Genomic DNA, 57,671 nt, shown 5'->3' with positions numbered 1-57,671 from the left:
AAAGCTTGTTTAGCCTCCCCCATTGTTAATATAACCTTAGCATGATTTTCTGCATCTTCAATATAAGGTTTTAGTTCTGATGGTTTCGCTACAAATGAAACTTGAATATAGCTACCATCCTCAATTGCTTTTGGAGGTTTTAAATGGATATTTTGCTTTCCATATAAGGCATAACCACCCGATGTGGAATCCTTTCAGATTGGACGATTTTTTCACTTAAGGGTAGTGATTCAGACGATACAGGTAGTTGTTTCGCATCTATTATCCCTGTATTAGCAAGTAAAATTGTCGCTACTAGTATAATCCCAGTTACTTTCATTAAACTCTCCATATAATAAATTATGTTTATTAAGACTTACTATACAAATCATATAGCAAACATAATAGCCAAAACTAAAATTCTATAAGTTTCCACATATCCTCTGGAACTTGTTCGAGAGGTTTATTTTTTGCCATAGCCTCTTTCAGGATATCAATAGTATCTTGTACTTCTTGTTTATCCTTTGTATCTGGATCGTGGAGAACGACACGGTTCAACGAGTCTTGCCCAAATTGTTTTAAGTATTCTTTTTCCACTTGATTAAGTTCACGACGTAAGTATTTCATAATATATCCTCTATTTGTAAATATCTTTTCGATGACCAACTTCTAAGGCTAAAATAACGCATCTATTGTCATTAATATCAGCTATGACTCTATAGTTACCAATGCGGTAACGCCACAGCCCTATTTTATTACCCGTCAATGATTTGCCTGAGTACCTAGGATTTTCTACATTATCTACATGCTTTATGAGCCAATTAAAAAGATAGCGCTGCGTTGATTTATCTAATTTAGAAAATTGCTTGTCAAACCGTTTAGAGAACTCAAGTTTATAAGCCATATTTTGCACGCATTTCCGCCACAGAATAAGTAACTGGATCTTGCTCGTATTCTGCTAATGCTTTTTGACCTACCTTAAGATCAAATTCGTCTTCAATCTTTTCTAGTAAAGCCTTCTTAAAAAGAGTAGAAAGTGTTTCATCCATAAACTCAGCATAGGTTTTAAATAACTCTTCTTCTTGTTCATTTAAACGGACTGAAATATTTGCCATATAAAAGCACCTCCTTATGTAATACATTGTATTACATAAGGAGGTCTTAGTCCATATTTTAAACTTCCAGCTTCTATTATTTTAATAAAATTTTATATTTATAGTATTAACAATTTACATTGCTTATTAGATTATATAGAAATCAATTAAACCGTATTTTACACACAAAAAAGGCATACCGCCCTTCTCTCGTCTCTCAGCGGTACGCCTTCTTATGTATATAGTTACTCTCGAACTATATCATATGTCAGTCTGGCTAAACTCTCTCACAGTCCCTTTACGACACGCCAGTATGTCACCTATAATATACATTTTTAAACGAATTATGTCAACAGTTTATAGAAATTTTATCTTTAAATTTATTACAAAATATAAAATTTTAAAGATTATCCGCCAAAAGCCAAATAATCACGGGTTGATTCTTGTTGTGGATCAAAGAATATTTGCTCTGTAGTGCCCCACTCTACAACTCGGCCATCATTCATAAATACAGTGTAGTCTGCAATGCGTCTAGCTTGTTGTAAATTGTGAGTAACAATGACAATCGTTTGTTTTGCTTTTAACTCTGTTAGCAAGGCCTCAATATGTAAGCTATTTTTTATATCTAAAGCAGAGCATGGTTCATCAAAGAGCATTACCCGAGGATCTACGGTCAAGCTTCGCGCAATACACAAGCGCTGTTGCTGACCACCAAATAAAGAATTTGCCATGCGCTTCATATCGCCATTGATTTCGCTATATAATCCAGCCTGCTCCAAACACTGTATCGCTTTAGCCTTTCTATCTGTAGTAGATAGCTCTTTATAATAATTTAGAGCAAATACCATATTATCTTCAATGGTACCAGGAAATACGGTCGGTTGTTGTCCGATGAGACCGATTTGACGACGTAGTATTCGGGGATCCATTGAGTCTACAGATAGACCATTGTAAATAATTTGTCCATTAGTGACTTTTTTCGGCGCCTGTAAGCTGCCGTTAAGCGTAGCTAACAATGTACTTTTACCACAACCAGACGGCCCAATAACAGCAGTAATAGTATGTTCTATAATAGGCAAGGTAATCTGTTGCAAAATAGTATGCTTATCAATGGACACCTCTATATTTTTAATATCTAATATGGTGCTCATCAAGACCGACCTCCTATCCAGCGACAAATGATATTAATGCAAAGCAATATAACCATCAATACGAAGGCTGTAGCATAGGCTAAATCTACTGAATAACCTTCATTGACCAAAATGTACAAATGATAAGGTAAGGCCATAAATGGATCCGTTATATTCGGTATGGACCGCGTATATAATACGGCGCCAGTGTACATAATCGGTGCGGTAGCCCCCATCGCATAGGCCGCCCAAGGGCTATAGCACTCAACCCGTCTCGCATGGTACTAGGTATGACCATATGCACCCATATATAACTTGGTGAAAGCCCCATATTAAGAGCCGCCATAGAAGCCGTTAATAAGCCCAATAAAATACTGCCGATTATAGCAGGGAATATGCCCCCTTCTACACCGAGAGGCATGCCTGCTGGATAAAGCCAAAGGAAATCAACGGTTATTAAGGGTCAACCATGATACACAATATAGGTACAAGCAGCGATGAGTATTGCCATAACTAGGTATAGACTGCCATAAGCCCAAGCAGCCAATGCCAAATTAGATAACTTCATGATGACCGTCCTTTCTAGTTTTCCAAGAATACATATAGACTAGAACATTAGTCAGTATCAAAATCATTAGCAATACTAAAGCTGCTACATATAACCCACTATAATGCAAGCTATTGTACTCCACACTACCCATTTCAAGGGCAATAAGAGATGGAATAGGCTCAGCCTTACCGAGCAAAGTAGGCAAGATTGGCGCATTACCGACAACCATCATAACGGCCATGGTCTCACCCATAGCACGGGAGAAGGCTAGAACAGAACTAAGAATGATAGAACCTTTAGCACTAGGTAATACAATGGCGTTCATGGTATACCACGGCGATATACCAAGGCCCAAAGCCGTTTCTTCATAGCGCTGACGATAGGTTTCGATAGATTCCGTACAGTGAGTTACAATATAAGGCAAAATCATAAAGGCTAATACAAGACTCGCCGATAAAACAGACTCACCGGTAGACAAAGAAAACATCGACTGAATGGCTGGAACCACTACGGCAAGACCGATAAAACCAACAATAACAGAAGGTATACCGGCAATCATATCTATAGTAGATAAACAAAATTGGCGAATACGTGGCGATACGCCTAGACTCAAGCCTACAGAGGTACCAATCCCCAAGGGTAACGCCCATATCAAAGATAACAGCGAAACATAGAGGCTAGCAGAAATAATATACGAGAGCCCTAATACAGGACTTGGTGCCATAGGCTTCCAGACTGTACCGGTTACAATATCCAGCCAAGACATATGTATCAAAGCGGGCCACGCCTCTATCGCCATATAGAGTACGAGCCCTATATATAAGGCGAGAACAGATACCGCCATAATTGGCACTATGCCAGATGTAAAACGATCTGATAAATGCATAGACTCTCCTTTCATAAGAAAAAAGCAAGGCCGCAGCCTTGCTTTTATTCTATCTGATTAGTTTACAGGAACAAAGCCCATTTTATGAATAATTTTACGGCCTTCTTCAGACTTCAAGTATTTTGTGAAAGCGTCTGCTACGCCGTCCATTTTACTGCAATTGTCAACGCATCAATACCTACTTTAATTTCGTTGTAATCTTTGATTTTTGCTTTTTCGCTATCTTTCACTTCACGCGCTACTAAACCAAAGTTAGCAGTGCCGTCGATAACGGATTTAATGCCCGTGCCAGAACCACCAGAAGATACATAAATAGTAATATCTTCATCTGGCAAGGAGCTATCTGCATGATTCCAAGTTTTATTTTTCTCTGTGAAATCTGTAGCAATTTTAGAAATAACTGGTGCCAATGTGGAGGAACCGTTATACGTCAATTGTGTAGGTTATGCATTTTGGTTGGAACCACAGCCTGCAGAAATAAGCATTGCTGCGCCAACACAAGCAGCAAGAATTGCGCGTTTAGTAAAACCTTTCATATACAATCTCCTTAACAAAGAATGTAGAATAATAATGATTTAATAACAGTATAATTATAATAAATCAAATCTATTGATTACAATACAACTTCAACACTATAGACTACTGTATTTATAAAATCCAAAACACTCACTATACTAAATTTTATATTTATACTATATAAATTTCACTGTAACACAACCATCACTAAAATTTATATTTAGACTATATAAATCTTGCTGTAACAAAACCACTCTATAAATTATCTGTAACACAACTACTCTACAAATTATTTTTATAACATTAATAATTACTTTTGTATCATAAGTCATTTACATAAATTCTATAAGAATGTTAGTATTATCAATGCGACAGGATTTAGTTATCAATAAAGAAAGGTAGTAACTATGTTTTCATTTCTACAACCTAAAGAGGCAAAACCACCTGTACCACAAAGTATGATTATGAATCTATACTATAAATACAGATTCCAATCTCTAGTTGGTATTTTTATTGGTTATGCAGCGTACTATATCGTTCGTAACAACTTTGCCTTATCAACTCATTTCTTATCAGATATTCTCCACATGAGCAAAACAGAAATCGGTTTGTTATCTAGTGGTATGCTTATCGCCTATGGTTTAAGTAAAGGCTTTATGAGCAGTCTTGCAGATAAAGCAAGTCCTGCAAAATTTATGGCTTTTGGTCTGCTTTGCTGTGCAATTATCAACATCTTTATGAGCTTTGCAGACAGCCTTGCCTTCTTTTTAGTATTAGTAGTTCTTAATGGTTTCTTCCAAGGCTTTGGTGTTGGTCCATCCTTCATCACCCTAGCCAAATGGTATCCAAAACAAGAGCGCGGCCGATATGGTGCAATTTGGAACATCTCTCACAACCTTGGCGGTGGTATCGTAGCACCAATTGTTGCTGCTGCATTGTACTTTACGACTACTGATCATTGGCAATTAGGTAGCTATGGTGTCCCTGCAATTATTGCTATTATCGTAGCTGTAATTATTTGCTTCTTAATTAAAGAAAGTCCCGAACGAGAAGGCTTACCTCCAACAAGTGAAATCATTGCCGATACAGCTCACAAAGCACATAGAAGTGCTGAGGCACCTGACCTAAGCACAAAAGAAATTTTTGTAAAATATGTATTGAAAAACAAAAATGCTTGGTATGTATCTTTAGTCGATACATTTGTTTACATGATTCGCTTTGGTATGCTTACTTGGCTTCCAATTTATTTATTACAAGTAAAGGGCTTCTCCAAAGCAGAGATGGCTATAGCGTTCTTATTCTTTGAATGGGCTGCTATACCTTCTACTCTTTTTGCTGGTTACATTTCTGACAAATTCTTTAAAGGGTACCGCATGCCACCAGCAATTATTGCAGTAAGCATTATCTTCTTCTGTATATTTGGTTACTGGCAAAGCGAATCCCTCTTATCGGTTACATTCTTTGCTGCAGTAGTAGGTTGTCTAATCTACATTCCTCAATTCCTAGCCTCTGTACAAACTATGGATATTGTGCCTCCATTCGCTGTAGGCTCTGCCGTTGGCCTTCGTGGCTTCATGAGCTACATCGTAGGTGCAAACCTCGGTACAACATTATTTGGTGTACTAGCAGATAAATTTGGTTGGAATGCTGGTTTCTATCTCTTATTGGTAGCATGTATTCTTTGCATTACATTCTGTGTACTAGCACACTTTGGTGCAAAAGAATTAGATGCTAAAGAAGCAGAACTCGAAAAAATTCAACCCACAGAAGCTAATTAGTAACAATTAAATCCTAAGCAAATCAAAAGGGGCTGTAACAGAATGCGGTTTTACCACATTCCAGTTGCAGTCCCTTTGTTTTGTTATAGTCTATCCCTGATTTTCTTAATGCTATCTTTTGAAGAGAACAAAAAACACAACAAAGCCAAAATGCTTGGTTGTTATTATGTTTAACTAACTTATACTCATACCATATATGTCCATGAGTATCTATGTAGCGTATCTTGCCTAAGATCGTATATAAATCACTTCGAATACGCAACGTCTCACCATAATTAAATTTCATAATCCTCTCTCATATATAAACTTACACACACATGTATAGTATTAATTACTATGATTGTACACGTAATATAAAAGTCTGCCAATATGGGCATAGAAAAAAGGACCTACAGTTCACTGTAGGTCCTTATATCTTGGTGCGGTTGGAGGGACTTGAACCCTCACGAGCGTACGCTCACCACCCCCTCAAGATGGCGTGTCTGCCATTCCACCACAACCGCATGGAATACAAATGGTGCCTCAGGACAGAATCGAACTGTCGACACACGGATTTTCAGTCCGTTGCTCTACCAACTGAGCTACCGAGGCATAATTTTTTGTAAAAAAAAATGGCGACCCCGATCAGATTTGAACTGACGATCTTCGCCGTGACAGGGCGACATGTTAACCGCTACACCACGGGGCCGCGTATCAACTCTCGTTGACTACTTGTACATAATACCATGTACCCATTAACTAATGCAAGTACTTTTTTGATTTTTTTATGAAAATTCTATTAAAAATAGTGATTATGAAGGATAATAGTTTTTTTAAGGCTTTTACAATGGCAAATATGAGCTAAATTACTTCTATTCAGCCCTAATCACGGTCTATCATTAATTTTCATAAAAGTGCAAATTCTCACACTATTCTTTACTTGATATGCTACAATATGTATATATTTGCTATAAAAAATTAAACTACAACGTAAACGAAAGGATTCACCGTGAATAAAAATAGTTCTAAAGGCGTCATTATCGCCCTCATCATTGCTGTTGTAGGCGCATTAGCTGCCGCATGGTATTTCTTATGGTATATACCACATACACCAGCCTATACATTAAAAATTATCCATCAAGCAGTACAAGATAAAGATGCAGACGAAGTCTTGCGCCATGTAGATGTAAAATCCATCGTAAAAAACATCGTAGAACGTGAAGGAAATAAATATATTGATACATCTAATCCATTTGGCAAAGCTGCAGTAGCCGCTACCAAAACATTTGGCCCTGCCCTTATCGAAGATGTAATGAGAAAATATATTGAAGATCCAGATAGTTTTAAAGCTGAACCTCCTACGGATAACAACCAAGCAGCAAATCAAAACGATGATAACAAATCTATGGTGGACCGCCTCGTAGAGGGTCGCCTCTTTAAAGAGCATGATGTAGAGATTAAAAATCTCAAAACAGATGACAATGGCGAAACTGCAACAGTTACAGCAACCATCCAAAACAATAAAAAGAATATGACTAAAGACATAAGGATTTTAATGCGTCATTTAGGTGATGGCACTTGGGTTATTTATGATATTCCAGACATCGAAGACCTATATACTATCACTCGTAAGTAAGAATTTAAATAGTTAAATAGTTAAGTACTTTATTACTTACGTATTTACTTAACTAAGTAAGTAACAGACAATTTATGTATGTTAACTAAACTTCAAAAGGACAGCATATACCAAAAAGTATATGCTGCCCTTTTTGCTTTGTACAACAATGTACATTAACGATTAAAATCCACAATAGACAATGTCACTGTTACTTGAGAGATGAGTCGATCCGCATCGTCCATCATATCAAAGCGCCATACATGGGATGTCTTCCCTTTTACAAGTAAGGAACCATGTGCTGTTAAGGCCCCTTCACATCGTACAGGGCGCAAGTGATTAGCTGTAACGGATTGACCTACGCCAAATTTCTCTGGCCCAATGAGTTCGTTACTCATCATGCCAGAAATGATTTCAGCAAACGCTAAGGTGGCACCACCATTTAGATAGCCTTGAGGCTGTTTGTGGAATTCTCCTAAGTTCATTTTTGCAATGCATGTAGTATCGCTCGTCATACGAGGTGCTTCAATTTGTAAGGATTCTATTAAATTCATAGTGTTCGTTTCTCCACACAATACGCTTCTAATCTATCATCAAAGACGGTTACACCTAGTCCATCCCCATCAGGTACATGCATAACACCATCCTTAAAAGTTAAATCTGGATATATGAGATCTCGTTCAAAATATCTATTGGAATCAGATAGGTCTCCTGCCATATAGGAATCACCTAGAGCCGCTAGTTGAACATGCAGTATTTTAGAAATGCCCGACTCTACCATGCTGCCAACCCAATACGGAATATGACATTCTCTACAAAGGTTAATAGCTGCCTTTGTCGGTACGAGACCACCCATACGGCCTACTTTTATGTTGAGTACATCTATGAGGCCATACTCAATAGCATAAGATAAGTCATCATAGCCCAAGATAGACTCATCTAAACAGATAGGCGTTTCAATATGCCAATCATCATTATTGAGGCGTTCCCACTTCCACTCCTTATAGGATTGAAGCGTTGTTATAGCAAAAGGCTCTTCTATACAGGCTAGCTTCAAATCGTTGAATTGACGTACCTTATCAATTTCATCATAAGAATAGCTTTGATTCGCATCGGCGGCCAAGACTAAATTGGGATAATGCTTACGTACTAAAGCTGCCCGTTCGTAGCCATCTGTAGGATTCACCTTTAACTTGATGCGCTTACAACCATTCTCCACATGAGCCTCTACGGCATCTAGCAATTGTTCCATCGGTACATCACCGATAACAACGCCGCTTTCAATGGTATCTTGTAAAGACCGTCCCATAATATAGGAAACGGAGTTTACACCTAATCGCTCGCAATGAAGGTTAATCAATGCATTTTCTAAGGCCGCAATTGTCATAGGCATATAATCTCGATTTAGCCAAAACTGTAGTTGACGCACATAGGTCATGAGCGGCTTAGGCCGCATCAACCGGAGATTAAAAATATAGTCATTCACTAATTTTTGCCAGCATGTATCTACCGTTTCTGCTGTATAAAAGGGATCTGTGAAAGCCACGCATTCCCCATAACCTACATACCCTTGTTGGTCCTCGATGCGAATGACGATAGTTTCTCGTTCTTTTACTTCACCTTTGGCAGTTTTAAAGTTAAACTTTAACGGCAATTTAAGGCGATATGTAGTTATACTTTTAAAGTTTAAAATATCATTCATAGGCGCCTCAATCTTCTAACCGCAGTTCATTACGCAGGATCTTACCTGTCCCATTTCTAAGTAAAGCAGGCAATACCTTTACGTATTTAGGAACTTTATATTTTGCCAGAGACTTGCTCATAAAGGATAGAACTTCATCTGCAGTCATACTTTCACCATCGTAAAAGGCCACAAAGAGTGCTGGTACTTGTCCCCATTTAGGATCAGGTACAGGTACAACGGCACATTCCTTAACCGATGGCAATGTATAGACTAAATCCTCTAATTCCTTAGGATAAATATTTTCACCACCAGAAATGATGAGGTCCTTGCGACGGTTCAAAATATATACGAACCCCTCTGCATCGACGTAACCGATATCATCGGTATTTAGGTCCCCATCAATAGGTTCCTTGTTGATATATCCAGTCATAACCATAGGACCGGTTAAGTGAATCTCACCTACCCCGTCTGCATCAGGATTATCAATACGAACCTGCATCCCAGGCAATGGTTTTCCTACAGAATCACGTTTATGAGGGTAATCCAATACGGAGAAGGTCACGCTTTGACTAAAGGTTTCCGTCATGCCATAGGTCTTGTAAATTGGTAAGGATTTCTTTTCACAAGCATCGATGAGTGCCATAGGAATGAACTCACCACCGAGCAAGATAACACGCAACTTATGATGTGTAATACGTGGTTCTAATTGAGTCAAAATAGTAGGCACTAGAGACATCATATTGATGTTCTCAGACTCTATGAGCTTGAGAACTTGAGCTTCATCATATTTAGGCAATATAGTAACAGCCGTGCCATTATAAAGGGACCGCATCAAGATAGATAGGCCACTTACATGGAATAAAGGCAATACCATGAGCCAATTATCTTGTTCAGTTTTACCCAATACCTCTTTAGACGCTTGTACATGAGCTCTAATTTGCCCCCATCGAAGAGGAACAGACTTAAACTGCCCCGTGGTGGCGCTCGTATTCATGATGGCCGCTATATCTCTATCTTCAAAGGTCCAGTCAAAAGTATCCTCTGGTTCTACATCGGATAGAATACTTTCTAGCGATTCAAAACCAATAGTAGAAATGGCTCTAGGCAATTGATCTCGTCGCTCAACGCTGTGCAATACGGTAGTTACATCTAACTGAGCTGATTGGTTTTCTATTTCCTTAGTCTTAAGATGTACATTTAGTAGTAGTACCTCTTTATGCACCAGCATAGCTGCCAATATATAGATTGCCATCGTCACAGAGTTATCAGACAAAATAGCTACACGAGAGGCTTCTAGGGACTCTATTTTACGAGCTACATGGACTACGCCACGGTATATATCGTTATAAGTATATTCATTTATACATATGCGATCAGGATAGTGCTCAGCACCATATCGTAACCAGTCCATTGTCTCACCTCGTATCTAAATATGATTCCTAATGATTAATTTCATATCTACACATTATCACCTAGTGATATTACAAGAAAGGCGCCTCATATAGAGGCGCCCTTATTATGTTAACAATTAGTTAGTCCTCAACCTAGAACTAGTAACTCTCCCTATTAAGGGAATTTAGGGAATTGTTTGAAGTTTGGTTTGCGTTTTTCTTTGAACGCGTCACGACCTTCTTTTGCTTCATCGATTGTGTAGTACATCAATGTTGCATCGCCTGCAAATTGTTGTAAGCCTGCAAGACCATCAGTGTCAGCGTTGAAAGCACCTTTTAACATGCGCAATGCCATTGGGGACAATTCAAGAATTTCGCTACACCATTGAACGGTTTCTTCTTCCAATTTATCGAATGGTACTACAGTGTTAACCATGCCCATTTCATAGGCTTGAGCAGCAGTGTATTGACGGCATAAGAACCATACTTCGCGAGCACGTTTGTGACCGATCATACGAGCCAAGTAACCCGCACCATAGCCAGCGTCGAAGGAACCTACGCGAGGACCAGTTTGACCGAATTTAGCATTTTCAGAAGCGATGGTAAGGTCACATACGATGTGCAATACATGACCGCCACCGATAGCATAGCCGTTAACCATAGCGATAACAGGTTTAGGAATAACGCGAATCAAACGTTGTAAATCAAGAACGTTCAAGCGAGGTACATTATCTTCCCCTACATAACCACCATGACCACGTACGCTTTGGTCACCACCAGAGCAGAATGCTTCTTTATCTTCACCTTGGCCGTGATTAGCACCAGTCAATACGATTACACCTACTTCGTTATCTTCACGAGCTACTGTAAAAGCATCGATTAACTCCATAACAGTTTTAGGACGGAACGCGTTGCGCACCTCTGGACGGTTAATAGTAATCTTTGCAATACCATTATATGTTTCGTAAATTACATCTTCATAATTACGATCCAATACTTTCCAATCAAATTTGCTCATGGACTTAACCTTTCTTCTGTAAAAACTCTAATACCGCTTGTTCAAACATATGCGGCTTTTCTATATGTACATTATGCCCCGCCCCTTCGACGACGACATGTTTAAAGTTTGGCAACTTGCCAAATACATCTCTTCCTATTGTAGTATATTTTGTATCTAATGCGCCACTCACATATAATCCTTTACATGATAATTTTTCTAATTGATCACCTACATAGGTCATCACACCTTGCCCTGAGCCACGAAGGGTACATGCTAATGCATACGGACTATTATGCGCACGGCGTAACTGGATTAATTCAGTCACTTCTGGTAAAAGCTTCTTTTGACTTTCAAAAATTGGAGCCTCCGCCCAACGTGTCGCAAACCACGCACCATCATGATTTTCAATGTGAACTGCTAAATCCTCATCGGCCTTACGACGTTCTGCTCGCTCATCATCAGATGCGATGCCAACAGAGCCACTTTCAAGGATGAGACCTTGGATTTCACGTTCATATTCCAAAGCATAGGAAAGGGCAATGCGGGCCCCCATGGAGTAACCCATGAGGTAATAACTATCACCAACCATATGATAAATAACGGTATGCAAATCCTCTATCATTTGAGGGATCGTATACGCCTTATCTTCATCAGGAATATCAGAATCACCATGACCAATCAAGTCGATACGGATTAGGCGATAACCGGGAAGATTAATAGCATCCCAAGTATAGCTCGATTCAGAGAAGCCATGAAAACACACTATAGGTTCTCCATCGCCAACTACAGTTAAACCGTAGCGGTATTCCCCCAAATCAAAGTACATGCGTTGAGCTGGATTACACAAAGCATTATCTACAATACTGCAAAAATACTGACTCATAGTAATGCCTCCATATCCACTGAAACCTTTGTATATTTCTTATGCAATTCTCTGCTATATTCCCGATTTGTAGGAATTTCAATGATATGAACACCTGTTTCTGAGCTAACATTAGATAGTACAACACTCAATTCATCAGGTCTGGAGATTTTAGTGTAACTACAACCATAGAGTTTTGCAGCCCCACTGTAATCTAAACCTTGTGATGTGGAGAACAAGTAATCAAAATGCTTTGTTCCTTTTTGCGGCAAGTATTCAAAAATACCGCCTCCATCATTATTATGCAAAATAATCGTCAAATTGAGATTGTGCGTTTTGGCTACGGCCAATCCATTTAAATCATGGAACAAAGACAAGTCACCCGTTACAAGATATGTAGGCAGTCCATTTGTGGCAAGACCTAACGCAGTCGAAATGGTACCATCTATACCGTTGACACCGCGGTTGCCATATAGTACGGCGCTAGACTCACCGCTAAACCAGAAATAATCAAAATCTCGAATACTCATGCTATTGGCAACAAGTACTTGTGCAGTATCAGGAATATGTTGCTGTAACTCGCGTATCGTACGACCTTCAAAACAACTTGGTTCCTCTATTACTGTACTTAGTTTCTGTTTTCCTGCTGTTTCTAAATGCTGCCATTTACCAAGATAGGCTGGGGAATCATTTTGTATACCATACAGCTTCGTAAATACATCAATACTTGCTTGCATGTGCATAGTGGTTTTACCCGTTGGATTCATAGAGTCCATCGTAGGATTAACCTCAATGTATTCTACATTGTCCCAAGTCGCCACCATCTGTTGTACTCGTTTAGACACAACAATTTGTCCGAACTGAATTATGCAATCAGGCTTTAGTATAGGCCATAGCTCTTTATCAGCTAAAAACGCATCATAGGTAGAAATAACAGTCTTACTAGTGTCGATACGATCCTTATCACTATGTCCACCAACAGAGTTATAACATCGTCTAACATTAGACAATGGATCTGCCAAGATAGGTGCCTGTAATGTTGTAGCAAAAGAAAGAATACTGTTAGCTTCTACAACATCTACCTGTGGTCCAGCTAATATAAGAATATTCTTATATTGTGCCAGAAAGCTATCATCCTTACTACTAGTATTGTTTACATGATTTGTACTACTAGTAATGTTTACATAACTTCTGCGACTTGTATTATCACAACAACAGCCACTACTATAATTCGGCTTAACTAGGTTAAACGGACTACGTCCCGCTTCAAAGTGCTTACTGTCTAGTTCAGGCACCAAGGGCTCAAAGAGAGGCACATTGATATGTACTGGTCCTTTTTTAGTATCCATAGCTTTCATATACGCTTTACGTGCTACTTGGCGTGGATAAGTAAAGTAATGAGCCTCTTGAGGCACTGCTAATTCTTCGTAATAGTTTACAGCAGTACCAAACATTTTCTGTTGGTCTACTGTCTGAGGAGCCCCTACGTGTAACAACGTGTGTGGCCTATCAGCAGATAGTACGATGAGAGGCACACCGCTATATTGAGCCTCTAACATAGCGGGCAAATAATGAGCCACTGCCGAACCAGAGGTACATACGAGTACAGTTGGTTCCTTATGAGCCTTTGCAATACCAAGAGCCATAAAACTAGCAGAGCGCTCATCTATATTCATATAGGTTTCAAATCCTTCATGCTCTGTGAAAAGCATGGCCATCGTCGTAGAACGAGAGCCAGGGCTAAACACGGCATGACGGACGCCGAGTTGGTAGAATTCATCTACCAAGGCAGCAATATATTCGTTCATTATATTCCCTTTCAACAACCCCTAAGGGTTTGGAAATGTATTATAGAGCATCCAAAATGGTGCGCATTTTATTATTAGTTTCTGCGTATTCTTCATCCGCATCAGAGTCGGCCACAACACCACACCCTGCATAGGCATACAGTACATTATCCATGATGAGTGCCGATCGTATAGCAACGACTATGATGCCATCCCCCATGTCTTTCATAAAGCCAAATGGAGCTGCGTACATGCCACGCTCATGGGCTTCGTACCGTTGTAATAGTGCCAATGCCTTTTCTCTAGGTTCCCCTCCGAGCGCAGGCGTAGGGTGTAATAATTTTGCCCACTCTATGAGGGACTTTGTACTATCCTTTGCGGTAATTATGGTGCGTAAATGATAGAGATGAGATAACTCCATAATACCCGTTTCGCCTGTGGTCACATCTGGAGTAATAGCTTTCATAGTATTTACAATGCGATCACGGACGATATTATGTTCAAAAAGATTTTTCTTATCTGTTAACAGTTGTTCCTTAGACCACCCGTTAGGCCCATGTTTAGACGCCGTACCAGCTAAAGCATAACTAAGGATTTCACTACCACGATGACGGACTAGAATTTCTGGGGATGCACCTACAAAGGTACGTCCATCCTTTTCGTAACCAAAGATAAAACAATTAGGATTATTATCTACTAGATTAGCTAGAATACTCGCCACATTATAGGGTGTATCACTAGTAAACTCCACCTCACGAGATGAAACGACCTTAGTCATTTCACCACTACTGATGCCCTCAGCAATAGCACTCATCAGGCTATCCCAATCAGCCTTATCATCACTTGTTTCCTTGAAATTATGTCGTACGCGAGGCACCTCAAAATCCTCGATAGGTACACTTTCACCAGCATAAAGATAGAAAGATTCCCCATTTTCTACGATGTAATAATGGGTGAAAGCAATCATTTCATGGCCCATGCCAGACCATTTAGGATCTTTGGAGGTCTCAAAAAAAGTATCCCCATAAAATACGTAGGCGTAATTATGGCGGTCCTCATCATCTTTAACCGTCGCCAGACGTTTAGCGCCTACAACGATACGGTCACTCTGACGATCCACCCAAAACACGCGTTCTTCATTGGGGAAGTTCAGCCAAAAGGCCACTGGACTATTCAGTTCTAACAGTTCTTTGTTATATTTCATAGTTGTACGTCGCCATACGAAAAATAGACTATAGTAAAAACACCTAATATGTAGAAGATGTACTTCTACATATTAGGCGCCATCAATAGGTTTCAAAATTTTGAGATGAGCCTAACGCCATCACACGTCGATGGGCCCTCTTCCTCTTTATATCTATATTATTATAACATAGGTAACCATTAAAAGGTAGAAAATAAAACCTCTACACCCCATGCATTATGCATGAATGTAGAGGTTTTCAGTTTATTTATAATACTTTATCTTTATTTGAAAGCTTTCGCTCCAATATCTGTACGGTATTGCATACCTTCAAAGTCAATATGTTCTATCCGTTCATAAGCTCTATCAAGCGCGGTTCTAAGATCTTTACCGAGACCTACTACGCCAAGGACGCGACCGCCATTCGTAACGTACTTGTCACCAACAAGCTTTGTACCAGAGTGGAATACGATAGTCGTATCGTATTGCTTAATATCACCACTAATAACATCGCCCTTGGACGAAGTTTCAGGATATCCCTTAGAGGCAAGAATAACACATGCCGCTGAGGAGTCTTTCCATTTCACCATATCAGCTGTCAAATTGCCTGTGGCACAAGCCATCATGATTTGACCTAAATCGCCATCTAGTAACGGTAATACAACTTGTGTTTCAGGATCACCAAAACGGGCATTGAACTCTACTACCTTAGGTCCTTCAGAGGTAATCATAAGCCCTGCATAGAGGCAGCCTACATAAGGCATTCCCTCTTTTTGCATAGCTGCCACCATCGGTTCTAGAATCGTTTGCATCGCTTCATCCCGCAATGCATCAGTGAGTACTGGCGCTGGTGCATAGGTCCCCATGCCACCTGTATTAGGCCCTTTATCACCATCAAAGATACTCTTATGATCTTGGGAAGCAATCATAGGAACTACTGTTTTCCCATCTACAAAGGCAAGTAAACTCGCCTCTTCACCTTCCATAAACTCTTCAATAACTACGGTGCTGCCAGCCTCGCCAAAGCGGTTGCCACTAAGCATATCTTCTACAGCCGCATTTGCTTCGTCAATAGTCATAGCCACTACAACACCCTTACCAGCTGCCAAACCGTCGGCTTTAACTACGATAGGGGCACCCGTTTGACCGATAAAGTCTTTTGCTTCATCTACATTGTGGAATACACCATAGGCGGCTGTTGGGATGTTATATTTTTTCATTAAATCTTTAGCGAACACTTTAGAGCCTTCTAGTTGAGCAGCTGCTTTGGATGGTCCAAAGACCGGAATCCCCGCCTTATTAAGTGTATCTGCTAGACCTGCCACAAGAGGTGCCTCAGGGCCGACAACGACTAAATCGACTTGATTATCCTTTAAAAAGCTAATCAAATGATCGCTTTGTTGCCAGTCAATGCCTACTAGCTCGGCACAATCTGACATGGCCGCACTGCCAGGAATGGCATATACCTTTGTTACGCTAGGGCTGATGGACAAACGCCATGCCAAGGCATGTTCGCGGCCGCCGTTACCGATTACACATACTTTCATAAATCCTCCATCGACGCCTAAACGCCATCAATACTTCATGGATTAGATTGAAACTATCCCATTCATCTGTAGGAAAATAAATAGTAATTGTGCTTAACTATAAGCTAACTATTTACCACTCATTAGTGTTTAAAGTGACGAATACTTGTAAATACCATGGCAATGCCCGCTTCGTCAGCAGCCTTGATAGATTCTTCGTCTCGAATGGAGCCACCCGGTTGAATGATGGCTGCAATACCATGTTTTGCCGCCGTTTCTACAGTATCCCCAAACGGGAAGAATGCATCAGATGCTAACACAGCCCCTTTAGCGGCTTCACCAGCTTGTTCAAGGGCGATTTTTGCAGACCCAACGCGGTTCATTTGACCAGCACCAACACCAAGTTTCCGTTTTTCATTAGAAATTAAAATCGCATTGGATTTTACGTGTTTTACAAGCTTCCACGCAAATTCGAGGGCCTTCCATTGCTCCTCTGTTGGTTGTACCTTCGTAACCACTTTATAGTTAGCACGATCTTCTAGAATATCATCTTCTGTTTGTACTAATAGACCACCAGAAACCTTTTTCACTGTCACTTGGCCAGATTCAGGTTTAGATAACTCAATGAGGCGAATATTTTTCTTCGCTTCAAGAATTTCTAGTGCTTCTTTTGTGAAAGCAGGTGCCATAATGACTTCTAAGAAAATTTTGCTCATTTCTTCTGCCGTAGCCGCATCGACTTCACGGTTTAAAGCTACAATACCACCAAAGGCAGATACCGAGTCTGCTTCGTAAGCATTTACATACGCATCATGCAAGGTAGCCGCTGTAGCCGCGCCGCAAGGATTTGTATGCTTAATAATACAAGCTGCAGGATCTGTAAACTCCCACACCATGTTCCAAGCCGCTTCCATATCTACGATGTTGTTATAGGAGAGCTCTTTACCATGGAGTTGTTTTAACACGCCCATGCCATGAGCCGTTCCGATTTCTTTGTAGAATGCCGCTTTTTGATGCGGATTTTCTCCATAGCGAAGGTCTGTTACCTTTTCATAAGCACTTAAATATTCAGGTGGTGTAGGGCCTTCATTTAAGACACCACTCATATAGTTAGCAATGGCTACGTCATAAGCAGCAGTATGAGCAAAGGCTTCTTTCGCCAAACCAAAGCGATAGTCTTTAGTTAATTCCCCATGTTCTTTAAGCATTGCTAAAATTTCATCATAATGATTTGGGTTTACAACGATGCCCACATATGCATGGTTTTTCGCAGCAGAGCGCACCATGGTAGGCCCACCGATATCGATATTTTCAATAGCTTCCTCTAAGGATACATTTGGTTTTGCAATGGTTTCACGGAATGGATAAAGATTGACTACAACAAGGTCGATTGGTTCAATATCATGATCCGACATAGCTTGTTGATGCTCCGCATTATCACGGATTGCTAGAATGCCACCATGAACCTTTGGATGCAATGTCTTTACACGACCATCCATCATTTCAGGAAAACCTGTTAAAGACTCTACGGCTTTTGCTGCAATGCCCGCATCAGTAATCGCTTTAAGGGTCCCACCTGTTGAATAAATGGTAACACCTAATTCAACTAAACCTTTCGCAAAGTCTACAATACCCGTTTTATCAGAAACACTAAGAAGTGCATTTTTAATCATGTAACCGCTCCCTTTGATTTCTCATCAATCTTCAATATAAACGACTCTACCTTTTATAGTGAGCTTGTCTTCACAAAATAGTTGCAATGCCTCTTTATACGTTTTATGTTCGATAGGTAATAATCTATCACTCAAGGTATCCTCTGTATCCTCGGGTAATACAGGAACCGTATTCTGCAGAATGATAGGCCCCGTATCCATTCCTGCATCTACAAAGTGTACCGTACACCCCGTTATCTTTACACCTGCATCGATGGCTTGTTGATGACCATGAAGTCCTGGAAACGATGGCAATAGCGCAGGATGGATATTTAAAATCTTATGCTCATACCGTTCAATGAGCTTAGATCCAACTATACGCATATAGCCAGCTAATACAATACCATCTACCTGATAGGGTTCTAAGGCATCTAACTGAGCTTGTTCAAAGCTAACTTTTGAATCATAATCGCTACGTTCAATCACAATGAGTGGAATATTCCAAGATTTAGAACGTTCCACAATACCAGCTGTACCGTGGTCTGTGATGATGATAACAAACTCACCGTTAATATAGCCTTCTTGCATGGCCTTATACAGAGCTTCTCCATTGGATCCACGACCACTAGCAAAGAGAGCTAATCGCTTCTTAGAATTACACATCAAACTCAGCCCCTTTTAGGACAACTGGACCATTACCACTTACGATGCGGCCAATTTCGTATATTGCTTCACCACGGTTAGTGAGATTTTCTTTAACCTGATCCACATCCTTTTGATCAACTATGAGTATCATGCCAATCCCCATGTTAAACGTACGATACATTTCAGGCCATGCTACATTACCCCATTCTTGTAGTTTTGTAAATACAGGAAGTCGTGGCCATGTAGTAACATCTACCTCTGCGGTCACGCCCTTTGGCAATACGCGCGGAATGTTTTCATAGAAGCCACCACCTGTAATATGAACCATACCTTTTACAAGCTGTTGTTCAATTAATGGCAATACAGCTTTTGGATATAAACGAGTAGGCGTCAATAATTCTTCACCTAAGGTTTTACCAAATTCAGGAATATCTGTATCAATAGACAACTGTTTATGGTCAAATACGATTTTACGAACCAAGGAGAACCCATTGGAATGTACTCCAGAAGATGGCAGGCCCAAAATTACATCACCAGCTTTGATACTTTCACCAGTAATCAATTTAGGGCGATCAACAATCCCCACTGCAAAGCCCGCTACGTCGTAGTCATTATTATCATAAAAACCTGCCATTTCAGCAGTTTCTCCGCCTAACAAAGCGCATCCAGATTCTTCACAAGCCTCAGCCACACCGCGCACGATGTCTGCTACTTTCACAGGATCCAACTTGCCTACTGCAATATAGTCTAGGAAAAATAGAGGTGTCGCCCCTTGCACAAGAATATCGTTAACACTCATGGCTACGCAGTCTTGACCAATCGTATCATGTTTATCCATCATGATAGCGAGACGCAATTTAGTGCCCACCCCATCCGTACCAGATACGAGCATAGGGTCCGACATAGCATGACCCGCTAAGGAATAGAGACCTCCAAAACCACCTAAATCGCCAACAACACCAGGGGTATAGGTGCGTTTTACAGAAGCTTTCATCAATTCGACGGCACGATTGCCTGCATCGATATCAACGCCTGCATCCCGATAGGTTAAACTAGTTTTATTCGAGCACATATTTGACCCCTTTCTCTTGTTCCGCAGGAACCTCTACACTGTAATTACCATTAAAGCAAGCAAAACATAAATCATTTGCTTCTACATCAGATATAGCACGACATAATCCTTCACGAGATAAATAATGTAATTTATCGGCATGAATATAGTCTTTAATTTCATCTACTGTATGTGTCGCAGCGATAAGCTCTTTACGTACCGATGTATCAATACCATAGTGACAAGAATACTCAATCGCCGGAGAACTTACACACATATAAACCTCTTTAGCGCCCGCTTCCTTTAGCATTTTAACGATAATACCACTCGTAGTACCGCGCACGATAGAGTCATCGATAAGGACAATCCGTTTTCCCCCTACAATGTGAGGCAATGCATTAAGCTTCATGCGAACAGCCAATTCCCGTTCCTCTTGGTTTGGTTTGATAAAAGTACGACCACTATAACGGTTTTTAACAAGACCTTCTGCAAAAGGAATCCCTGATGCACGGGCATAACCTAGTGCAGCCGTTGTACCTGAGTCAGGAATGGACATAACAATATCCGCATCATACTTTGTTTCGTTATATAATTCTCGGCCCATATTAAGGCGAGATTGATATACCGATTGACCATCGATATGGCTATCGCCACGAGCAAAATAGATATATTCAAAGACGCAAAGCTTTTTGTCGATTTTTTCTGGTTCCGCATAAATGGTGCTACGTACGCCTGAGTCATCGATGATAACCATTTCACCTGGATCTATATGGCGAATGAACTCAGCCTTAATCGCATCAAAAGCACAGCTTTCACTAGAAAGGACATAGCCATTAGCCGTTTTACCTAAACAAAGAGGTCTAAAGCCTTGCGGATCACGCACACCAACCAAGGAGTCGTTCGTAGTAATAACGAGAGAAAAGGCCCCTTCAATTTGACGTGCTGCATCAGCAATTCGTTCTTCCTGAGTTTCTGCTTTAGAGCGGGCAATAAGGTTTACAATAACCTCGGAATCCATAGTCGTTTGAAAAATGGACCCATCTGCTTCAAGGCGTTTACGAACAGCCAAAGCATTCGTCAGATTACCGTTGTGAGCTACTGCAATTTGCCCCCCTTGATAGTGAATTACTAAAGGTTGAATATTGCGTGGATTATTGGACCCTGTTGTGGAGTACCGTACATGACCAGTCCCCATATAGCTAGGCAAAGATGGTAATTCTTTGATAGCCTCAGTCAACAGACCCATGCCCTTTTTTAGTTCTACATCATGACCATCTGTAACGGCAATGCCCGCGCTTTCTTGTCCACGGTGTTGGAGCGCAAAGAGGCCCCAATATACATAGCGTGCTACATCAACGGTTCTATCATAGACACCGAATACACCACACTCTTCATGCCATTTATCAAAAACAGGATCGTAGTTCATTGTGCCCCCTTAGGCGCGTTCGCCAGTAAGACGGAATAACATTTCTTTGTACGCTTCTTCAATGTTGCCAAGGTCTCGGCGGAAACGGTCTTTGTCGAGTTTTTCACCTGTTGTAGCATCCCAGAAACGGCATGTATCAGGAGAAATTTCATCACCTAATAAGACTTCACCATTGTGTGTACCAAATTCTAATTTAAAGTCTACTAGGGTTACATTTTTTGTGGCTAAGAATTTTTTCAAAATATCGTTTACTTTTAAAGTGATTGTAGAGATGACATCAAGTTGTTCTTGAGTAGCCCAGCCAAGTGCTGTGATTTGGGATTCATTAGCAAATGGATCGCCTAGTTCATCATTTTTGTAGCAGAATTCAAGGATTGGATGTTTAAGAGGTGTACCTTCTTCAATACCAAAGCGTTTAGCCATGGAGCCTGCTGCAATGTTACGAACGATAACTTCTAAAGGAATAATATTTAAAGTAAGTACTGTTTGATTACGATCATCTTCACGGCGAACAAAGTGAGTTGGTACCCCTTCTTTTTTCAACAATTCAAAGAAGAAAGAAGAAATTTTATTATTCAATACGCCTTTGCCAAGGATAGTATCATGTTTTTCACCATTAAATGCAGTAGCATCATCTTTGTAATGAACAATGTACTCATCTTTATTATCTGTTTGATACACTTGTTTTGCTTTACCTTCGTACAACAATGTTAATTTTTCTAAGTCGATGTTAGCCATGATATTTCTCCTTTTACTCTTTTCTATTCGAGAACGTATAAATGATGATTTAGACGATTATAATTTAATGGCACCTTGTAGTTCTGCATTATCTGCTAAGACTTTTTCAGCCATATCTTTGCGATACTGTACATATTGTTCTTTTAATTCTTTGTTGAAAGCTGCTCCAATTTGTACTGCAAAGAGTGCTGCATTTTTAGCACCGTCTACAGCCATAGTTGCTACAGGCATGCCAGATGGCATTTGAACGATAGCAAGTAAAGAGTCAATGCCCTTCAATGCCGTTGCATTAAGAGGAATACCGATAACAGGCAATGTAGTGAAGCTCGCTACTACACCTGGTAAGTGGGCCGCTGCACCAGCACCAGCGATAAAAGCGATAGCCCCTTCATCTTCCAGTCGTGTAACAAAATCCTTTACAGCCTCTGGCGTACGATGTGCAGAAGCGATAACCATTTCATAAGGGATGTTAAATTCATCAAGTACGGCAGATGCCTTTTTCATTGTGTCTAGGTCAGACTTGCTGCCCATGATAATACCGACCTTCATAGATCCTCCTAATAAAAAAGCCCAGCCTAAATAGACTGGGAAAAATGCGCACAAATAGCCTCCGTAGACTTGCCTTGAGTTTGTTGATTTGCATAGTTCACGGTGCTACCTCCTTCTTGTACACAAATTGTAACACCTAATATGTACAAAATCAACACTATTTTCGAATTATTTTTCATTAATTATATTTATTATTCGATACATTCCGAACTTAACGAAGAATTTCTATTTTATTATATAGATGTATTTCAAAATAGATGTTTTACCAGCAAAATAATTATCTTCTATTAATCTAAACTGAGTTTTATCATACTAATCGCTATTAACAGGACCTATTGAAATAAAACAAAAAAAGGATAACCTATGTAATAACAGGTTATCCTCTTTTTATGTTTCCGAACATTAGACCGCTTAATTTGTAGTTACTATTAGTTAGTGAGTACTACTTTCAAAAGCAGCTTTTAATTCCCCTACAGATTCAGGGATGTAATCTACGATAGATGACATCAACGCATACATTAATGCAGGTTCAAAGGCATCGTCACCACACATGTATACGCAGTCTAAATATAGACTAGAGTCTTGTTCATCAATATAGAGTTTATAGTTTTTGTAAGTCGCATTATCGCGATTGATCAACGCATTTAAGGCAGCCATGTTTTGTGCTGTTACCTTGTCAGGGCCTAACACTAAACGAATGACACTATAAATACTGTTATCAAGAATAACGAATAAAGGCATATCCCACAACGGAGATTTGATGTAAGAGCGATATACGACAGTGCCGTCCTCATCATCAAAGTCCTTGCGTTCAAAGGATGTAATCTCTTCTTCTTTCAAAAACTTATCAAATAATAATGCTTTAGGATTCATAACAACCTCTATTAAGCTAAACCAGCTACTTTAAGAATGCCTTTATGTACAGCATCTAAATGTGGTTGAACTACTTCAAGCAAAAGATTTACTACTACAGTAGGATCGAATTGTTCAGTCAAGGCAGGAACAGATACGTCCATGTAGATATTGTTATCTTCAGTGCTTACATAATATTTGGATACTTTGTAATCTTGGTTTAATGTGTTGAGCTCTTTTAATACAGCAGGAATTACTTTTTCATCAATAGATGTAGTTGTGATAGCTATACGTGCATAGGAGAATGCAGAATCATCCACAACGATGAACACAGGCAAACTATGATTATGAACATCCAAACGGCCGTGGTACACAACAGTATGAAGGTCGTCTGTCATTTCTTCCTTTGTAAACCAAGAGTTGCCACCCTTATTCAGATCAGCAACAAGTAAGTCAAATTTTTCTGCTTTTTGATTCATAATGCCCTCTACAAATAATCAGACAATTAGTCTTCGATAAATACACATCCATTATCTTTAAATTCTTTAATACGAACTAAAGACTCAACACGGTAGCCTGCATTTTCAAGGCGTTCACGACCAGGTTGGAAGGATTTTTCAATAGCAATGGCCATACCTACTACTGTATCACCTGCATCTTGAACCAATTTAGCAAGGCCCATAGCTGCTTCGCCGGATGCCAAGAAGTCATCGATAATCAATACTTTTTCACCAGCTGGCAAGAATTTTTTGGAGATAGTAATATCGTAGTTTTCTTCTTTTGTATAAGAGTACACAACACTATGATATACATCATCTACCATAAGGATAGATTTTTTCTTACGTGCAAATACCAAAGGCACGTCGAGCTCAAGAGCGGCCATCAATGCCAACGCAATACCAGATGCTTCAATAGTAACAATACGTTGCACACCGGCATCACGGTAACGATCCGCGATTTCTTTACCAATTGCTTTAAACAATTGTGGATCGATTTGATGGTTCAAGAAGCCATCTACTTTTAGCACGCGATTATTGAGGACAACCCCCTCTTCACGAATGCGCTTTTTTAATAATTCCATGTGCTTATACCTCCGCATAACTATCTTTAAATTTTAACGTAAATAGCCCCTTAGGGTCAACCTATATGTGGCAAAAGTCTTATAATGCGGCTAGCAAAAATCGCATTAGACAGCTTGTAAATTTATCTCAAGTAAGTCTTAACAACTTCCTATTTTAAATCACGAGATTTAACAGCTCTATAACTATATAATATAGCACACAAAGACATAGCCAAAAATATAAAAAAGCACACTTTATGAAAATTCATAAAGTGTGCTTTATAATTACAGAATTTTATCGCGTGTGCTTTCACGATTCACAAGTAAAGATGTAAATCGCGCAGCCCCTTCAGACTGAGGTACCAAACGAGAGCGTACAAGTACAATATCGCGAGTCGGTACAGGAATATCTGTGTCGATACGAACGATAGTCCCTTCTTGCATCTTTTGTTGCACCACGTGATTAGGCAACATGGAAATCCCCATATTGATTTCCACAAGGTCTAGCAATACATCAACGCTACCCAATTCAAAACGAGGCTTACGACATGCACCATGTGTAACTTCATCGAAGAAAGTACGACTTGCGGAGCCCTTATGTAATAATAAAATAGGCTCATTAAGCAGACGACCTTGATCAAAGAACCCTGCCCCTTTATAGTCAGGCCCCCCAACGAAGACGTCTTGAATCGTAGCAAGCGTAGTCACTTCTAATTGTGGATTATCACGCAAACCTTCATAATCATTAACCACCGCTAATTGCGCCTCTTTGTTAAGTACTAACTCTACGCAATCAGGAGATGGGCGGTTGATAATATGGAGACCGATTTCACTTTCTTGCAATTGCCATTTATGGAAATAGGGCAATAAGAAATGGCGACATAATGTATCTGTAGCAGCCAAATTCAAACTTTCATAAGCTTGGCTAACACGTTCTTGTAATTGAGTCACCCCATTATCAAGAATGGAGAACGCTTTAGCTACCGTATCAAACAATTCTTTTCCTTCTGGCGTGAACCCTACAGATTTAGTAGTGCGCACGAAAAGAGGCATATTGAGTTCCCCTTCTAATTGTTTAATGCTTTGACTGATGGCGGATTGAGACACACCTAGTTCTTTTGCGGCACGAGAAAAGGATAAATATAAGCCTACCCCTAAAAAGGTTCTATATAAATCTGCAGATACTGCCATTTTATTCACCTCTGTTATATACTAATAGTAACGTCTTACTTTTAACTATACATATCATTTATTATATTATAACGATGAACTCTCAATATATAATGAATATGTAGAAAACTTCATGAATATTAGGTCTTATGACCTTCATGAATTTTTCATATTTATTAGTATTTCTAATCTTTTCATAAGTAAGATTATCTTTACTTATAAGTCTAGACCGACTATACTTAATTTGTCAATATTCCATAGGGAATTATATACATTACAGGAGGCTACAATGGCTATACAACGATTATTCGTAACAAAACGAGAATCTTTCAACCAAGAAGCACAACGCATGTTACATACCTTACAACAGGAGTTATCTATGCCTGTTACAGGTATTACCATTTATGAACGATATGATATTGAACATTTAGATGCAAAAGATTTAGAATCTGCAAAAAATCTAATTTTCTCCGAACCTCCTGTGGATACAGTGTTAGATGAAATTCCAGCTTTGCAAGGTTTCGTATTTGCTGTTGAATACGTACCAGGTCAATATGATCAACGCGCCGACAGCGCAGAGCAATGCATTTCCATGCTCACACTCACGTCTGGTCACATCGTCCGATGTGCTCGCGTATTCGCGATTGAAGGCACTTTCACAAAAGAACAAGAAGCTGCCATCAAAGCGTACTACATTAACCCTGTTGATTCTCGTGAAGCTAGCCTTGAATTGCCTAACACCTTGGCCCTTGATTTAGAGGAGCCAAAACCAGTAGCAACCATCAATGGCTTTACGACAATGACCGATGTTGAGTTAGAAGAACTCATCAAAAATTATGGTCTCGCTATGACATTGGCGGATCTTCAAATGATTAGACAACAATATGCAGAGATAGAACACCGCGATCCTACGATTACAGAAATTCGCCTCTTCGATACATATTGGTCCGACCACTGCCGCCACACCACATTTATGACTGAGTTAACGGATATATCCATCGAAGCTAGTCGCTTCACAGGCCCTATTGAAGAAGCCCTCGAAGAATACATGGAAGGTCGTGCTGAGCTCTATACAACTAAGAAAAAAGCACGTTCCCTCATGGACATGGCTACATTAGCTGTAAAAGAATTGCGTCATGCTGGCGGTTTAACAAACCTCGATGAATCCGATGAAATCAATGCATGTACTATCATCGTTCCTGTAGATGTAAACGGTGAAACAGAGGAATGGTTATTATTATTCAAAAATGAAACCCATAACCATCCGACTGAAATCGAACCATTCGGCGGCGCTGCTACATGCTTAGGTGGCTGTATCCGCGATCCATTGAGTGGCCGTGCTTATGTATACCAAGCAATGCGCATTACTGGCTCTGGCGATCCTCATACTAGCCTTGAAGATACATTAGAAGGTAAATTACCGCAAAAGAAAATCACTCAAGAAGCAGCTCGTGGCTATTCCTCTTACGGCAACCAAATCGGTCTTGCTACAGGGGAAGTAAAAGAATATTACCATCCTGGTTACGTAGCAAAACGCATGGAAATCGGTGCCGTTATCGGTGCGGCTCCACGTAATCAAGTACGCCGTGAAACGCCTGTTGCTGGGGATGTTGTGGTATTATTAGGTGGCAAAACTGGGCGCGATGGCTGTGGTGGTGCTACCGGTTCCTCTAAAGAGCACACCGTAGAATCCCTTTCCACATGTGGGGCTGAGGTACAAAAAGGCAACCCTCTCACAGAACGTAAAATCCAACGCCTCTTCCGTCGCGGTGAAGTAACTACCCTTATCAAACGTTGTAATGACTTTGGTGCTGGCGGTGTGTCCGTTGCCATCGGTGAATTAACAGACGGTGTAACTATCAACCTTGATTTAGTTCCTAAAAAATACGCTGGCCTTGATGGTACAGAACTAGCCATCTCTGAATCTCAAGAGCGCATGGCTTGTGTTATTGCTGCTTCTGATGTAGATACATTCAAAGCTTATTGCGATGAAGAAAACTTAGAATGTACAGTTGTAGCAGATGTGACTGATACAAATCGTCTCATCATGAACTGGAATGGCAAAACTATCGTCGACATCAGCCGTGACTTCTTAAATACAAACGGCGCCAGCCAACAACAAGAGGTTATTGTAAAAGCTCCGGCGGATCGTTCTTACTTCTTACGCGGCTCTGCTAGTGCAGATAACTTCAAAGAAAAGTGGCTCGCTGCTGTATCAGATTTAAACACTGCTTCCCAACAAGGCTTAGCAGAACGCTTTGACAGTACTGTTGGCGCTAATACTGTGCTCATGCCATTTGGTGGCAAATTCCAAAAAACACCGACTCAAGGCATGGTAGCCAAGTTACCAGTTCTAAACGGTCAAACTACCACTGCTAGCATCATGACTCACGGCTTTGTACCTGAGTTATCTGACTGGAGCCCATACCATGGCGCACAATATGCTGTACTTTTATCTGTCGCTAAATTAGTAGCGCTCGGCGGCCGTCGTGAAGATGCGTACTTAACCTTACAAGAATACTTTGAACGCCTTAACACAAAAGAATCTTGGGGCAAACCTGTGGCAGCCCTTCTCGGCGCTTATAAAGCACAAAAAGAACTTGAAATTGGCGCTATCGGTGGCAAAGATTCTATGAGTGGCACATTTATGGACCTAACAGTTCCGCCTACTCTCGTATCTTTTGCAGTTGGTACAGCCCATGTAGATAATATCGTAAGCCAAGACCTTAAAGGCATAGACCACCGTCTCGTATTCTTTGATGTACCTCGTACATATAACGACACTCCTGATTGGGATCGTTTCAAAGAAATTTGCGATACATTACAAGAACAAATTGAAAAAGGTCGTGTGTATTCCGCCTATGTAGTTGATCAAGGTGGTATTCCTGAAGCAGTAACAAAAATGGCTCTTGGCAACAATATTGGTGTTAAATTTGACAAATATGCTGAACGAGCAATCTTCCAACCAGCTCTTGGCGCATTTATCGTAGAGGTAGATATTAAAGCTGTTAACTATCTCTTAGAATTACCAGGCCTAAAAGTAATTGGTGTAACACAAGCAACCCCTGTTATTGAATGGTCCGATCAATCCGTATCTCTTAAAGAAATCCAAGCAGCTTATGAAGCTCCACTCAATGATATCTTCCCTATGCATGCACCAAATGGTTCTGGTGAAGCAGTAGCGTACATTCATGATCAACACGCTAAACCTCGTAGTACATCCTTAGGCGCTAAACCTAAAGTTCTCATTCCTGTATTCCCTGGTACAAACTGCGAATTTGATTCTGCTCGTGCCTTTGAACGTGCCGGTGCAGAAACAGATATCGTAGTCATTCGTAATCAAACACCAGAACAATTAAAAGAATCCATTGACGTAATCAAAGCTAAATTAGCAGAGTCTCAAATTCTTATGTTCCCAGGTGGATTCAGTGCTGGTGATGAACCAGATGGTTCTGGTAAGTTCATGGCTACCCTCTTCCGCAATCCATACCTTGCAGAAGGCCTAGAAAATCTCTTGTACAAACAAGATGGTCTAGTTCTTGGTATTTGTAATGGTTTCCAAGCGCTTATCAAATTAGGTTTATTACCTGCTGGCCACATCGAAACGTTGAGTGCAGATCATCCTACATTGACGTACAATACAATTGGTCGTCACTTGTCTCGCATGGTCAATACAAAAGTTATTTCTACTAAATCCCCTTGGATGAGTGATGCTAAAGCAGGCGAAATCTACACTGTGCCAATTTCTCATGGTGAAGGTCGCTTCATTGCTTCGCCTCAACAAGTGTTAGAGTTCAATAAAACTGGTCAAATCGCTACACAATATGTTGACTTTGACGGTATCGCCTCCATGGATAGCCACTTCAATCCAAACCAATCCGTCGCTGCTATCGAAGGTATTTATAGTCCAGATGGTCGCGTATTCGGCAAGATGGCTCATTCCGAACGGTGCGGTGCAGGTATTAGTAAAAATATTCCTGGCCAATTAGAAATGCCAATCTTTACATCTGGTGTAAAATACTTTAAGTAATTAGTTACCATTCTTGTATGTGAAAGCCTACTCCTAGGAGTGGGCTTTTCCATATTGATTTTTTTCGTAAATATTAGTATTATAAGTTGATGACATATTTAACAAAGTAATTTTATTTAAATCTATACATATACGTAAGTGAGTTAAGAAAGGATTTTATTATGCATTGTGCTCAGAAAATGACCCATAATATCTACTGGATTGGTAGTAATGACTGGACTACTGAACGTTTCGAAAACTTATTCCCTATTCCAAATGGTGTTAGCTATAATAGCTATTTCATCGATGATGAAAAAACTTGTGTTGTTGACTCTGTAGATGCTGAAATTCGCGAAGAATACTTTGATAACTTGACTTACCTATTGAACGGTCGTGATCTTGATTACATCATCGTTAACCATATGGAACCAGATCATTGCCAAACATTGTTGGAAACATTGGAACGCTATCCAAACTGTAAAATGGTAGGTAATGCTACAACATTCCGCATGTTCGAGCAATTCTACAATTCTCCAAAACCTGACCAATATTACACTGTAAAAGAAGGCGACGAAATTTGCCTTGGTAAACATACCCTTGTTTCCTACACTATGCCAATGGTTCACTGGCCAGAAGTAACTTGTACTTATGAAAAATCTACAGGTACTTTGTTCTCTGCAGATGCTTTTGGTACATTTGGTACAGTTAACGGCAATATCTTTGCGGACCAAACTGATTTCATTGCTACATACGAAGAAGAAGCTCGTCGTTACTACACAAATATCGTTGGTAAATACGGTCCTCAAGTACAAAATGCAATTCGCAAAGTTTCTGGTCTTGAAATCAAACGCATTGCTCCACTTCATGGTCCAATCTGGCGTACACCTGAAACTATCGATTATATCTTGCACAAATACTTGCACTGGTCCAGCTATACTGCTGAGAAAAAAGGTGTTGTAATCGCCTTTGGTTCTATGTACGGTAACACTCGTGCTATCGCACAACAATTGGCTAAACAATTATCCAAACGCGGTGTTACAGATATCAAAATCTATGATGTTTCCAAAACTAATGCGTCCTACATCATCGCTGATGCTTGGAAATACACTAACTTGGTAACAATTGCGCCTACATACAATCTAAACCTATACCTTACAATGGAAAACTTCATTCATGAGTTAAAAGCTCTTAACTTCCAAAACCACAAGGTATCTATCATCGGTAACCACTCTTGGGCATCTGCTGCAATGAAAACAATGGTTACTCACTTTGAAAACGACTTCAAAGATATTGAAATCGTATCCGAACCACTTGATATCAAATCCTCTTTAAAAGAAGAAGATCTTCCTAAAATCGAAAAAATGGCAGACGATATCAAAGCATCCATCGATGCCGCTGAAATCAAAGAAGTATTATAATTGAATAACAAAGCCGCCATCATAGGCGGCTTTTTCTTTCTTCCTCTAATAATAGAACATTGATTCCTTATGGAACTCTCATTCTAGAAGGTCTTCATTTCAATTACCTATAGTATTTTAAAAGTCTTATAAAAGTACAAGATTTTCACTATTTTTTGCTTGACATAAATCTAACTTTTTCATATACTATACAAGTACCTGTTACACAACAGAATACATGGAGAGGTGTCCGAGCGGCTGAAGGAGCATGATTGGAAATCATGTGTGCGGTTATCCCGTACCCAGGGTTCAAATCCCTGTCTCTCCGCCATAGTAAAAGCAGTGCTTAGGCACTGCTTTTTTAATATTCCAAAAGGCTATTCGAAGATACTTCGAATAGCCTTTTCTAGTCTCACTTAGTTATGAATTTTCTTTGCAATATCACCGATGATTTCAGGTGTCGTTCTGCAGCAGCCACCAATAATTTCAGCTCCCGCCTTACGCCATATATCTACGTAGTCTACAAAGGATGCTGAATCGCCATACCAAGTCTTAGTTTTACTATCATAGCTTTCACCAAGATTTGGATATACCGCAATAGGCTTGTTCGTAACGGTACGAATATCCTTAATCAAGGACTCTACATATTCAGGTTTAGTACAATTGATACCAATACCTGTTATAGGACGAACCTTATCAATCATTTCAGCGCATTTAATAATCGTTTCCCCACTAGCTACATGATGACCATCCTTACAAGCAAAGGCAATCCACGCCGGAATACCTTTTGATGTAAAGGGATCGGACATAGCACGAGCAATAGCAATGGCCTCATCATACGATGGTATCGTCTCAAAGGATAATATATCTGGATTCTCTTCCGCGAACAATGCTAACCGAGGGATATGGAACACCTCAAGGTATTCTGTTTGTACATCAGGATATCCACGGTATTCAGATCCGTCAGCCAAGAAAGCCCCATAAGGACCTACAGAGGCTGCCACCAACGGTTTAGGCAATGCACCTTCGGAAAAATACTTAACTCCGTCTGGAGTCTCTTCACCTAGGGTGATGCCCCGTAACGTAAGTGCTCCATTCGCTTTTGCCTCTAAGAACTCATTACGAGCTTGAACGGCTAAGCGAACCGATAATTTAACGAGTTCTATCGCCTCTTCTGTACCATAGCCTAAGCCTTTAAAACCCGCTACAGTAGCTTGATAACCAGAACTTTGAATGATGTCTGCTCCAACAGCTAAGTACGAAATGTGTATTTTTTTGATAACATCAGGCTGTTCCATAAGAACTTTTGCAGACCACAGCTTATGCTGAATATTACAACCATAACGCTCTAATTCAGTCCCTAAAGCCCCATCTAAGACGAGGGCGCCCTTATCCTTAATAATATCTAAAAATGCACTTCGTTTAGCCATCATATCACCCATTCTATACGTGCCTCTTACAACTTGAGGCTTACCAAGCGTATTATATCAAATAATACGCTTTGGTACTATGTACAAACTATTTTAACATCTCTGCTGGTGGTTCTTTACCAAACCATTTTTTATAAATCTCAGCATATTTGCCATTTGCCTTAATCTTAGCTAGACCATCATTAATTTTATTAAGGAGCTCTGTATTACCTTTTTTCACAGCAATACCAAGTGGTGCCGCATCATAATCCTCTCCAGTAACTTTTGCGATACCTTTGCCCTTACCATTAACATAATATTCGTTTACTGGTGTATCGTTAATAACTACATCGACGCCTTTATTTTGTAGTTCTAAAAAGGCATCAACGATGTTATTGAACTGGCGTACATCAGCATTTTGAATCTTGCTAGCAATCTCTGCACCAGTAGAACCAATAGATACACCTATGCGCTTGCCTTCTAGATCCTTAAAGCTATTAATATCCGTGTTATCTATATTAACAACGAGGCCATTACCTGCAATATAGTATGGTTTACTGAAATCTACAGATTTTGCTCGTTCTTCTGAAATGGTCATATCTGAAATAGCAATATCAATAGTATTACTTTGCAATGCTGGTAACAGAGCATCAAAGTTCAAGTTTTGAATATCCGCTTCAATGCCCTCTTCTTTTGCAATAGCATTGATAATATCGATATCAAAACCTGCTAACTTACCACTATCTTTATCTTTAAAACCAAATGGTGCATAGGTCGCATCAGTACCGACGCGCCATGTCTTTTGACTACTATTTGTATTGCCACAGCCAGCTATAAACAAGCTGCTAGCAATGGTAAAAGCTCCTAACAGAGCTGCGATTTTCTTAAATTTCATAATTGCCCCTACTTAACCCTGTTTACTTAGAAACAGGAGTTCTCTTTAATCTATCATTATATCTATACTTACAATATATGAACATAATAAAAATAATACCTTTAAAGGTATTATAGTATTATGATAACATTCGATATATTTTAGGTCAATTAATCCAACCATATAAATAGGTTTTAAATTTACATAGATTTAAGCTATATCAAAAAGTTTTCTCCTTATATAAAAAAGACCGCCTTCACCAAGCACAGATAAAACTTGGTAAAGGCGGTAATTATTACGCTTTTTTAGTTTTTACGTACATAGCGCCTTTGTACAAGAATACGCAAAGTAACAAGTACATTACGATACTTAGGTATGTTGCTTCAGGTGTTTCAACCCAAGCTTCAGCGAATACATCAATACCGGCAATACGAAGTACAGCACTGAACAAGGAACCAATAGCACCACCGGCTACGAGACCAGAGGCAATAGTACTGCCTTTGGAGAAGCGAAGATCTGCCAACGCTTTATCTTTTGTACTATTTTGTACGAAGTATGCAATCAAACCACCGATAAGTAATGGTGTGTTGATTTCCATTGGTAAATACGTCCCCAAAGCAAATGCCAATGGTGGAACTTTTACCATCCACAAGATGATGGCAAATAATGCACCAGCCATGTATAGAGGCCATTGAGCACTACCACCAGTCATCAAAGGTTCAATAATAGCAGCCATAGCGTTCGCTTGTGGAGCATTTAGTGCATGGTCCCCTACGAAGCCATATGCGTCGTTTAAGAGGATCATAACGCCTACAGAAAGGACTGCAGAAAGAATGGTACCAACGATTTGCCATTGTTCCATTTTCTTAGGTGTAGCCCCTGTCATATGTGCTACTTTAAGTTCAGACATGAAGTTACCAGCCATACCGATGGTAGTACCAATAAAGGAAGCCATCATGAGGACTGCAATCATACCTACTTTACCAGTCATACCTACAGCAGTTAAGCATACAGCGGAGATGATAATCATAAAGATTGTCATGCCAGATACTGGTTCTGTACCTGTATAGGCGATGGAACTAATACCTACTACAGATAATAGGAAGGACATAATAAGAACGATTAAGAAGGCAACGATTGTTTGTGTGAAGCTTTCAGCATACATAAAGTGGAAGTATGCAGCGAATAGAACTGTACATAACAAGATACCAGCACCAATCCAAGATGTAGGAATGTCACGTTGTGTACGAAGTAAATTAACCTCTACAGATTTAGAACTGAAAATATCAAGCACTGCATTTTTTACAACGCTGCCTACCACCTTAGACATGCTTAAAAGCCCAATGATACCTGCCATAGCGAGCATACCAATGCCAATATGACGAACATAATCAAGGAATACCTTTCGAATGGGAGCCTCTGCTAATGGAACTGCTTGTCCCCCAATTTGCATAATATGTTCAGGTGCTAAATAGTATACGATTGGAATACAAACGAACCAAGAGAAGAAGGAACCTGCTGCAATAATCGCTGCATAGCGAAGGCCTGTAAAGTAACCAAGACCAAGTAATGCCGCGTCAGTATCTACAGCTGCAGTCAATTTAGTTTGATCAGCAAGAGCTGCGCCCCATTTAAAGCTAGTAGTACGAATAACCTCTTCCCACCAACCAAGGCTGTTAAGAATAAAATCATATACGAGAGCAATGAGACCAGAACCAAGCATAAGTTTTGCTTTGCTACCTTCATTACTCATCAAAACTTCAGCCGCTGCGCGACCACTTGGGAACGGGTACACATAGTGCATTTCCTCAACGAAGTAACGACGGAACATAACGCATAATAAAACACCAAGTACACCGCCGAGGATGATAGGAATCACCATTTGCACAAAAGATACATCTGTTACATTCCAAATATAAAGGGCTGGTAAGAAGAACATAGCCCCTGCTAATGTGTTCGTACTGGAACTAGCGATAGCCTGAATGTGCACCGTTTCAGCAAAAGCATTTTGCCGTTTCAAAATAACCGCTGTACCCATAGCAAGTACAGATACTGGCGCAAAAGCATCAACAGTTTGACCTATTTTCAGACATAGATATCCTACAGCCAGTGTGAAAATTGCCGCATAGAATAGGCCCCAGAATACTACATACGAGTTAATCTCTACGTAATCCTTCTTAGGATCCAAAACTGGTTCTACGGGCGGAATGGAACGAGTTTCGTCCGACATAGTAAAACCTCCTCACAGAAAACTACAAACGTATAACTATTCACCTTTATACTAACATGGTACTATACATGGTTCAATGGTTTTCTATGCACTATGCGAATAAAATATCTCTTCCCCTATAAATAATTATTTTGCATTTTTAGCGGCCCTGTTCTACAATGAAAGTAAATTAAGAATCTCTATTATGTAACAGTATTAAATGCTGCTCTGTATAACAGGTATATTTACTTACGAGGAGGCTTTATTATGGAATCAATGGTTGAACGTTTTGTACGCTACACAAGCATAAATACTCGGTCTAACGAGGAAAGCACTACTATTCCAAGTACGCAATCACAAGTAGATTTTGCAACGAACGTACTTGTTCCCGATTTAAAAGCAATCGGCTTAGACGAAGTGATTTACAATCGTGAAAACGGTTTTGTTATCGGTACACTCAATGCTAATACTGATGAAAAAGCACCTGCTATCGGTTTCATCGCCCATATGGACACAGCTGATTACAATGCTGAAAATATCAAGCCTCGCATCGTGGAAAATTATGATGGTGGAGATATTTGCCTAAACGAAGAACATCAAATCTTTACCCGTCGTGCCGATTTCCCAAACTTAAAAAACTATATCGGCAAATCGCTAGTTGTAACTGATGGCTTAACGCTACTCGGCGGTGACGACAAGGCTGGTATCTGCGAAATTATGGAGGCCCTCGCCTACCTCGTAGCTCACCCTGAAATCAAACACGGCAAAATCATGTGCGCCTTTGGTCCAGACGAAGAAATCGGTACCGGCGCCGACCACTTTGATGTTAAACAATTCCCTGTCGACTATGCTTACACTATCGATGGTGAAAGCCTCGGTCAGCTTGAATACGAAACATTTAATGCCGCTAGCGGCACCGTTATCCTTAAAGGCGTATCGGTTCATACAGGCACTGCCAAAGGCATCATGATTAACTGTGCAAAACTCGCTATGCAATTTGATGCTTTGTTGCCAGGTGCAGCCGTCCCTGAACACACATGTGGACGCCAAGGTTTCTTCATGCTCATGAGCATGGAAACCCAAGTAGATACTGGTAAAATGAATTACATCATCCGCGACCACGATAAAGAATTATTTGAAGCGAAAAAAGCATTCTTCTTACAAGCAGGTCAAACATTAAACGAAATTTATGGTCGCGAAGTCTGCGAAGTATCTGTAAAAGACCAATACTACAACATGTACGATGTCATCAAAGACAATATGGAATGTGTAAACGTAGCCAAAGCAGCGATGAAAAAAGCTGGCATTACACCGATTTGTGATCCTATCCGTGGCGGTACAGATGGCTCTAAAATCTCCTTTATGGGCATTCCTACACCAAATATCTTTACTGGCGTAGAAAACCTACACGGTCGTCATGAATTCGCATGTATCGATGACATGAAAAAAGCCGTTGAAGTTATCGTTAATATTGTAAATATGGAAAAATAAAAGAATACTGAAATAATATTTCGGTACACCCATAGCCAAAAGGACTATACGAGTTATGTCGTATAGTCCTTTTAATTTAGTCAAAAAATCTATGTGATTTACCTAAGCATTGTTGATTTTAATTGATCCATTTAATTATTTTAAGAATGAACTTATTGTATGTATCAGATTCCTTGCTATGCAAGCTGACTGTTATTTTTACGATTTCTAATTCGTTCTTCTTCAGCACGAGCTTTCAAGGAAAGATCTTTTTCAGTACCTACATAGCGACCGTAGAACAAATAGTAAACAACAAGTGCTAGAAGTGCTACTACAACAGTTACATGGAACATACTCGTATATCCTACAACCTCTTTAATAGCACCCAAGATATAAGGACCAAAGCCTAGTCCTATATCTAAGGCGATGAAGTACGTAGATGTAGCAACCCCAATACGATGAACTGGTACAATTTTAACGGTTACCGCTTGACCATTAGACATGAATGTACCATAGCCAAGGCCAACAAATACAGCAGACAAAAGCACGAGCCATGTGGAATGAGCGATGGATAATAAGTAGATACCAAGCGCTAAGGATACAAAACAAGGATAGAGAACAAAGTTTTCCCCTTTCATATCAAAGAGAATACCAAGTAATGGTCTTGTTATAGTAATGACTACGGCATACACAACGAAGAAGAATGTCCCTGCCATAACAAGATCTAAATCTTTTGTGTACGCTGCCATGAAGCCGATAACACCAGAATATGCAAAGCCTACAAGCATAGATACAAGACTAATGGAATTCATGCGCGGCTCAATATAATCGGAAATTCTAATTCCCTTATGTGCTTCCGAATCAATATCTAGCTTAGGTTCCTTAAACTTCATATTTAGGGCGCCAATACCACAAATAACAATAAGAGCAACACAGAATGCAATGATAAAGTCATAGCCAAGACTATGAAGCATTAAAATACCTAAGAATGGGCCTACTGCAGCAGCAAGGGATGTAGATAAGCCATAATAGTTAATCCCTTCCCCACGGCGCGACATAGGAATAATAGCAGCTACAATAGTACCAGTAGCAGTAGAGGTAATACCATAAGCAAAGCCATTTAAGAAACGAACACTATCGAGGATTAACAAGCTAGGTGTGTAGAAATACATAGCTGTGGAAATCAAATAAATCAACAATCCTAAATACAGCATTTTACGACAGCCTAAGACACTGATAAACCGCCCCGCCAACAAGCGTGCCACAACGGTACCGATAATATAAATACCGACGGCTAAACCAGCTTGACTCGCTGTAGCATGGAGGTTATCCTTCGCTACAACGGCTATAATAACGATCAATAAATAGTAAATCAAAAATACTAAGAAATTAATCAAAGTATTGAGGACAAAGGATTTTGTCCATAAGGCATCTTTAGCCTTATCCATAATATCAACTCCATTTTCTAAAATGATTGTCACCCAATATATGACAACGGTTAATTATAGACCTCTCATTTCAAAAAACAAGAATTAAAATGTTATACACCTCATAAATATTTTTTATATTATACTTTATAAATCAATATTATTGCTATTTATTTCCATTTTTTGAAGCTCATATAAATTTACGATAATAAAAACACCTTTAACAGTTAGCAGAGAGTTCAAAAGTCTCAACGCCAACCATTAAAGGTGTAATTCTTAGATCTATTCAGTTTTAATCTATTTAGTTTTAATCTATTTAGTTTTTAAACCACAAGCCTTAAAGAAATTCTTATAGGCTTCTGCCTTTTTCGCAAGGCTCAAGGGATACGCACGCGATGTTGATGGTAATCGTGTCAATGTTAGTTCTCGACCATTATATACATAGGGTATAGTTTCGCCCGTTTTAGGTAATTTTACCTTTTCCGGTAAAAGGCTTAACAATATTTCTGTTGCCTTACCACCGGTAGTGCCAATATGTTTGCACTGTGGTACTTGTTCCAATACTTCAGCGAGCGGTACAGGTTCAACAACCTTTAGGAACGCATCTGATGCATTCCCTTTTTCTCGAATAGCTTTTAAAACGGTAGGACAAGAGGCAATGCCAATCTCAGATAAGAATGCTTTTATCTTATCTGCATCAAAGGCCTTTTCCTCACCTTTTCTAAAGTAATCCTTATCATCAAAGAATACTATACCGTATACGCGCCACATATCGTTTTGGAAGTTAGGATAGTGGAATTCCATAGATCGTTTTTCAGAAGCTGGTGGGAATGTTCCCATCATCATAACCGTTGCATTCTTTGGCAAGAATGGCGGAAACGGTCTTGTTTCAATTACGTCTGCCACTGAGTATCAACTCCTTTCACAATCTATTATGAACTCAACTTTCACCATAACAAATGACCTATGTCACATACCACCCATTATTGACCAATTGGCTGAGATACCAAGGTATTGATATGGTCAAAACCAACTGGCGTTGGAGATACGAGGTACAAGCATACTACGGCAGCCACGGCAAAGCCAATCGCCAAGTAAGAGAAGCTGCCATTGCGAGGGAATTCATATAAGCCAAAGAGACGAATACCTATAGCAGCACCGATAGCAGTAATCAAAGAAGGAATAGAGAAAATATTGTAGCTCCCAAATACTACCATGAGACCTGCATAACCACCCACTACAGTAATCATAGGTATCATGCGATCCATAGGATTTGGAATGGAACGGGTAAGAGCAGCTGGATAGTAAGAAGCCTCTACACCAAACATACCTAAGAATAGATTAAAGTCAGCCCAAATAATTTCCCAAGAGCCTCTAAAGGCATCTCGATGATTGCCTGCGTACCAAGCAAAGCCTGTAATGATTAAAATCGCCAAGCCCGCACAGATAAAGTAGTAGTCACTAGGAATTTTAGGACCTACATAAGCACCTACCGCTGTGACTACAGCACTCAAGATAGATGTTACTACGACGCGGTGTAATCGAGGTCGTTTGTTTTCAGGAATGCGTTTATATACAGTGGCTAGCAACTCTAATACGAAGCAGGCCATAAAAATGGCAATACCTGCTGCAGGCACAAAGAATGCAGCAACTATGCTCAAAATAAAGGGAATGCACAAGCGCCATTTTGGGAATAACACAAGATCTTTATAATCCAAGCGAACATCTTGTGTTTCCATAGTAAAGTTGTTGTACACTACAAAGAGCAACATAAAGGCAATTACATCAACAGCAGTAGCACCCCAAATCAACAGAGTAGGCACTATAATCATAGATAAAGCCACCCCAGATACGCGAGATAGTCCAGCAGCTGCTAAGCCCAGTAATAAAAATGGTATTAAAGCAGAAATAATTTCGAACATAATAATCCTCCCATCATTGTATAAATTTAAGTATATAGTATCTACTACACTACATCAAGGAGAGATATATTTTTTCATAGCTAGTCGCTTTCGTACCGCGGTGGAAGAACAGCCCATGACCTGTGCAATCTTGGCCACCCCATACCCTTGAGCTCGGAGATTTTTAATCTTATTTTCGTCTAAATTTAGAGTATTGGTCCGTATCTCTATACCTTGCTCGCGCAAATACATTGAAACCGTAGAGCCACGAATGCCATAGGCTAAACCGATATCATCGGTACTCATATGGTGCTGCCTATATAAATAGGCCATCTCCTCTACTCGTTGAGACTTACGACCCTTAGGATTCATACAAACGCCCATATGTCGCAACACATGGTGAACCTTCCAACGAGATACGCCATACATTCGAGCAATAGCATCTGTACTATTCCCACTTTTATAAGCCCTACAAATGCGCACTACATCAACAGATACATTCTTACTCGATTCCTGACAAGCCAAACCATATTCTCTCATTCGACTTGCCATAGTAGTGATGGACACATCATACCGCTTTGCCAAGGAATGTAGGGACCACTTCCCAGTCTCATACAAGGCCTGTACGTGAACCATGTTAATTTCCTTTTTAAGGGGCCGCCGCTCAATACCATACGCTTTCATACGGCGCATAATCGTATCCACACTACACTGAAAATAATCTGCCACATCACGAACACTCCACTGCTTTTCTACATATAATTGTTCTAATAACTGTTTTGGTATAACGCGCACATTACGATACATAACATCACCTTTCCTTATGGACGAACTCCCTTCCCTATTATTGTGAAAGGTCCATCAAAAAAAGACAATACAAAAGAGGTTCCTAATAGTCACATAGGTGACCAATAGAAACCTCTTTCAATATGTAATTATATGCACCACATACGATATGTGTAATTCTTGTGTCTATCACAATATCCAGGCATAAACCATCAATATATCTATGTACTAACCAATTACTAGCGCAATGATTATATTGATTCTGACTAGCGATATCTCCGCTCAAGAGCTTTAGGCTTACCTAAAATAATAGACCACTTCATCCCCTCTTTGAGAGCGTGATTAGATTTACGACCGCGAGCCGAGGTTACAGCTGCAGCAGTTGTAACACCTACCTTTTCAACAAGGACACTCCCCTCTTTAGAGGCTTTATCTCGTTTAAACTCGGCTAATCGCTCATGTAAAGGAGTCTCTGTAACAGCCTCACGACCTAAGCCAGTCGTATTTGACGTATCTGACGCATTCGGCATACTCGTTGTATAGCTTGATGAGCTGCTAGTGCGTTTCTTAGGTAAAACCTCAAAATCTTGTTCAGTAGCTGTAGCTACCTCATCTTTTGGATGATTTTCAAATGATGTCTCATCTACTTTAGGAATAGAATCGTAGCGCCCCTGCTTATCATACAACAAGTCTTGACCTGAAGGTTCTTCAACCTTGCGTTCTATGGAGATACCGTATTCGCGCTCCATATCCTCCCAAGTCTGACTTGAAGTTCCATAGTTATCATAGTTGTCATACTCATCAGACTCTTCGGTATTCTTACCTCTTATAATAGAAAAAGCAACATAGGCGATGATACCTAAAATAATGATAGGGTTATGCGAAAAGATGGATAGCACTGTAGACAAAATAGAGTCCATAGCTACTCCTATTCACTATCTGCTAAATTTTCACGCATTTTAGTGTCTGCAATAATATTGTTCATATTGTAGTAATCCATAACGCCAAGATTACCGTTTCTGAAAGCTTCTGCCAATGCTTTAGGAACTTCAGCTTGTGCTTCCACAACCTTAGCTTGCATGTCTTGTGTTTTAGCACGCATTTCTTGTTCTGTAGCAACAGCCATGGCACGGCGTTCTTCGGCACGAGCTTGAGCGATTTTCTTATCCGCTTCCGCTTGGTCAGTTTGCAATTGAGCACCAATGTTACGGCCCACATCTACGTCAGCGATATCGATGGACAAGATTTCGAATGCAGTACCCGCATCAAGACCTTTGCCCAATACAGTACGAGAGATATGATCTGGATTTTCTAGTACATCTGTATGCTCTTCAGAGGAACCTACAGTCGTTACGATACCTTCACCAACACGGGCGATAATAGTAGCTTCACCAGCACCACCAACGAGGCGGTCAATATTAGCACGTACAGTTACACGAGCACGAACCTTGAGTTCGATACCGTTTTTTGCTACTGCAGAGATAATTGGTGTTTCAATCACTTTAGGATTAACGGACATTTGTACCGCTTCCAATACATCGCGACCTGCAAGGTCGATAGCTGCAGAACGTTCAAATGTCAAAGGAATAGATGCTCGTTCAGCGGCGATCAAAGCATCTACGACGCGGTCAACGTCACCGCCTGCAAGGTAATGCGCTTCTAGCTGATTTACGTTTACATCAAGGCCCGCTTTATTAGCTTTAATCAAAGGCATTACGATTTGGGATGGATTTACACGACGTAAACGCATACCTACGAGTGTAAAGATACCAACATTAACGCCCGCTGCAAGAGCAGATACCCAAAGGCCTAATGGCACAACATACATTAACACCATAATCCCTATCAGTAGAATGGGAATCAAAACTAAAATACCTACATCCATAATAACCTCCATTATATACGACGATGTGGTGAAAGCTTAATCGCGCTTTCTAACAATATTGCGGCCCCCTACAACACGAAGCACCACAATCGGTGAACCGGCATCGATGAAGTCCCCTTCAGTTACAACATCTACCAAATTACCATCAATTTTAGCAATACCTGCAGGGCGCAGTGTAGTATGAGCTACGCCTTCTTTACCAGCTAAGTCCTCTAATACATCATTAGATACATAGCCAGCCTTGGTCGTAGATCGTTGCCCTAAGGTAAACAATTTGCCTATCCAAGTCTTTTCAAAGTGATTAAAGAACACGATAACAAGGACAATTAGCAAGGCCGTTAATCCTAGTACTGCATACAGCGCTTCCGTACCTTCTCCAAGAGCTACAAAAACGCCCCAAAGGAATGCACAGTAACCGATGAGCCCTAAAATACCACCCGGTACAACGAGTTCTACCGCCATCAAGGCAATCCCTATAGCCATCCAAATTAAAAACTCCATGGGCCCTCCTCTCTATAATTAATTTTATACAACTTATATACTCATTATACAATATTAAAAATAATTTATAAAGATAATTACTAATATATGAATCTATTTTATAAAGAAGAGCTCATAGGTCCATCGAAGTAATCATTAATAAATGATAGGAATATTATAAAGGCATATTACTTTCCTTTACGAGTAATTGTGTAAAGAATAAATAAGTTAACTAAAAACGACTACTTTCACAGATAATCTGCCCCCATTTTCTGGGACAGATATAATTCTGATCTAGTAGTCGTTTATGATAAGAAGTAAAAACAAATTAGGCTTATAAACGCAAAGATTTATATGGTAGCCTCACTAGCAACTTGAATTATACTTCAGTTTTTTTCAATTGGTCATTACCAACGCCTGTTTTTTGAAGAATCAACAAGCTAATACTCATCGCCATACCTACTACAGTAGCAAGGCCCATACCTTTTAATACTACAGGACCTACCGCAAGTTCTGCACCGCTAAGACCTACAACAAGAATAACAGATGTAAGAATCATGTTAACAGGGTTTGTGTAGTCTACTTTACGTTCTACTAACATGCGCAAACCAGATGCTGCGATGATACCGAACAAGAGAATGGATACGCCACCCATAACTGGTACCGGAATAGCATGGATTAGAGCTGCTACCTTACCTACGAAGGAAATGATCATCGCTAGAACTGCAGCGCCACCGATTACCCATACGCTGAAGCAACGAGTGATAGCAAGTACGCCGATATTTTCACCGTATGTCGTATTTGGTGTAGCACCGAAGAAACCAGAAAGGATGTTAGCAAGGCCATCACCGAGCAAGGAACGTTGTAAGCCTGGATCTTTCATCAAGTCTTTACCAACGATGTTACTAGTTACAACCAAGTGACCAACGTGCTCTGCAAATACTACGAAGAGAGCTGGCATAATCATGATGATTGCATTAATATCGAATACAGGCATGCCGTAGAATTGCGGCAAAGAGAACCATGGAGCGGCTTCTACACCAGAGAAGTCAACAACGCCCATAATAGCGGATAAAATATAACCGGAAACAACACCGATAAGCACAGGAATAACGGCTAAGAACCCACGAAACACAACGGTACCAAGCAAGGTAACAACTAAGGAAAACATAGAGATAAAAATAGCTTGGCTGTGGCTCATGCCTAAATCTTGATTGCCAATAAGGCCAGACATGCTCATCGCTACCGGTGCTAATTCCAAACCAATAATAGCTACAATAGCCCCCATCGCTGCTGGAGGGAATAACTTATCGATCCAACGAGTACCAATATAACGAACGAGAATAGATAACATCACAAAGGAAAGACCAAAAACAACAAAGGCTCCCTTTGCCGCTTCATAACCAAGACCTGCAGATAATACACCTGCTACAGGAGCGATAAAGGCGAAGCTAGAACCGAGGTAAGCTGGAATTTTAAATTTACACACAAATAAGTATAGTAATGTACCAATACCATTCATAAATAATGCCGTAGCTGGATCTACGTTCAGTAAATAAGGAACCAATACAGTAGAACCAAACATAGCGAATAAATGTTGAAAACTAAGTGGCAACATTCGTCCCCAGGACGGGCGTTCTTGGATATCAATATAATCCTTCATCTTTTCTCCTCACACACAATACAAGTATGTTGCATTTATACAGCACCTCATAAGAGATGCTATATAAATCCACACTAAATATATTCACCTTATACTACATAAGTTAACTATCAACGTTCAGACCGAGGTCGTCTACGGGTAGGCTTTTTAGTCTCTCTCGGTCTGAATGGACCAGGCATTTCCGTTTTTTGAGGACGCTTCGGAGCAGCTGGCTTAAAACGACTTTGCGTTTCTTCGCGCAACGATGGCAACGCCTCAGCGGTACCAATTTGTTTTACACCTTCTACATTACGACGTCCCACACTTGCTAATAAACCAACAGCCATGAAGTTCATTAACAAGGATGAACCACCATAACTAACAAAGGGCAATGGAACCCCCGTTACAGGCATGATACCGCAAACCATGGCGATATTAAACAAGGCCTGACCACTGATGAGCAGTGTAATGCCCATAGCTAGCCATCTACCAAAATCATCACGGGCCTTATTAGCAATACGGAATCCATAGTAGGTGAAAGCTGCTACCAAGATAACAACAAATACAGCGCCAAGGAAGCCCATTTCTTGAGCCCATACAGCAAAGGCAAAGTCTGTATGTGCCTCAGGCAAGTAAAAGTACTTGGATGTACCTTGCATAAAGCCTTCTCCAAAGAAGCCACCAGAACCAACGGCTAATAAACCTTGTACAGTTTGGTAACCCATATCTTGTGCATGAGGCCATGGGTCAAACCAAGACAGAATACGTTCCCATCTGTATGGCGATGAACGAGCTGCAACAAAGCCAAGGAGCCCCGCCACAGCAAAGGTACCGCCAAAGAATTTCCCATCAAAACCAGATAAAAAAATCAGAAGAAATGAGAATCCTACAGTTAATACAGCTGTACCCATGTCAGGTTGCTTAAATGTTAAGGCCGCAAATATTATAGGCCATACTAATAATGGCAAGATATAAAGTATTCGCTGTTTAAAATAACCTTTCCAATCTCTCAGAAAACTAATATGGCGACGCTCACTCCACTTCCGCATCGTGCTCAGCTTAGCCGCAGTCCATATGAGAGCAGCTAGTTTAGCAAACTCAGATGGCTGTATAGATACAGGACCTATTACAATCCACCGACGTGCACCATTAATAACAGCACCAATGAGCAAAACTAAAACCATACCAGCTAATGTGATAAACATGATGCGTTGCAGCATATGCGGCTTCTGCAACTGTCGATAATCATAGCGATATAATATTATACCTACGGCCATCGACCAAAAGAGAAAGCCCATATGTTTACCAAAGTAACCCCAAAGGCTTGTATTCTCATAGATAGAGCTAATATAAGTTGCACTAAAGATATTTACGCTACCTATAATAGTAATAAGTAGTACCGATAGCAACATACCTTGTAGATCATTTTTTAAGAGTGAGCCCCACCGACTATCCCCCTTATTCGGTGTTTCCATATTAAGCCTCCTTTTGTACTTTTGGCTTAATTGCTTCTAAGCGGAAAATAGGTTGCCCTTTTTTGCTAAATTTCTCTTCATATTCAGTTTTAACGTTTGGAAGATCTGTACTATGTAAATCATAGGTTACATTTTTAAGCTCCCAGCCGCATTCTTTGAATTCTTCAAGAGAGAACATAAATAAGCCTTCATTATCTGTCTTGAAATGTACTTCACCACCATCTTTTAAAAGCCGAGCATAGCGGCCAAGGAATGTGTGGTATGTAAGGCGACGTTTTGCATGTTTCGCCTTAGGCCATGGATCACAGAAGTTGATATAGAAGCGATCCACTTCACCAGGTTCCACAACCTCTTCGATACCTGCAATATCAAAGAGACATACCTTAGCATTATCCCGTTCCCCTTCAAAGATTTTTTGTGCTGCGTAGTAAATAACGCCAAGCTGTACTTCGAAACCTACAAAGTTAGCATCTGGATATGCTTCAGACATGCCCGCAATAAAGCGGCCTTTCCCAGTACCAAGTTCCATATACAATGGACGCTCTGGATGAGCAAATAACTCACGCCATTTGCCTTTATGTTCTTCATGCCCAGACAAAATGATATGAGAGTCATATTCGTGGATAGCTTCATCAATCCACGGTTTTCTACGAAGGCGCATACTTTCTCCTTACATTTATTTCATTGATTTATAATTTATATGTATTATTACAGGTCATATACCTATCTTATTAATTATAGAAAAGGGGGAGTTAAACGTCAATTACATTTCCCCTCATTACCACATAAAAAAGACCTACTTCCGAAGAAGTAGGTCAATATTTTATTCAAAAATCATAGCTTCTAGATTTTCTATTTGATATTTACTTAGTCCAAGCTCGGATAAACTCTTTTCAGATGCACTGAATAGATTATTTTTACCAACTCGAGTACCTAATGCTGCTGCCGCTACCAATTCACGATCTAATTTACCTAGACGAGAACGATTACGATTTTGAGGTTTAGGTTTTTTCATACGGAATGTATTATATTGAACCCCTTCCTTAGCTTCCTCAGTCTTCTGCTTTGTTAAAGCAGCCCCATTAGTGCCATTCCCCAATAAAGCACTAAGCCCTGTTTGCTTAGGAACCATTTTTTCGTAATCAGCACCAAACTCAGGGCGCTCTTCACGCAATTGATCGAATGTAGCTAAAGCTGCATTCATTTGCTTCAAACCAGCAGCAGAGTAGAGCTGACGAATTGCAATACTCACCTCTTGCGGCGTCAACGTACCTCGCTCGATAGCAGAAGCAATTGTACTCTTTAATGCACCTTGATCTCCAGACGCTGTATAGCGACCAATTTCAACCAAGTCTTTTTGACGTGCATTGAGTTCTTTAGGCGTATATATGTTTATCTCAGATATCGACGGTGCCTGCTTAGAAGGCTGCTCTCCCGCCCCATTAGCCTCGAACATATAGCCACCGGCTACGATGGCCAAGGCTAATGTTAAGGTTAATACTTTTTTCAACGTCTTATAATCTCCCTTAATCATTAATACTAATTGTATAATACGGCATTAAACGCATACATTAACAACAATTTTATTCTACTGTAATACATACTGTAGATATTATTATATAATACTTCATCTAATTTTTATAGTCCTATTCGAAAAAAATCTATATTTTTTTAACAAGTTTTATATATTTATAAATTATAAGCTATAAAAAAAAGCAGAAAACACCCTATAATTATTGATGTTTACTGCTTTTATTCTAAAATTTAATTAATTAAAATTATATAAAATTAAAAGGATAACAGTTGTTTTGCATCCGATACAATTTGATCCAAAGATACTCCATTTTCATATAATAAATCATTTGCATCATATCGATCATGGAATTCTTTAGCAATACCATAGTTTTTAACACGCATATTAACCGGTCCGTAGAAACTAGCTACACGTTGTCCCCAACCGCCTTCTACTACACCATCTTCCAAAGTAAATACTACGGAATGATTTATTTTCAACTCTTCTAGTAGTTCTTTATCTAGGCCAGAAGCAAATTTAGGATTTACCACAGTTGCATTAATGCCATCTTTAGCCAATTCATCAGCTACTTGATTAGCTAGATGATAGAAATTACCTAAGCCTAATAAAGCAATGCGTTCTCCACGACGAGTCACTTGAGATTTATTTAAGACACTATAATCCGTCGTATCAGCCACACCAGTAGATATAAACTCACCAACAGGAACACGAATTGCTACCGGATGCTCATGTTGATGCACGGCATACTCAGTCATAGCCAACAACTCTTCATTATTGGTAGGTGCTAAGTATACCAAATTAGGAATGCTTGTAAGCATAGGTATATCAAAGAATCCCAAATGAGTGACATCGTTCATGCCATATACAGAGGCCTGGTGATTCATAATAACGGCACTATTATTATTGACGCAAAGATCTTGTACTAATTGGTCATAAGTACGTTGTAAAAATGTACTATACACATTAAATACTGGTTTACCGCCATTTTTAGCAATACCAGAACTCATAGCAATGGCATGTTCCTCCGCAATACCGACGTCAATATATTGTTTTCCTGCAGCCTTACGCCATTCTGGAGTAAACCCAAAGCCACCGGGTGTACCTGCAATAATAGCTACCACTGTTGGATCTACTTTGATTTGCTCCATCAAGTAGTTCGCAATCGTACCAACATACGTTGGCCCATTATCTTTTGCTTTTAGCTTACCTGTTTCTAAGTCAAATGGCATAGTCCAGTGGAACTTTTCTTTATTTTGCTCTGCAATGGCATAGCCCTTACCTTTTTGAGTAACAATATGTAACACAATTGGATGGTCAATGTCTTTCACATCCTTAAACACATCAATTAATGTTTCTAAATCATTTCCCTTTGCTACAAAACGATAATCTAAACCAAGAGCCTTGAAAATATTGTTGGCACTTTCACCATTAGACTCGCGCAATTCGCGAAGGCCACCATATAAACCGCCATGATTTTCTGCAATAGATTGGTCATTATCGTTGACGATGATAATCATATTACTATCTAACGTAGCTGCATAATCAAGACCTTCATAGGCTTCCCCACCAGATAAGGAACCATCACCAATAATAGCAATAATATTTTCAGAGTCCCCTTTTAAATTACGAGCTGTCGCTAAACCAGATGCTAATGAAATAGATGTAGAGGTATGACCAATATTAAAGAAATCATGTTCACTTTCAGTAGGATCTGTATAGCCTGTTACATCATCATAATGATTATGGTCCAAAAATGCTAAGGCACGACCTGTAACCATCTTGTGCACATAAGACTGATGAGACACATCATATACAATCTTATCTACCGGTGAATTAAATACATAGTGCAAGGCCATAATCATTTCAGCTACGCCCATAGGTGGACCACAATGACCGCCGTGCTCTGATACCTTCGTCATAAGTGCTTGACGAGCCTGTGCTGTTAAATCTGTTAATTCAGAAATAGATAGGCCTTTTAAATCGGCTGGAGATTTTACATCAATTAAGTTCATAGTAATCCTTTCAAGATAAATTTAATTTACTTCAACTACAAACGCTATACATCGAATAGTATAAAGATTATAAAGATAGTGACCCCAAATAACTAATATTATACTTCAAGTATATTTATAGTATAAAACTTAAGGTTAGGTTTAAGTCAATAGAGCTTACATTTACAGTTTTTATATTCATATATAAATAACACATATATTAGGAGGTACTATGAAATATACTATTGGCGAAATTAAAAAAAACTAAATGTAGCCCCCTCTACATTACGTTATTACGATAAGGAAGTTTTTTTGAACGCAAATAGCGTGCTAATCAAGACTCCGCCCCAAATGATGAACCACCTAAAAATATAGAGCCAATTATTCTTGTTTGCTATGCACTGAAGGTATAGAAGGATTTTAGTATCATTAAACTAAAAAAATTAGCACATTCATCGCATACAATAAATATTCAATTAAATAGATATAGAAATATATCTTAAAATTTTATAATAATGCCTTTAAAAAAGTACTTATATGACTAATCGATATAAACAAATTAAGCAAACTTATGCATAGTATCAGTGAAACTTATAATTTTTATACTATAATGTGAGTATATGCTTAGTACTGTAAAGTTCAGTGAAAGGTGGTAAGTACATGGGATTTTTGAAAAAGGATATATCCCGTCGCCAGTTTATTGGTGGTGCTTTAGCTTTAGCAGCCGCATCCGCAGTGCCGTCGTTTATACGAGGCGCTTACAAGCCAACACAGTCTGACTCATTACAAGTATGGACCTGTGGCGGTTTGTCGGAAGCATTCCTTGATTTAAACCAAGTTTATACGATGCACACGGGGCACAATATTCAATATACTGGTGCCTTTGCAGGGGCTATTGGTAAATCCTTGTTAGCTGAGAAGAGTCGCACAGAAGTTTTTGGGGCTCGCGGTTTAGATCTTGCGAAGAATATGCGGAAAAAAGGCGTAAGTATTGCTTTTGAACCATTATGTTTTACGGATTACGTTATCGTTACACCTAAGGGAAATCCAGCAGGGATTCGGGATTTGAAGGATATGGCCGAGCCTGGTGTACGCGTTATGTTACCGCTAGGCGCATCTCCACCAGGTAGCGCATCTGTAAAGGGAATCATGAAATTATCTGGTTTGACCGATGGTATCATGAAAAACTTAATGGCTGAAAACGCTTGTGTCATTTCTATGATGTGTGATCTCGTAGAAGGTAAAGCCGATGTATCCATTATTGAAAAACGCCTTACCACACATGATCGGTTTAAGGATCGTATAGAGTACTTCTCCATACCTGCACAATTTGTGCCACCTGCACCGCTCACTTTCACTATTAATACGATGAAATATGTACAAGACCGTGCGTTGGCTGCCGATTATATTGAATTTACACGGTCCCAAGAAGGACAACAAATCTTAGAAAATCACGGATTCACATCCGTTCATAGTGCGAGAGGTCTCGATTTGATAGAAAGGTTTGGTGTAAAAGATGTGTAATCAATGTCCGTCATCTACAACCTGTGGAACTCAAGTCAGTTCTGGTGTATCTGGGAAACAAGCTCCTAAGAATTTAACGCTTTGGCGTCGGATCGTACAGTTTATTTTCCTTTTTATTATGGGAAAATGGGTGTACTATGGTGTATTCCGTTGCCCTTACATTGTTCCCTTTGTGAACTGTGAAAGTTGCTCTATGATTTCTTGCTGGGGGCGAATCACGACGTACTTTTATGCGTGGTGGATTATCTTGCCAATTATGGTCGTACTCTTTGGACGTGCTTTCTGTAGCTGGTTCTGTCCAAGTGGTTGGGTTAACCAAATGCTGGGAAAAATATCTATGGGGCCCTTAAGAAATCGTAAAAAGTATATGCGTTTCCTTCAACTCGGCATGGTAGTAACTATCATTTTAGGACTCGTAGTATATTTTAAATTTGGTAATCCCCGCATTATGATCCCTATTCGGACGAGCGATGAATATTTTAATGCTGTCATTTTATCTATGCAGTTCTCCGAATGGTATTGGGCGGCTCGTACTATAACGGTCGTTTCTATTATTGCGGGTTCCCTTATTATCGCCAACGCTTGGTGCCGCTTTGTATGTCCTTTTGGGGGCGTTATGGAGTTGCTTCGCAAAATTTCTATTTTTAGAATTTTTAAAACAAATGATTGCGATAACTGTGATGCTTGCTTGCGCGTATGTGAGATGGGAACACGACCAAATGAAATGAATTGCACCAACTGTGGTGATTGCTTACATGTTTGCCATAAAGATGCTATTAGATTTGGCCGGAAAGGTTAATTATGAAAGAAATTCAAGGACAAAGTTTCCTACAAAATCATCCTTGTTACAACAAGGAAGCTTCTGCTAATTGGGGGCGTTTACATTTACCAGTAGCGCCAAATTGTAATATTCAATGTAATTATTGTAATCGTAAGTACGACTGTGCGAATGAAAATAGACCGGGCGTGACGCAGCATGTTTATACGCCACAAGAGGCCGCTGCCTTTGTGCGCAAGGTCTTTGATGCGCGTCAGGATATCTCTGTAGTGGGCATTGCAGGCCCTGGAGACCCTATGTGTGATGCAGACAAGACACTTGAAACCTTCCGTCTTGTGAAAAATGATTTCCCTCATGTCATGCTTTGCTTATCTAGTAATGGTTTGGCAGTACCTGATTATGTTGATGAAATCGCTGACTTAGGCATTACGCATGTAACGATTACGGCTAATGCTATTGATCCAGAGATTGCAAAAAATGTATATTCCATGGTTCGCTATGAGGGTAATATCTACAATGGAATCGATGGGGCCCGTATTTTATTAGAGCGTCAGGCTGAAAGTATCCGAAAGCTAAAGGAAAAGAACATTATTGTTAAGATTAATACCGTAGTCGTGCCGGATGTAAATATGGACCATGTGCCAGCTATCGCAAAACAAGCAGAAGCTTGGGGCGTCGATTTGATGAACTGTATTGCTATGATTCCTGTTCATGATACGGCCTTTGAAAATCACCGAGGCCCAACTTCAGAGGAAATCGATAACATGCGACAATTTATTGGTCACTATGTGCCGCAAATGACACACTGTAAACGATGTAGAGCTGATGCTATCGGTCGTTTGTGTGAAGTATAAGAAAAAGGCTATATACTCAAGGTATATAGCCTTAAAGAGATATCTTTTATTTAGAGCTCTTTACAATCGTATTTAGAGCCGATAGTATAGCTTCTACATCTTTAAGCGTGTTAGCATAGCCAAAGGAGAAGCGTACAGTTCCCTCCGGATAGGTACCTAAGGTTTGATGTGCTCGTGGAGCGCAATGAAGTCCGACGCGCGTCATGATGTGATAGGCAGACTCTAGTTCGTACGCAATGCTTGCTGCATCCATGCCATCAATGGTGATGGATACGACGGCTGTTCGATCTTGAAGATTTTGCTTGCCAAGGATGCTGATATGCTCTATTTCCTGCAATCCTTCAAGGAAGGTTTTTGCCAAAGCTAGCTCATGGTTGTGGATATTCTCCATACCGACCGATTCGATGTAGGCGAGACCTTCGTTAAGACCTATGATGCCAGGTAGATTTAAAGTGCCTGCTTCAAAGGCGTCGGGCATATGGGTAGGCATCGTTTCTAAATGTGAGAAGCTGCCTGTACCACCAGCGATAAGAGGGTTTAAGTGGTTAGCCATTTCTTTGGTCAATATAATGCCACCAATACCTTGAGGTCCCAATAATCCTTTATGACCTGTAAAGCAAAGGGCATCAATATGATATGCTTTCACATCGATGGGAATAACACCTGCCGTTTGGGCTGCGTCTACAATAAATTGTAGATTATGAGCCTTGCAGATGGCGCCGATTGCTTCGAGGGGTTGAATGGTGCCACACACATTGGACGCGTGATTGATAATCATAGCCACTGTATTGGGACGAATGAGACTGTCCATGTTTTCAAGTTGAATGGAGCCCATCCTGTCACAAGGGATACTATCAAAGGTAATGCCTTTATCTAGTAGTTGTGTGAGCGGTCTCATAACTGCGTTGTGCTCCATTGAGCTAACGAGCACATGATCACCTGCTTTCAATAGGCCCTTGATGACCATATTTAAGCTCATCGTCACATTTTGTGTAAATATGACATGGGATGGATCATGACTGTTGAATAAGGTATGTAGTCGTTGTCTCGTTGTATAGATCGTATCCTCTACATCATAGGCGAGAGAATAGGAACCACGGTTGATGTTTATACCGCAGTTCGTTATATAGTCCGCCATGGCACTGGCCACATTTGGCGCTTTAGGAAACGTGGTGCTCGCATTATCTAAATAGATATAGTTCATTGGTAATCTCCATGAATAACAAGATGTATTTATGGTTATTATATCATGAGTAGTATGCTTGATTGGGTAGGAGTATACGCTCATATAGTTTTAGTGTAGTTAGTTTGAAAGGAGTTTATTATGAGTGGGTCTCATGAAAAACGGAATTTAATTATTGCAGGCCTTATTATTGGCGCTATTGCAGGCTTCCTTGTACTAGCTGGCAATCCGGCAAATATGGGCTTTTGTATTGCTTGCTTTATTCGCGACACTGTAGGTGCTCTTGGTATGCACCGCGCTGCACCGGTACAGTACATTCGTCCAGAAATTATCGGTCTTATATTAGGGGCTTATGTATTGTCCATGATTCGTGGCGAGCACCAAAGTAGAGGTGGTTCATCTCCAATTATTCGTTTTATTCTCGGCTTTTTTGTTATGATTGGTGCGTTGATCTTCCTTGGATGCCCAATTCGCATGATTTTGCGTCTCGGCGGTGGTGATTTAAATGCCTTATTCGGTATTGCCGGCTTTGCAGGGGGCATTGGATTCGGTACTATTTTCTTAAAACGAGGCTATTCCTTGCAACGTACCTATGCGTTGAGCAAATTAGAATCTGCTATGATGCCTGCTATTCAAGTCGGTTTGCTCGTCCTTGTTGTAACAGCACCAGCATTTATCTTCTTTAGCCAAAAAGGACCTGGCGCTATGCATGCTCCATGGCTCATTTCTTTAGCCGCTGGCCTTGTAGTAGGTGGCTTAGCTCAATTTAGCCAACTTTGTACAGTTGGTGGCTTCCGCGATTTATTCTTGTTCAAAAAATCTATTCTTATTTTTGGGTACCTTGCAGTACTTGTAGGTGTATTTGTAGTAAATATTAGTTTTGGTAACTTCCATCTTGGCTTTGAAAATCAACCTGTTGCTCATGCGGATGGATTATGGAACTTCCTTGGTATGGCTCTTGCAGGCTTCTGTAGTGTATTACTCGGTGGTTGCCCATTACGTCAATTGATTATGACTGGTGAAGGTAACTCTGACGCTGCTGTAACAGTGCTCGGTCTTGCGGCTGGTGCAGCATTTGCTCATAATTTTGGGTTAGCCGCTTCCGCTGCAGGTCCTACATTAAATGGTCAAATCGCAGTAGGTGTTGGCTTTGTAGTGGCTCTGATCATTGCCATCTATAATACAAAACGAGCAAATGCGTAGACTAGAAATGAGTGATTATGAAATATATTGCAACATTTTACTCTCACTTTGGAGCGATTCGTTTCAACCGTGAAGCTCCTGAAGGGGTCACAAATATAGAACTTCGTCCGATGCCGCGTGATTTGAGTTCCTCTTGTGGAACGAGTGCATCCTTTGATGCTGGTGAAAGCTTTACTTTTACAGAAGATCCAACGGACGAAATTGAACAAATCGTAGCTGTTACAGAGGGCGGTTATAAAACTATATATGAAAGTCCAAACAAATAAATATAGAGCTGTATAACAAAAGAGGAACTATCTAATGGATAGCTCCTCTTTTTGCATAGCAAAAAGGCGGTACAACCAAATGATTGTACCGCCTTGATTCATCAATTATTCAGCAGTGAATGGCAATAAAGCGATTGCACGTGCACGTTTGATAGATGTAGTCAATTTGCGTTGATGTTTTGCGCAAGTACCGGAAATACGACGAGGTAAGATTTTGCCGCGTTCAGTCGTGAAACGACGAAGTTTAGCAACATCTTTATAGTCGATTTGATCGATATGGTCTGCACAGAAAACGCATACTTTTCTTCTTGGCTTTCTGCCTCTATCTCTTCTCATTGCGAATCCTCCTTTTCGAATTAGTAGGAGTCCCTGACACTAGAACGGGATGTTTTCGTCATCGCCGCCTGTACTGAAACTATCAAAATTGGACCCACCTTCGAAAGAATTAGTATTCATATCAAGGGATTGGCCCACAAAGTTCGCTACTACTTCAGTAACGTACCGTTTTTGACCGTCCTGAGTCTCGTAAGAACGAGTTTGCAAACGACCTTCTACAAAGCAACGACTGCCTTTACGAAGATTGCCTGCCACTTCACCAAGTTTACCCCATGCAACGCAGTTGATGAAAGCAGTTTGTTCTTTCGTCTCATTTGTTGTAGAGTCAATATAGGTGTTTGTTGCAGCTACTGTGAAAGTTGCTACCGCACGACCTGTTTTAGTGTAACGTACTTCAGGATCACGAGCTAAATTACCTAGAATTTGTACAGAGTTCATGTTTTCCTCCAGGCTTTAATTATGCTTCGTGTTTTACAATTAGATGTCTTAGGACTTCATCGTTGATTTTCAATACACGATCGATTTCTTTGATTTCAGCAGGTGCTGCTTCAAAGTTGATCAATACATAGAAACCGTCAGTGAATTTCTTCACAGCGTAAGCAAGACGACGCTTGCCCCAACGATCTACCTTTTCTACTGTGCCGCCTACACGAGCAATTAAAGCTTCTACTTTTTCAATAACAGCGTTAGTTGCTTCCTCTTCAGCTGGTTTCACAATAAACATGACTTCGTATTTGTTCATACAAAATCACCTCCTCTTTCGGACTAATGCCCCTATCGACACATAGGGGTAGGAAGTGCTTACCATCAATAAGCGTTACTATTATAACCTAAATAAACGATGAAAGCAAGAACCCATTTTGAGTTCTTGCTTTCACAATTCTAGAGTAATCAAACATTTGTGACAAATACTTATGCCTCTTGTTTCATAAAGT

55 protein-coding genes and 4 tRNA genes (1 of these 59 running past the window's edge) are annotated in these 57,671 nt (G+C 40.0%); 11 read left to right on the top strand and 48 right to left on the bottom strand.

Features of this window, described 5'->3' with window-relative positions; translation table 11 throughout:
- The 8 genes from RWZ05_RS05900 to RWZ05_RS05865 all read right to left on the bottom strand — a co-directional run.
- Positions 1-23: the start of a hypothetical protein gene (locus tag RWZ05_RS05900; RefSeq protein WP_314642903.1), read on the bottom strand. It extends 271 nt beyond the left edge of the window; 23 of the gene's 294 nt are visible here — the first part of the coding sequence; the start codon lies at positions 21-23; the stop codon falls past the left edge of the window.
- Positions 24-393: 370 nt separating this feature from the next.
- On the bottom strand, positions 394-606 hold the full coding sequence (locus tag RWZ05_RS05895; RefSeq protein WP_009352194.1) for a hypothetical protein: 213 nt from the start codon (positions 604-606) through the stop codon (positions 394-396).
- 10 nt (positions 607-616) lie between these two features.
- The gene (locus RWZ05_RS05890; RefSeq protein ID WP_314642902.1) at positions 617-883 is read right to left on the bottom strand and encodes a type II toxin-antitoxin system RelE/ParE family toxin; all 267 of its coding nucleotides are present in this window, start codon (positions 881-883) and stop codon (positions 617-619) included.
- Positions 873-1,094: a type II toxin-antitoxin system RelB family antitoxin gene (gene relB / locus RWZ05_RS05885; RefSeq protein WP_009352129.1), complete on the bottom strand. Its 222-nt coding sequence runs from the start codon at positions 1,092-1,094 to the stop codon at positions 873-875. Before relB ends, RWZ05_RS05890 begins: the two co-directional genes overlap by 11 nt.
- Positions 1,095-1,480: 386 nt before the next feature.
- Positions 1,481-2,224, bottom strand: coding sequence for an ATP-binding cassette domain-containing protein (locus tag RWZ05_RS05880; RefSeq protein ID WP_314642900.1), 744 nt, complete (start codon positions 2,222-2,224; stop codon positions 1,481-1,483).
- A complete protein-coding gene (locus tag RWZ05_RS05875; protein WP_314642899.1) occupies positions 2,224-2,439 on the bottom strand; it encodes a hypothetical protein in 216 nt (71 codons plus the stop codon). Before RWZ05_RS05875 ends, RWZ05_RS05880 begins: the two co-directional genes overlap by 1 nt.
- Before the next feature lie 318 nt (positions 2,440-2,757).
- Complete coding sequence (gene pstC, locus RWZ05_RS05870) at positions 2,758-3,639, bottom strand: phosphate ABC transporter permease subunit PstC (protein ID WP_314642898.1); 882 nt, start codon at positions 3,637-3,639, stop codon at positions 2,758-2,760.
- A gap of 137 nt (positions 3,640-3,776) precedes the next feature.
- A complete protein-coding gene (locus tag RWZ05_RS05865) occupies positions 3,777-4,073 on the bottom strand; it encodes a substrate-binding domain-containing protein (protein WP_314642897.1) in 297 nt (98 codons plus the stop codon).
- A 489-nt stretch (positions 4,074-4,562) separates the two neighbouring features.
- Between RWZ05_RS05865 and RWZ05_RS05860 the strand changes: the two genes are divergently transcribed.
- Complete coding sequence (locus tag RWZ05_RS05860) at positions 4,563-5,933, top strand: phosphoglycerate transporter PgtP (RefSeq protein ID WP_314642895.1); 1,371 nt, start codon at positions 4,563-4,565, stop codon at positions 5,931-5,933.
- A gap of 417 nt (positions 5,934-6,350) precedes the next feature.
- On the opposite strand, the gene RWZ05_RS05855 is transcribed toward RWZ05_RS05860, so the two are convergent.
- The 3 genes from RWZ05_RS05855 to RWZ05_RS05845 form a co-directional block, all read right to left on the bottom strand.
- Positions 6,351-6,436 (bottom strand) — tRNA-Leu (locus tag RWZ05_RS05855).
- A gap of 12 nt (positions 6,437-6,448) precedes the next feature.
- Positions 6,449-6,524: transfer RNA gene (locus tag RWZ05_RS05850), tRNA-Phe, on the bottom strand.
- Positions 6,525-6,545: 21 nt separating this feature from the next.
- Positions 6,546-6,621, bottom strand: a tRNA-Asp gene (locus tag RWZ05_RS05845).
- Positions 6,622-6,921: 300 nt separating this feature from the next.
- On the opposite strand from RWZ05_RS05845, the gene RWZ05_RS05840 reads away from it, so the two are divergent.
- The gene (locus RWZ05_RS05840; RefSeq protein ID WP_314642893.1) at positions 6,922-7,548 is read left to right on the top strand and encodes a DUF2939 domain-containing protein; all 627 of its coding nucleotides are present in this window, start codon (positions 6,922-6,924) and stop codon (positions 7,546-7,548) included.
- Positions 7,549-7,703: 155 nt separating this feature from the next.
- On the opposite strand, the gene RWZ05_RS05835 is transcribed toward RWZ05_RS05840, so the two are convergent.
- The 18 genes from RWZ05_RS05835 to RWZ05_RS05750 all read right to left on the bottom strand — a co-directional run bounded on the left by RWZ05_RS05835 (position 7,704) and on the right by RWZ05_RS05750 (position 26,124).
- Positions 7,704-8,081 carry a PaaI family thioesterase gene (locus tag RWZ05_RS05835; RefSeq protein ID WP_314642892.1) on the bottom strand — a complete coding sequence of 126 codons (378 nt, stop codon included), beginning with the start codon at positions 8,079-8,081 and terminating at the stop codon, positions 7,704-7,706.
- Complete coding sequence (gene menC / locus RWZ05_RS05830; RefSeq protein WP_314642890.1) at positions 8,078-9,229, bottom strand: o-succinylbenzoate synthase; 1,152 nt, start codon at positions 9,227-9,229, stop codon at positions 8,078-8,080. Before menC ends, RWZ05_RS05835 begins: the two co-directional genes overlap by 4 nt.
- Positions 9,230-9,236: 7 nt before the next feature.
- Positions 9,237-10,622, bottom strand: coding sequence for an o-succinylbenzoate--CoA ligase (gene menE, locus RWZ05_RS05825; protein WP_314642888.1), 1,386 nt, complete (start codon positions 10,620-10,622; stop codon positions 9,237-9,239).
- A gap of 155 nt (positions 10,623-10,777) precedes the next feature.
- Positions 10,778-11,620, bottom strand: a complete 843-nt coding sequence (gene menB, locus RWZ05_RS05820) for a 1,4-dihydroxy-2-naphthoyl-CoA synthase (RefSeq protein WP_314642887.1) — start codon at positions 11,618-11,620, stop codon at positions 10,778-10,780.
- 4 nt (positions 11,621-11,624) lie between these two features.
- Entirely contained in the window at positions 11,625-12,485 is an 861-nt protein-coding gene (gene menH, locus RWZ05_RS05815) for a 2-succinyl-6-hydroxy-2,4-cyclohexadiene-1-carboxylate synthase (RefSeq protein WP_314642886.1), read from the bottom strand.
- Positions 12,482-14,272, bottom strand: a complete 1,791-nt coding sequence (gene menD, locus RWZ05_RS05810; RefSeq protein WP_314642885.1) for a 2-succinyl-5-enolpyruvyl-6-hydroxy-3-cyclohexene-1-carboxylic-acid synthase — start codon at positions 14,270-14,272, stop codon at positions 12,482-12,484. Before menD ends, menH begins: the two co-directional genes overlap by 4 nt.
- Positions 14,273-14,312: 40 nt before the next feature.
- Entirely contained in the window at positions 14,313-15,455 is a 1,143-nt protein-coding gene (locus tag RWZ05_RS05805) for an isochorismate synthase (RefSeq protein ID WP_314642884.1), read from the bottom strand.
- 263 nt (positions 15,456-15,718) lie between these two features.
- A complete protein-coding gene (gene purD, locus RWZ05_RS05800) occupies positions 15,719-16,981 on the bottom strand; it encodes a phosphoribosylamine--glycine ligase (RefSeq protein WP_314642883.1) in 1,263 nt (420 codons plus the stop codon).
- A 122-nt stretch (positions 16,982-17,103) separates the two neighbouring features.
- Complete coding sequence (purH, locus tag RWZ05_RS05795; protein WP_314642881.1) at positions 17,104-18,633, bottom strand: bifunctional phosphoribosylaminoimidazolecarboxamide formyltransferase/IMP cyclohydrolase; 1,530 nt, start codon at positions 18,631-18,633, stop codon at positions 17,104-17,106.
- A gap of 24 nt (positions 18,634-18,657) precedes the next feature.
- Entirely contained in the window at positions 18,658-19,275 is a 618-nt protein-coding gene (gene purN / locus RWZ05_RS05790; RefSeq protein WP_314642880.1) for a phosphoribosylglycinamide formyltransferase, read from the bottom strand.
- Positions 19,268-20,329 carry a phosphoribosylformylglycinamidine cyclo-ligase gene (gene purM / locus RWZ05_RS05785; RefSeq protein ID WP_314642879.1) on the bottom strand — a complete coding sequence of 354 codons (1,062 nt, stop codon included), beginning with the start codon at positions 20,327-20,329 and terminating at the stop codon, positions 19,268-19,270. Before purM ends, purN begins: the two co-directional genes overlap by 8 nt.
- Positions 20,316-21,734 carry an amidophosphoribosyltransferase gene (gene purF, locus RWZ05_RS05780; RefSeq protein WP_314642878.1) on the bottom strand — a complete coding sequence of 473 codons (1,419 nt, stop codon included), beginning with the start codon at positions 21,732-21,734 and terminating at the stop codon, positions 20,316-20,318. Before purF ends, purM begins: the two co-directional genes overlap by 14 nt.
- Before the next feature lie 9 nt (positions 21,735-21,743).
- Entirely contained in the window at positions 21,744-22,472 is a 729-nt protein-coding gene (gene purC, locus RWZ05_RS05775) for a phosphoribosylaminoimidazolesuccinocarboxamide synthase (RefSeq protein WP_314642877.1), read from the bottom strand.
- Between the two features lie 57 nt (positions 22,473-22,529).
- Entirely contained in the window at positions 22,530-23,021 is a 492-nt protein-coding gene (gene purE, locus RWZ05_RS05770) for a 5-(carboxyamino)imidazole ribonucleotide mutase (RefSeq protein WP_119208635.1), read from the bottom strand.
- Between the two features lie 432 nt (positions 23,022-23,453).
- Positions 23,454-23,894, bottom strand: a complete 441-nt coding sequence (locus tag RWZ05_RS05765; RefSeq protein WP_314642875.1) for a hypothetical protein — start codon at positions 23,892-23,894, stop codon at positions 23,454-23,456.
- Positions 23,895-23,905: 11 nt separating this feature from the next.
- Positions 23,906-24,352: a YbjN domain-containing protein gene (locus tag RWZ05_RS05760; protein ID WP_009351861.1), complete on the bottom strand. Its 447-nt coding sequence runs from the start codon at positions 24,350-24,352 to the stop codon at positions 23,906-23,908.
- 26 nt (positions 24,353-24,378) lie between these two features.
- Positions 24,379-24,954, bottom strand: a complete 576-nt coding sequence (locus tag RWZ05_RS05755) for a xanthine phosphoribosyltransferase (protein WP_314642874.1) — start codon at positions 24,952-24,954, stop codon at positions 24,379-24,381.
- A gap of 264 nt (positions 24,955-25,218) precedes the next feature.
- Complete coding sequence (locus RWZ05_RS05750) at positions 25,219-26,124, bottom strand: LysR family transcriptional regulator (RefSeq protein ID WP_314642873.1); 906 nt, start codon at positions 26,122-26,124, stop codon at positions 25,219-25,221.
- Between the two features lie 268 nt (positions 26,125-26,392).
- On the opposite strand from RWZ05_RS05750, the gene RWZ05_RS05745 reads away from it, so the two are divergent.
- From RWZ05_RS05745 to RWZ05_RS05735, 3 genes are all read left to right on the top strand, one after another.
- The gene (locus RWZ05_RS05745) at positions 26,393-30,133 is read left to right on the top strand and encodes a phosphoribosylformylglycinamidine synthase (protein WP_314642872.1); all 3,741 of its coding nucleotides are present in this window, start codon (positions 26,393-26,395) and stop codon (positions 30,131-30,133) included.
- Positions 30,134-30,294: 161 nt separating this feature from the next.
- The gene (locus RWZ05_RS05740; RefSeq protein ID WP_314642871.1) at positions 30,295-31,530 is read left to right on the top strand and encodes an FprA family A-type flavoprotein; all 1,236 of its coding nucleotides are present in this window, start codon (positions 30,295-30,297) and stop codon (positions 31,528-31,530) included.
- Between the two features lie 219 nt (positions 31,531-31,749).
- Positions 31,750-31,840: transfer RNA gene (locus tag RWZ05_RS05735), tRNA-Ser, on the top strand.
- Between the two features lie 85 nt (positions 31,841-31,925).
- Here the strand turns inward: RWZ05_RS05735 and mmuM are convergent.
- The 3 genes from mmuM to RWZ05_RS05720 form a co-directional block, all read right to left on the bottom strand.
- Positions 31,926-32,939, bottom strand: a complete 1,014-nt coding sequence (mmuM, locus tag RWZ05_RS05730) for a homocysteine S-methyltransferase (RefSeq protein ID WP_314642930.1) — start codon at positions 32,937-32,939, stop codon at positions 31,926-31,928.
- An 88-nt stretch (positions 32,940-33,027) separates the two neighbouring features.
- Positions 33,028-33,813, bottom strand: a complete 786-nt coding sequence (locus tag RWZ05_RS05725) for a basic amino acid ABC transporter substrate-binding protein (protein WP_314642870.1) — start codon at positions 33,811-33,813, stop codon at positions 33,028-33,030.
- Between the two features lie 274 nt (positions 33,814-34,087).
- A complete protein-coding gene (locus RWZ05_RS05720) occupies positions 34,088-36,022 on the bottom strand; it encodes an OPT family oligopeptide transporter (protein ID WP_314642868.1) in 1,935 nt (644 codons plus the stop codon).
- 246 nt (positions 36,023-36,268) lie between these two features.
- Here RWZ05_RS05720 and pepT point away from each other — a divergent pair, with 246 nt between their 5' ends.
- On the top strand, positions 36,269-37,492 hold the full coding sequence (gene pepT / locus RWZ05_RS05715; protein WP_314642867.1) for a peptidase T: 1,224 nt from the start codon (positions 36,269-36,271) through the stop codon (positions 37,490-37,492).
- A 176-nt stretch (positions 37,493-37,668) separates the two neighbouring features.
- On the opposite strand, the gene RWZ05_RS05710 is transcribed toward pepT, so the two are convergent.
- The 12 genes from RWZ05_RS05710 to RWZ05_RS05655 form a co-directional block, all read right to left on the bottom strand.
- Positions 37,669-38,919, bottom strand: coding sequence for an MFS transporter (locus RWZ05_RS05710; protein ID WP_314642866.1), 1,251 nt, complete (start codon positions 38,917-38,919; stop codon positions 37,669-37,671).
- Positions 38,920-39,210: 291 nt separating this feature from the next.
- Positions 39,211-39,804, bottom strand: coding sequence for a DNA glycosylase (locus RWZ05_RS05705; protein ID WP_314642865.1), 594 nt, complete (start codon positions 39,802-39,804; stop codon positions 39,211-39,213).
- Between the two features lie 77 nt (positions 39,805-39,881).
- Positions 39,882-40,820, bottom strand: a complete 939-nt coding sequence (locus RWZ05_RS05700) for a hypothetical protein (RefSeq protein WP_314642864.1) — start codon at positions 40,818-40,820, stop codon at positions 39,882-39,884.
- 54 nt (positions 40,821-40,874) lie between these two features.
- Entirely contained in the window at positions 40,875-41,606 is a 732-nt protein-coding gene (locus RWZ05_RS05695) for a sortase (protein WP_314642863.1), read from the bottom strand.
- 245 nt (positions 41,607-41,851) lie between these two features.
- The gene (locus RWZ05_RS05690; RefSeq protein ID WP_314642862.1) at positions 41,852-42,505 is read right to left on the bottom strand and encodes a hypothetical protein; all 654 of its coding nucleotides are present in this window, start codon (positions 42,503-42,505) and stop codon (positions 41,852-41,854) included.
- Positions 42,506-42,513: 8 nt separating this feature from the next.
- The gene (gene floA, locus RWZ05_RS05685) at positions 42,514-43,470 is read right to left on the bottom strand and encodes a flotillin-like protein FloA (RefSeq protein ID WP_314642861.1); all 957 of its coding nucleotides are present in this window, start codon (positions 43,468-43,470) and stop codon (positions 42,514-42,516) included.
- A gap of 36 nt (positions 43,471-43,506) precedes the next feature.
- Complete coding sequence (locus RWZ05_RS05680; protein ID WP_314642860.1) at positions 43,507-43,971, bottom strand: NfeD family protein; 465 nt, start codon at positions 43,969-43,971, stop codon at positions 43,507-43,509.
- A gap of 358 nt (positions 43,972-44,329) precedes the next feature.
- On the bottom strand, positions 44,330-45,613 hold the full coding sequence (uraA, locus tag RWZ05_RS05675; RefSeq protein WP_314642859.1) for a uracil permease: 1,284 nt from the start codon (positions 45,611-45,613) through the stop codon (positions 44,330-44,332).
- 110 nt (positions 45,614-45,723) lie between these two features.
- Entirely contained in the window at positions 45,724-47,067 is a 1,344-nt protein-coding gene (locus RWZ05_RS05670) for a putative peptidoglycan glycosyltransferase FtsW (protein ID WP_314642858.1), read from the bottom strand.
- A gap of 1 nt (position 47,068) precedes the next feature.
- Positions 47,069-47,728: a tRNA (guanosine(46)-N7)-methyltransferase TrmB gene (gene trmB, locus RWZ05_RS05665; RefSeq protein ID WP_314642857.1), complete on the bottom strand. Its 660-nt coding sequence runs from the start codon at positions 47,726-47,728 to the stop codon at positions 47,069-47,071.
- Between the two features lie 162 nt (positions 47,729-47,890).
- Complete coding sequence (locus RWZ05_RS05660) at positions 47,891-48,577, bottom strand: carboxymuconolactone decarboxylase family protein (RefSeq protein WP_314642855.1); 687 nt, start codon at positions 48,575-48,577, stop codon at positions 47,891-47,893.
- A 278-nt stretch (positions 48,578-48,855) separates the two neighbouring features.
- A complete protein-coding gene (locus RWZ05_RS05655; RefSeq protein ID WP_314642854.1) occupies positions 48,856-50,613 on the bottom strand; it encodes a 1-deoxy-D-xylulose-5-phosphate synthase in 1,758 nt (585 codons plus the stop codon).
- 639 nt (positions 50,614-51,252) lie between these two features.
- Between RWZ05_RS05655 and RWZ05_RS05650 the strand changes: the two genes are divergently transcribed.
- From RWZ05_RS05650 to nifB, 3 genes are read left to right on the top strand one after another with little or no spacing between them, the layout of a single operon-like run.
- Positions 51,253-52,116, top strand: coding sequence for a substrate-binding domain-containing protein (locus RWZ05_RS05650; RefSeq protein WP_024065963.1), 864 nt, complete (start codon positions 51,253-51,255; stop codon positions 52,114-52,116).
- Positions 52,109-52,915, top strand: coding sequence for a 4Fe-4S binding protein (locus tag RWZ05_RS05645; RefSeq protein WP_314642853.1), 807 nt, complete (start codon positions 52,109-52,111; stop codon positions 52,913-52,915). Before RWZ05_RS05650 ends, RWZ05_RS05645 begins: the two co-directional genes overlap by 8 nt.
- Positions 52,916-52,917: 2 nt before the next feature.
- Positions 52,918-53,748, top strand: coding sequence for a nitrogenase cofactor biosynthesis protein NifB (gene nifB, locus RWZ05_RS05640; protein ID WP_314642851.1), 831 nt, complete (start codon positions 52,918-52,920; stop codon positions 53,746-53,748).
- A gap of 46 nt (positions 53,749-53,794) precedes the next feature.
- Here the strand turns inward: nifB and RWZ05_RS05635 are convergent, their stop codons facing one another.
- Positions 53,795-54,952, bottom strand: coding sequence for an aminotransferase class V-fold PLP-dependent enzyme (locus RWZ05_RS05635; RefSeq protein ID WP_314642849.1), 1,158 nt, complete (start codon positions 54,950-54,952; stop codon positions 53,795-53,797).
- Positions 54,953-55,072: 120 nt separating this feature from the next.
- Between RWZ05_RS05635 and yedE the strand changes: the two genes are divergently transcribed.
- Positions 55,073-56,134: a YedE family putative selenium transporter gene (yedE, locus tag RWZ05_RS05630; protein WP_314642848.1), complete on the top strand. Its 1,062-nt coding sequence runs from the start codon at positions 55,073-55,075 to the stop codon at positions 56,132-56,134.
- 17 nt (positions 56,135-56,151) lie between these two features.
- Positions 56,152-56,400 carry a DUF3343 domain-containing protein gene (locus RWZ05_RS05625; protein ID WP_314642846.1) on the top strand — a complete coding sequence of 83 codons (249 nt, stop codon included), beginning with the start codon at positions 56,152-56,154 and terminating at the stop codon, positions 56,398-56,400.
- A gap of 105 nt (positions 56,401-56,505) precedes the next feature.
- Here the strand turns inward: RWZ05_RS05625 and rpsR are convergent, their stop codons facing one another.
- Genes rpsR through rpsF form a run of 3 tightly spaced genes read right to left on the bottom strand, consistent with a single transcriptional unit; the run spans position 56,506 to position 57,478 of the window.
- The gene (rpsR, locus tag RWZ05_RS05620; RefSeq protein WP_004693795.1) at positions 56,506-56,736 is read right to left on the bottom strand and encodes a 30S ribosomal protein S18; all 231 of its coding nucleotides are present in this window, start codon (positions 56,734-56,736) and stop codon (positions 56,506-56,508) included.
- A 39-nt stretch (positions 56,737-56,775) separates the two neighbouring features.
- Positions 56,776-57,174, bottom strand: coding sequence for a single-stranded DNA-binding protein (locus RWZ05_RS05615; protein ID WP_314642844.1), 399 nt, complete (start codon positions 57,172-57,174; stop codon positions 56,776-56,778).
- Positions 57,175-57,193: 19 nt separating this feature from the next.
- Positions 57,194-57,478, bottom strand: coding sequence for a 30S ribosomal protein S6 (gene rpsF, locus RWZ05_RS05610; RefSeq protein WP_004693799.1), 285 nt, complete (start codon positions 57,476-57,478; stop codon positions 57,194-57,196).
- Between the last annotated feature and the right edge of the window lie 193 nt (positions 57,479-57,671).

This window comes from uncultured Veillonella sp., from assembly GCF_963543145.1.
In the GTDB taxonomy this organism is placed as follows: Bacteria; Bacillota; Negativicutes; order Veillonellales; family Veillonellaceae; genus Veillonella.
Note: the sequence above shows the minus strand (reverse complement) of the source record. Positions and strands in the feature narration are given on the sequence as shown.

Bases quoted from the DNA above. Each gene is read 5' to 3' on its own strand.
- RWZ05_RS05895 (WP_009352194.1), bottom strand. From the start codon at position 606: ATGAAATACTTACGTCGTGAACTTAATCAAGTGGAAAAAGAATACTTA.
- RWZ05_RS05890 (WP_314642902.1), bottom strand. From the start codon at position 883: ATGGCTTATAAACTTGAGTTCTCTAAACGGTTTGACAAGCAATTTTCT.
- relB (WP_009352129.1), bottom strand. From the start codon at position 1,094: ATGGCAAATATTTCAGTCCGTTTAAATGAACAAGAAGAAGAGTTATTT.
- RWZ05_RS05880 (WP_314642900.1), bottom strand. From the start codon at position 2,224: ATGAGCACCATATTAGATATTAAAAATATAGAGGTGTCCATTGATAAG.
- RWZ05_RS05875 (WP_314642899.1), bottom strand. From the start codon at position 2,439: ATGGGGGCTACCGCACCGATTATGTACACTGGCGCCGTATTATATACG.
- pstC (WP_314642898.1), bottom strand. From the start codon at position 3,639: ATGCATTTATCAGATCGTTTTACATCTGGCATAGTGCCAATTATGGCG.
- RWZ05_RS05860 (WP_314642895.1), top strand. From the start codon at position 4,563: ATGTTTTCATTTCTACAACCTAAAGAGGCAAAACCACCTGTACCACAA.
- RWZ05_RS05835 (WP_314642892.1), bottom strand. From the start codon at position 8,081: ATGAATTTAATAGAATCCTTACAAATTGAAGCACCTCGTATGACGAGC.
- menC (WP_314642890.1), bottom strand. From the start codon at position 9,229: ATGAATGATATTTTAAACTTTAAAAGTATAACTACATATCGCCTTAAA.
- menE (WP_314642888.1), bottom strand. From the start codon at position 10,622: ATGGACTGGTTACGATATGGTGCTGAGCACTATCCTGATCGCATATGT.
- menB (WP_314642887.1), bottom strand. From the start codon at position 11,620: ATGAGCAAATTTGATTGGAAAGTATTGGATCGTAATTATGAAGATGTA.
- menH (WP_314642886.1), bottom strand. From the start codon at position 12,485: ATGAGTCAGTATTTTTGCAGTATTGTAGATAATGCTTTGTGTAATCCA.
- menD (WP_314642885.1), bottom strand. From the start codon at position 14,272: ATGAACGAATATATTGCTGCCTTGGTAGATGAATTCTACCAACTCGGC.
- RWZ05_RS05805 (WP_314642884.1), bottom strand. From the start codon at position 15,455: ATGAAATATAACAAAGAACTGTTAGAACTGAATAGTCCAGTGGCCTTT.
- purD (WP_314642883.1), bottom strand. From the start codon at position 16,981: ATGAAAGTATGTGTAATCGGTAACGGCGGCCGCGAACATGCCTTGGCA.
- purH (WP_314642881.1), bottom strand. From the start codon at position 18,633: ATGATTAAAAATGCACTTCTTAGTGTTTCTGATAAAACGGGTATTGTA.
- purN (WP_314642880.1), bottom strand. From the start codon at position 19,275: ATGTGTAATTCTAAGAAGCGATTAGCTCTCTTTGCTAGTGGTCGTGGA.
- purM (WP_314642879.1), bottom strand. From the start codon at position 20,329: ATGTGCTCGAATAAAACTAGTTTAACCTATCGGGATGCAGGCGTTGAT.
- purF (WP_314642878.1), bottom strand. From the start codon at position 21,734: ATGAACTACGATCCTGTTTTTGATAAATGGCATGAAGAGTGTGGTGTA.
- purC (WP_314642877.1), bottom strand. From the start codon at position 22,472: ATGGCTAACATCGACTTAGAAAAATTAACATTGTTGTACGAAGGTAAA.
- purE (WP_119208635.1), bottom strand. From the start codon at position 23,021: ATGAAGGTCGGTATTATCATGGGCAGCAAGTCTGACCTAGACACAATG.
- RWZ05_RS05765 (WP_314642875.1), bottom strand. From the start codon at position 23,894: ATGAATCCTAAAGCATTATTATTTGATAAGTTTTTGAAAGAAGAAGAG.
- RWZ05_RS05760 (WP_009351861.1), bottom strand. From the start codon at position 24,352: ATGAATCAAAAAGCAGAAAAATTTGACTTACTTGTTGCTGATCTGAAT.
- RWZ05_RS05755 (WP_314642874.1), bottom strand. From the start codon at position 24,954: ATGGAATTATTAAAAAAGCGCATTCGTGAAGAGGGGGTTGTCCTCAAT.
- RWZ05_RS05750 (WP_314642873.1), bottom strand. From the start codon at position 26,124: ATGGCAGTATCTGCAGATTTATATAGAACCTTTTTAGGGGTAGGCTTA.
- RWZ05_RS05745 (WP_314642872.1), top strand. From the start codon at position 26,393: ATGGCTATACAACGATTATTCGTAACAAAACGAGAATCTTTCAACCAA.
- RWZ05_RS05740 (WP_314642871.1), top strand. From the start codon at position 30,295: ATGCATTGTGCTCAGAAAATGACCCATAATATCTACTGGATTGGTAGT.
- mmuM (WP_314642930.1), bottom strand. From the start codon at position 32,939: ATGGCTAAACGAAGTGCATTTTTAGATATTATTAAGGATAAGGGCGCC.
- RWZ05_RS05725 (WP_314642870.1), bottom strand. From the start codon at position 33,813: ATGAAATTTAAGAAAATCGCAGCTCTGTTAGGAGCTTTTACCATTGCT.
- RWZ05_RS05720 (WP_314642868.1), bottom strand. From the start codon at position 36,022: ATGTCGGACGAAACTCGTTCCATTCCGCCCGTAGAACCAGTTTTGGAT.
- pepT (WP_314642867.1), top strand. From the start codon at position 36,269: ATGGAATCAATGGTTGAACGTTTTGTACGCTACACAAGCATAAATACT.
- RWZ05_RS05710 (WP_314642866.1), bottom strand. From the start codon at position 38,919: ATGGATAAGGCTAAAGATGCCTTATGGACAAAATCCTTTGTCCTCAAT.
- RWZ05_RS05700 (WP_314642864.1), bottom strand. From the start codon at position 40,820: ATGTTCGAAATTATTTCTGCTTTAATACCATTTTTATTACTGGGCTTA.
- RWZ05_RS05695 (WP_314642863.1), bottom strand. From the start codon at position 41,606: ATGTATCGTAATGTGCGCGTTATACCAAAACAGTTATTAGAACAATTA.
- RWZ05_RS05690 (WP_314642862.1), bottom strand. From the start codon at position 42,505: ATGGACTCTATTTTGTCTACAGTGCTATCCATCTTTTCGCATAACCCT.
- floA (WP_314642861.1), bottom strand. From the start codon at position 43,470: ATGGATGTAGGTATTTTAGTTTTGATTCCCATTCTACTGATAGGGATT.
- RWZ05_RS05680 (WP_314642860.1), bottom strand. From the start codon at position 43,971: ATGGAGTTTTTAATTTGGATGGCTATAGGGATTGCCTTGATGGCGGTA.
- uraA (WP_314642859.1), bottom strand. From the start codon at position 45,613: ATGAAGGATTATATTGATATCCAAGAACGCCCGTCCTGGGGACGAATG.
- RWZ05_RS05670 (WP_314642858.1), bottom strand. From the start codon at position 47,067: ATGGAAACACCGAATAAGGGGGATAGTCGGTGGGGCTCACTCTTAAAA.
- trmB (WP_314642857.1), bottom strand. From the start codon at position 47,728: ATGCGCCTTCGTAGAAAACCGTGGATTGATGAAGCTATCCACGAATAT.
- RWZ05_RS05655 (WP_314642854.1), bottom strand. From the start codon at position 50,613: ATGAACTTAATTGATGTAAAATCTCCAGCCGATTTAAAAGGCCTATCT.
- RWZ05_RS05650 (WP_024065963.1), top strand. From the start codon at position 51,253: ATGGGATTTTTGAAAAAGGATATATCCCGTCGCCAGTTTATTGGTGGT.
- RWZ05_RS05645 (WP_314642853.1), top strand. From the start codon at position 52,109: ATGTGTAATCAATGTCCGTCATCTACAACCTGTGGAACTCAAGTCAGT.
- nifB (WP_314642851.1), top strand. From the start codon at position 52,918: ATGAAAGAAATTCAAGGACAAAGTTTCCTACAAAATCATCCTTGTTAC.
- RWZ05_RS05635 (WP_314642849.1), bottom strand. From the start codon at position 54,952: ATGAACTATATCTATTTAGATAATGCGAGCACCACGTTTCCTAAAGCG.
- yedE (WP_314642848.1), top strand. From the start codon at position 55,073: ATGAGTGGGTCTCATGAAAAACGGAATTTAATTATTGCAGGCCTTATT.
- RWZ05_RS05625 (WP_314642846.1), top strand. From the start codon at position 56,152: ATGAAATATATTGCAACATTTTACTCTCACTTTGGAGCGATTCGTTTC.
- rpsR (WP_004693795.1), bottom strand. From the start codon at position 56,736: ATGAGAAGAGATAGAGGCAGAAAGCCAAGAAGAAAAGTATGCGTTTTC.
- RWZ05_RS05615 (WP_314642844.1), bottom strand. From the start codon at position 57,174: ATGAACTCTGTACAAATTCTAGGTAATTTAGCTCGTGATCCTGAAGTA.
- rpsF (WP_004693799.1), bottom strand. From the start codon at position 57,478: ATGAACAAATACGAAGTCATGTTTATTGTGAAACCAGCTGAAGAGGAA.